Below are 55,735 nucleotides of genomic sequence, written 5' to 3'. Positions count from 1 at the left end.
AACGTCGTCATGGCATCGAACACGAACCGCCCAGAAAAAGACGACCTTAGCCAACAATAAATTGCAGCAGCAAAGGCCGTCGTTTCGTGCTAAATGGCGGTTGGAGCTTACCAAAGTGTGGACACAAGTGAGGAGTGACTCTATGCGGAAAATACTTATTGCCATGGTTGCGGTGGTTGCCGTCAGCGGCTGTACCTCGACCGAGCAGGACGTCGTCGGCGGCGGCTTGATCGGCGCGGGCGTGGGTGGATTGGTCGGCGGCGGCAAGGGTGCCCTGATCGGCGCGGCCGTCGGTGCCGGCTCCGGCCTGCTGGTTCGCAACCTGCGCAACGGCTACTGCCAGTATCGCGACCATCGCGGCCGGATCTACACGGCCCGCTGCAACTGATTCAGCGATAACAAGTCAAAATCCGGAGGCCCAGGGGCCTCCGGATTTTCGTGGCTGGGAGTCGGCCGCTAGGGCCGCTGACGGGTGGGTTTCAGCCGGCCAGTGGAATTTTGATTTCCACCTTGAGGCCATCGGCCTGAAAATCGCGTCTGATCGTGCCGCGCAGCTCGCGCGTGACATTGAGATCGATCAGCTTGGTGCCGAATCCCGTCCGCGATGGCGCCTCTACCCTCTTCTTCCCCGCCTCCCGCCAGTTCAGCGCCAGCGTCCGCTCGCGCCCCCGCCCTTCCAGCGACCAGTTCACCTTGAGAGCGCCAACGAAATTGCCGGCTTCGCCGTATTTCAGCGCGTTGGTGGCGAGTTCATGAAAGGTCAGCCCAAGCGCCTGCGTCGTTGTTTCATCGAGCAGCACCTCCGGGCCTGACAGGAGCCCGTCCGGCAGTTCCTTGCCGAACACTTGGCCAAGCTCGATGCGCAGCAGATCGGCAAGGTCGGCTTTCTGCCAGCGCGAGCGCGTCAACATGTCCTGCGAGGCGGCCATCGCCTGCAGCCTGGCCGAGAAGGAAGCGGAAAACTCATTGACGTCGGTTGCCCGCGAAGCCGTCTGCCGCGCGATCGCCAGCACCCTGGTGATGGAGTTCTTGATGCGATGCTTCATCTCCTGCAGCATCAGGTCCTTTTCGAGAAGGCTTTTTTCCGTCGTCTCGTGCAAGGCCGACACTGCGTCATAGGCTCGCTCCTGATAGCGCGCCACCAGCGCGATGGCGCCTGCCAGGAGCAGGCCGAACAGCCCCAGCATCACGGGGATGGCGCGCGAAGAGGGTTGCGAGAAGGCGCTGGTTGGCCTGAACAATACCGTCCAAGGGCGTCCCGCCACGGTCATCTTGCGGGTGACCAGCAGCCGGTCTCCCAGGGATGAGGCCGGTGGCGTCTCCGAGCGGAACAACAGGTTGTCGCCGTTCACCGCTCCATCATAGATCTCGGTGTTGACCGGCAGCAGCGGCGCACGGCTGAGCGCGATCTGGAACAGGTCCCGGGCCCGAAAGGCCGCATAGAGAAAGCCGGCGGTCGAGGACCGCGATGCGTTGATGACCTCCGGTGCGGTTTCCACATTGAGCCGCACATAGACCAGGAAGCCCGTGAAAGTCTGCGCCACGCCCGTGCCCTGGCCGAGTTGCACCAGCCCGCTCGCATGCTGCTGGTCATCGGCCATGGCTTTTTCGATCGCCGCACGCCGCACCGGCTCGCTGAACATGTCGTAGCCGATGATGGTCTGGTTGGACGGATCGAGCGGCTCGAAAAGCGCGATCGGCGTGCGCCAGGCCTGCGTCGTATCCGGATAGACCGGATGACTGGCGCCGAAATCGTGGAGGAGGTCGCGTTCCACCGCTGCCTCGTCGCCCGTCCTGACCAGCCGCAGGAAGCCGATGCCTCGCAGGCCGGCGAAATTGTTGTCGACATCCAGCGCCTTGAAGAATGCCTTGAACTCGTTCTGGGAAATATCGCCGTTGCGCGCGTCGAACAGGGCCTGTGTCGAGCGCAGCAGCGACAGGTGCAGATCGATACGGCTCTCGATCCGGTTGAGGGCGTCATCGGCCGCCCCTTCGAACTTGATGCGGGCGGCTTCCTGCGTCGCGAAATAAGCGAACCCCGCCATGGTCATGCTGATCAGTGCAACGGCAATGAACGCGACGATTGGAAAAAGCTTCTTCAACGGATGATGCGGTCCATGAGCAAAACAGGACCTTTTATGGGCAAGTCGCCGGGCCAACACAATGGTTAGGCCACACCATCGTGATCACTGGCATATCACGTGACCGGCAACGGGGCGTGCCCGAAGCGGCCTGACCGGCCTCAGGCGGCGATCTTCAGCGCGCCCGGCCCCGGTATGGCACCTGGAGGACATTTGCCCAGGATGATCATCCCAAGCACCTCGTCCTGCGTGACGTCAGTCGTGCGGGCGGTACCGACCACCTGGCCATTCTTCATCACGCAGACACGGTCGGCCAGCTCGAACACGTCGTGGATGTCGTGGCTGATCAGGAAGATGCCGATGCCATCGGATTTGAGCTGCCTGACCAACTCGCCGACCTGGGCGGTTTCCTGGGGCCCAAGTGCCGCCGTCGGCTCGTCCATGATCAGGATGCGGGCATTGAACAGGATCGCGCGCGCGATCGCCACCGATTGCCGCTGACCGCCCGACAGCTTGATCACCGGTTCCTTGAAGCGCTGGAAGCGGGGATTGAGCCGCCCCATCACCTTGCGCGCCTCGGCCTCCATGGCGACGTCGTCGAGCGTGCCCCAGGCGGTCATCAGTTCGCGGCCGAGGAACAGGTTGGCGGCGGCATCGACATTGTCGGCCAGCGCCAGCGTCTGGTAGATCGTCTCGATACCGTATTTCTTGGCGTCGCGCGGGTTGGAAATCGCTGCCTCCTCGCCATTGACGAAGATCTGGCCCGCATCGCGCTTGTAGGCGCCGGACAGGATCTTGATCAGCGTCGACTTGCCGGCGCCGTTGTGGCCGAGCAGTGCCACGACCTCGCCGGGGAAAAGATCGATCGAGGCGTCGTCGACGGCGCGGATGCCGCCGAAGGCGATCGAGATGTTGCGCATGTCGACCAGCGGCGTGCCAGTGGGCGCAGTTGTGAGGGCCCTTACGGGAGCGGTTTTGTCAGCCATGGTCGTATCCCTAAACCCGCTTGCGATAGACGGTGTCGAGCCAGACGGCGATGACCAGCACGGCGCCGACGACGATGCTTTGCAACGGCGAATCGACACCGAGCAGCACCATGCCCGACTGCAGCGACTGCATCAGCAATGCACCGAGCATGGCGCCGATGATGGTTCCCGAGCCGCCGGCAAGCGAGGTGCCGCCGATGACGGCCGCGGCAATGACCAGCAGCTCATCCAATGTTCCCAGCACATTGGTGGACGAGTTCTGCCGGGCCGACGAAATGGCGGCGGCGATCGTGGCCAGCACGCCCATGATCATGAACACCTTCATGGTGATCCAGCGCGTGTTGATGCCGGCGAGATTGGCCGCTTCCGGATTGCCGCCGATAGCAAAGACATAACGGCCGAAACGGGTGCGGTTGGTGATGAAGGTCATGACCAGACCGACGGCGACCGCCATCAGCACCGGTATGGCGATGCCGTGGGCGATGAACAGCCCGCCCTCCGGCACGGTGATGTTGTTGGCGGCCGCGTACCGGTTCACGATCCCGATCGGCCATGGATAGGAGTTGGCTAGCCAGACCGCGCCCATGATGACGGCGCAGGTGACGACGCCGAGCAGCGTCTCGGCCCAGATCGGCCGCAGGGGGAAGCGGAAGCGCTTGCGCTGGACCCGCCCGTTGAACAGCGCGAACACGACGGCCAGGCAGGCGACGATGCCGACGACCCAGCTCCAGGTGGCGCCGATCGATCCGGCCGGTCCGCCGCCCATAAGCTGGAACGTGGCGTCGAGCGGTGCCACCGTCTGGCCTGACGTGACCCACCAGGCGGCGCCGCGCCAGACCAGCAGGCCACCCAGCGTGACGATGAAGGCCGGCACTTCGAGATAGGCGATGACGAAGCCCTGGAAGGCGCCGATCAAAAGCCCGAGCGCCAGACCGATGACCAGTGCCAGGACCCAGATCCATGGGTTGCCGAGTTCAAGTCCTACGAACCGAACCAGGAAATGTACCTGCGCAAAGCCCATGACCATGCCGATCAAGCCCTCGGCGGAACCGACGGACAGGTCGATGTTGCGCATGACGATGACCAGCACCATGCCGCAGGCCATGATGGCGACCGCGGACGTCTGCACCGACAGGTTCCACAGATTGCGTGGCGTGAGGAACGTGCGGCTGTCGAAATCGAGCGGATTGACACCAAGACGCAGGCTCGAAATCACATGCAGCGCGACCCAGATCAGCAGCAGCGCGCCGATCATGCCGAGCATGCGGGTATCGATCTCGGTCGCCTTCAGGAAACGCGCGACCGCGCCGAGTTCCGACGCACGCGCCGTATCGGCCTGCGAGGTTGAGGTCGTGTCGGTCATGATGTCCTCCCAGCGGCTTGCCGTCTGACGCGGAGCCGGACCAGAGCCCAGAAGTTAGCCGCCAGCGGCGGAAACACAAATCTTGTCGGGAAAACGCCGCGGCTTGGAAGCAATTCCAGGAAAAGTGCGTAAGGGTTTTTGTCCGGAATTGCGAAGACAAGGAAATTGGAACGGCCAGTGTTCAGAACACTGACCGTTCCACGCCGCGGCGTTTCCGACTTTTCAGGCGATCAAGCTCAGTTGCAGGCCGCGACGCTGCCCGCGGCAACGCCCGTGCAGACTTCGTCCTTCTTGATCCAGCCGGCGTCGATGACGAGGTTGAGATTGTCCTTGGTGATGGCCACCGGGGTCAGGAACAGCGACTTGACGGTGTTGCCGCCAGGCGTCGTGAAGTCCTTCACGCCGGCGATGTCGGTCATCTTCTTGCCGTCGGCGAGTTGCGAGGCGATCTCGGCGGCGTTCTTGCCGAGTTCGCGCGCGTCCTTCCACACCGACACGGTCTGGGTGCCGAGCGCGATGCGGTTGAGCGCGGCGTGGTCGCCGTCCTGGCCGGAGACCGGCACGGTGCCGGCGAGCCCCTGCGCCGTCAGCGCCGCGACGACGCCGCCGGCGGTGCCGTCATTGGCGGCGACCACGGCGTCCACCTTGTTGTCGTTGGCGGTGAGGAACTGTTCCATGTTCTTCTGGGCGTTGGCGGGCAGCCAGCCGTCCGTATAGGCTTCGCCGACATTCTTGATCTTGCCGCTGTCTATGGCCGCCTTCAGCAATTCCATCGAGCCCGAGAACAGGAAGTCGGCATTCGGATCGGCGCCGGAGCCCTTGATGAAGACGTAATTGCCCTCAGGCTTCACCTTGAACACTTCGCGGGCCTGCATGCGGCCAACTTCCTTGTTGTCGAAGGTCAGGTAGAAGACGTCCTTGTTCTCGATCAGGCGGTCATAGCCGACGACCGGAATGCCCTCGTCGAGCGCCTTCTGTACCGCCGGGCCGATGGCCGACGCGTCCTGCGCCAGGATGATCAGCGAATTGGCACCCTGCGAAATCAGGCTCTCGACATCGGTCAGCTGCTTGCCGGGATTGGACTGCGCATCGGCGGAAATGTACTTGTCGCCCGCGGCCTCGATCGCCTTCTTCATGGCCGCCTCGTCGGTCTTCCAGCGCTCCTCCTGGAAGTTGGACCACGACACGCCGATGACCTTGTCCTTTGCCTGCGCGACCGACGCCAGCGTCAGCGACATGGCGACACCCGCCAGAATGGCGACTGTGAATCTCTTCATGATATCCTCCCTGCGCCCGCGTGTGGCGCGACCAAACTGGCCCTAAGGCCGGCACAAAGGCCCTAATTTTTTCGAGCCTCGAAAAAACACTGGTCCATCGCCGGAACACTGTCAACATCGATTCTGACGGATTTTGAGGTGCCGGAAGCCTTTTTTCGAGCCCCGCAATAAATAAATGACAGCCCCAGCCGCTTCTGCCAGTATTCGACCCGTGCCGGAGGTGTTCGAGGGGGCGTCAAGAACCGCGGCGACGGGGAGGGAAATCATGTCGGTCGGAATCCGCCACGACGATCTGCGCCGGCGCAACCGCGCAATGGTGATTGGAGCCGTGCGCCGGGGTGGCCAGCCCTCGCGCACTGAGATCGCCGCCACCACCGCCCTGAGCCACTCGACCATATCGGCGATATCAGCCGACCTGATCGGCGAAGGTATCCTGAGCGAAGGCAAGCCGAACGAGGCCGGCTCACTGAAACGCGGCCGGCCGCAGGTGGGCCTTTGTCTCAACCCCGAGGCCGCGACGGTCATGACCGTGGTGCTGTCGCTGAATTTCCTCTCCGTCGCCGTCATCGACTACGCCGGCCAGGTGATATCGGAGGAGCAGCGCCGGCTGGACACGCTGACCATGTCGCGCGAGGCGCTGATCGGCGAATGCGTGGCCATCGTCCGGCGCCGCCTCGAGGATCCCGACCTCGATGTCGCCAGCATTGCCCGCATCGCGCTGGCGATCCAGGGCATCACCGACACCGAGGCGCGCGCCATGCTGTGGTCGCCGATCACGCCGCAGACGGACATTGCCTTCGCCGATATACTCGAAGCCGAATTCGGCATCCCCGCCACCATGGAGAACGACTGCAACATGATGGCTGTGGCGCTGCGCTGGCGCGACCCCGAGCGCTACCGCGACGACTTCATCGCCATCCTGCTCTCGCACGGCATCGGCATGGGCCTGGTGCTGAAGGGCGAGCTGTTCACCGGCACCCATTCCTCAGGCGGCGAGTTCGGCCACATGATCCATCGCCCCGGCGGCGCGCTCTGCCGCTGCGGGCGGCGCGGCTGCGTCGAGGCCTATGCCGGCAACTATGCCATCTGGCGTAATGCAGGACAGATGGGTGAGGACGCCAAACCGGTCGACGTCAGCGACGCCGACATGCGCGCATTGGCGGCCACGGCGCGCGAAAGAGACGGACCGGAGCGCGAGGCCTATCGCAAGGCCGGCGAGGCGCTGGGCTATGGCCTTGGCAGCTTGTTCGCGCTGATCGATCCGGCGCCGGTTGCGATGGTCGGCGTCAGCGCCGCCGCCTTCGATCTGATCGAGCCGGCCTTGCGTGAGGCCATCGCCCAGACCGCCGGCGGCCAGCATTCGACGTCGATTTCCTTCGATACAGAGCCGAACGAATTGCCGCTGATCCGCGAGGGCTGCGCCATGCGCGCGCTCACCTTCGTCGACCAGGAGATCTTCGCGCCGGGCGTGCAGGTGAGATCCGGCAAGAACGTGGCCTGATCTCAATCCTCGCGGATTGCGTAGCCCGCGCCACGGATGGTGCGTATCACATCGGGCATGCGGCCATTGTTGACCGCCTTGCGCAGGCGGCCGACATGCACATCCACGGTGCGCTCGTCGATGTAGATCGTCTCGCCCCAGACATTGTCGAGCAACTGGCTGCGCGAGAACACGCGGCCGGGATGGCGCATCATGAATTCGAGCAGCCGGAACTCGGTCGGTCCGAGCCGGATCTCGCTCTTCTTGCGATAGACCCGGTGCGATTCGCGGTCGAGCACGATGTCACCGACCTTGAGCACGCTGGACAGCACTTCCGGCTTGGCGCGGCGCAGCAGCGCCTTGACCCGGGCCATGAATTCCGGCGTCGAGAACGGCTTGACCAGATAGTCGTCGGCGCCGGTCGAGAGGCCGCGCACGCGGTCGCTCTCCTCGCCGCGCGCCGTCAGCATGATGATCGGCAATCGCTCCGTCTCGGGCCGCATGCGCAGGCGCCGACAGAGTTCGATGCCGGAAACCGCCGGCACCATCCAGTCGAGCACCAGGAGGTCGGGCACGTTTTCCTGGAGGCGTATCTCGGCTTCGTCGCCGCGTGTCACCACCTCGACCTGGTAACCCTCGGACTCCAGGTTGTAGCGGAGGAGCACGCCCAGCGGCTCCTCGTCCTCCACCACCATGATGCGTGGCGCGATCATCGATCGATCATCCCTGCCGTCAAGCCGCCGGCACCGACATCGCCGTCTCGTCCTGCTTCGGACGGTTGGCGGGCAGTTGCGTGCCGGTCAGCACATAATACGCATTCTCGGCGATGTTGGTCACATGGTCGCCGATGCGTTCGAGATTCTTGGCGCAGAACAAAAGATGCGTGCAAGCCGTGATGTTGCGGGGATCCTCCATCATGTAGGTCAGGAGTTCGCGGAAGACCGAAGTGTATTTGACGTCGATGCGTTCGTCGTCATTCCTGAGCTTGGCGAGGGCGGCGGCATCGCCGGCCGCATATTCCTCGACGACGCCCTGCACCTGGATCAGCACCAGCTGCGCCATGGAGTCGATGGAATGCGACAGGTCGCGCGGCGTGGCGGTGAGGCCGACCGAGCCGACGCGCTTGGCGATGTTCTTGGCAAGGTCGCCGATGCGTTCGAGATCGCCCGCCATGCGGATCGAGCCGACGACATGACGCAGATCGTCGGCCATCGGCTGGCGCTTGGCGATCAGGGTGATGGCGCGATCATCGAGTTCGCGCTGGCGCGCGTCCATGATGGCGTCGTCGGAGACCACGCGCTGTGCCAGCGCGTTGTCGGAATTCAGCAGCGCCTTGGTGGCGCCGCCGACCATCGTGCCGGCGAGATCGCCCATGTCGCTGATCAGCCTGCTGATCTGTCCGAGATCCTCGTCGAAGGCTGCGACTGTGTGTTCGGCCATGATCCTGGTCCTCGTATGCGTGAGATCAGCCGAAGCGGCCGGTGATGTAGTCCTGCGTGCGCTTCTCGCGAGGCGACGTGAAGATTTTCTCGGTTTTGTCGAATTCGACCAGCTCGCCCAGATACATGAAAGCCGTCTGCTTCGACACGCGCGCGGCCTGCTGCATGTTGTGGGTGACGATGACGATCGTGTAGTCGGCCTGCAACTCGTCGATCAATTCCTCGATCTTGGCGGTCGACAATGGGTCGAGCGCCGAGGCCGGTTCGTCGAGCAGGATGACCTCCGGCTTGACCGCCACGGTGCGGGCGATGCAAAGCCGCTGCTGCTGGCCGCCCGACAGGCTGAGGCCGCTGGCATTGAGCTTGTCCTTGACCTCGTTCCACAGCGCGGCGCGTTTCAACGCCTGCTCGACACGGCCGTCCATCTCGGCCTTGCCGATCTTCTCATAGAGCCGGACGCCGAACGCGATATTCTCATAGATCGACATCGGGAACGGCGTCGGCTTCTGGAACACCATGCCGATCTTGGTGCGCAACAGGTTGAGGTCCTGCGAGCGGTCGAGAACGTTCTGGCCGTCGAGCAGCACCTGACCCTCGGCGGTCTGCTTGGGGTAGAGCTCGTAGATGCGGTTGAAGACGCGCAGCAGCGTCGACTTTCCGCAACCCGACGGTCCGATGAAGGCCGTCACGCTGCGCTCGGGCAGCGACAAGGTGATGTCTTTCAGCGCCTTCGACTGGCCGTAGTAGAAATTGAGGTTCTTGACCTCGATCTTCGCCTTGGCGGCTGCCTCTGTCGCAATCGTCATGTCTGGAGACAACATCTGGCTCATTTGTCCTCTCTGCGTCCGGTCAGGCTGCGCGCAAAGATGCTGAGCGCGAGAACCGTCAATGTGATTATGAGTGCGCCGGTCCACGCCAGTTGCTGCCACTCCTCGTAAGGGCTGAGAGCGAACTGGAAGATGGTCACCGGCAGGCTGGCCATCGGCGCATTGAGATTGCTCGACCAGAACTGGTTGTTGAGCGCTGTGAAGAGTAGCGGCGCCGTCTCGCCGGAAATGCGGGCAATGGCCAGCAATATGCCGGTGACGATGCCGGACATCGCCGCGCGGTAGGCCACCGAACGAATCACCACCCAGCGCGGCGCGCCAATCGCCGTGCCGGCCTCGCGCAAAGCGTTCGGCACAAGGTTGAGCATGTCCTCGGTGGTACGCACCACGACGGGAATGACCAGGATGGCCAGTGCCACGGCACCGGCGATGGCCGAGAAATGCCCCATCGGCCGCACCATCAATTCGTAGACGAACAGGCCGATGATGATTGAGGGCGCCGACAGCAGGATGTCGTTGATAAAGCGCACCACGGTGGTGAGCTTCGAAAAGCGGCCATATTCGGCCATGTAGGTGCCGGCCAGCACGCCGATCGGCGTGCCGACGACGATGCCGATAATGGTCATCACGATGCTGCCGTAGATGGCGTTGAGCAGGCCACCGGCATCACCGGGCGGCGGGGTCATTTCCGTGAACACTGAGAGCGAAACGCCCGACAGGCCCTTATAGAGCAGCGCGCCGAGGATCAGTGCCAGCCAGGCAAGGCCGATGCCGGCGGCGATGACGCAGAGCGTCATCATCACACCGTTCTTGCGCTTGCGGCTCTGGTGAAGCGATGCGGCTGTCGACATCGGTCAGACTCCGGTACGGGCATCGATGCGCATCAGCATGTAGCGGGCGATGGCAAGGATGAGGAAGGTGATGACGAACAGGATCAGACCGAGCGCCACCAACGAGGAGGTGTAGAGATCGCCGACGGCTTCGGTGAATTCGTTGGCGATGGTTGCCGAGATCGTCGTTGCCGGCGCGAACAGCGAGGCGCTGATCCGGTGGGCGTTGCCGATGACGAAGGTGACCGCCATGGTTTCACCGAGTGCACGGCCGAGCGCAAGCATGACGCCGCCCATGATGCCGATGCGGGTGTAGGGGACGACGACCCGGCGTGTTACCTCCCAGGTCGTGCAGCCAATGCCGTAGGCGGACTCCTTCAGCACCGGCGGCACCGTGTCGAACACATCCTTGGTGATCGAGGTGATGAAAGGCAGGATCATGATGGCCAGGATCATCGCCGAGGTCAGCAGGCCGATGCCATAAGGAGGCCCGGCGAACAGGCTGTTAAGGCCGGGAATGCCGTGGAACACGTTGATGATGAAAGGTTGCACTGTCGTCTGCAGGAACGGTGCCAGCACGAACAGGCCCCAGATACCGTAGATGATCGAAGGAATGCCGGCCAGCAGTTCCACCGCCATGCCGATCGGGCGCCGAAGCGGACGCGGGCAAAGCTCGGTAAGAAAAATGGCGATGCCGATGCCGAGCGGCACAGCGATCAGGATGGCGATGGCCGAAGTGATGATGGTGCCATAGATCGGCGCCAGGGCGCCGAATTTCTCGGTGACGGGATTCCAGCTCTCGGTGGTCAGAAAGGAGAAGCCGAAGGTCGACAGTGCCTGCCAGGAACCGGCGAACAGCGAGACGGCGACGCCCCCGAGCAGCACCAGCACGAGAATGGCGGCGGCGCGGGTCAGCCCATGGAAGATCGAATCGGTCAACGCGAACCGTCTGACGGTGGCGTCGCGTGAACCTCGAATGGCTGGCAAGGCTTCGTGGGCAGCGCTCATGTCAAGCTCGGCTCTTTGTGTTGATTGAAAAGGAGCGCCGCGGGGCGGCGCTCCTCCAGAAAGATATTACTCGCCGGCGTAGACGGGCTTGCCGTCGGCCTTGATGTCGGCCTTCCACGAAGCCTTGATCAGGTCGACGACGCTATCGGGGATCGACACATAGTCGAGCGCCTTGGCGGTTTCCTTGCCGTCCTTGTAGGCCCAGGCAAAGAACTTGAGCGCTTCGCCGGTGGCCGCGGCATCGTCCGGGGTCTTGTGGATCAGCACCCAGGTCGAGGCAGCGATCGGCCAGGTGGCGTCGCCCGGCTCGTTGGTGATGATGACGTTGAAGTTCTTGGCGCCCTTGAAGTCGGCGTTCGAAGCAGCCGCGCCGAAGGATTCGAGCGACGGCTCGACGACCTTGCCGGCGGCGTTCAGCATCTTGGAGTAGGAGAGATTGTTCTGCTTGGCATAGGCATATTCGACATAGCCGATGCCGCCGTCGGTCTGCTTGACGGTGTTGGCAACGCCTTCGCTGCCCTTGGCGCCGACGCCGGTCGGCCATTCGACGGCCGTATCCGAGCCGACCTTGTCCTTCCAGTCGGGCGAGAGCTTCACGAGGTAGTCAGTGAAGTTGAAGGTCGTGCCCGAGCCGTCCGAACGATGAACGACGGCGATAGCGGTCGACGGCAGCTTAAGGTCCGGGTTCAGGGCCTTGATCGCGGCATCGTCCCAGGTGGTGATCGCGCCGAGATAGATCTGGGCCAGCGTCTTGCCGTCGAGGACGAGTTCGCCCGGCTTGATGCCCGTGAGGTTGACGATCGGCACGATGCCGCCCATCACCATCGGGAACTGCACGAGGCCGTTCTTTTCCAGATCGGCGTCGGACATCGGCTTGTCGGTGGCGCCGAAGGTCACGGTCTTGGCGATGACCTGCTTGATACCGCCGCCCGAACCGATCGACTGATAGTTGAGGCCGATGCCGGTGTCCTTCTTGTAGGTGTCGGCCCATTTGGCGAACACCGGATAGATGAAGGTCGAGCCGGCGCCGGAAAGGTCAGCTGCCATTGCTGCGGAAAGGGTGAGGGTGGACGCCGCAGCCATTGCAATCGCAACGGCCGCCGAGCGGATGAAATGTCTCATGTGGCCTGCTCCTGTTCGGAAGATGGTCTCTCGGCGCCACTTCTTGCCGGCGCCGCTGAGGCCAATAGCCTTCGATTATAACAGTCGCATGACAGTTTCATGTCAGCCCGGTAACGCGTTGCCGGCAACGCGAAAGACGCTGATCTCGGGCGCTCGCGGCGCGGTCCGAGTTTGCCGCCGGAATCAGGGGCTTGAGCCGTCCGACGGCTGGAATCACCACGGACTCGACCAGGCTTTTCCCAAATGAAGAAAATCCGGACGGGAGCGCGTTGCTCGCAGCCAGAGCGTGTCATGGCCGGGCCATCGCCAAAAACAGGTCCGTTGGGGTAGAGTGACACTGTTTCTTGCAGGCGGTCGCTGCTCCCGCCCGTAACTGAGAAGAGCGGAATTCGATTTCGCTATTGTTCCGGCTGGACGCCGCCTTTGATATGGCGCGATCGCACCATAGTCATTGCACGCAGCGGTAGCAGCGAATCTCCCGCTGATTCCCTGATTGCCTCGCCGGATCCCGCAATTCAGGCGACGCGGGCTCTATCCCGCGTTGCGGTGGACCTGACGGCCGGCGCCGACCCAGCGCTCTACCTTCTCGAGCAGGGCCCTGGGGCTGATCGGCTTGGGCAGATAGTCGTCCATGCCCGCCTCCAGGCAGCGCTCGCGGTCGCCCTTGAGCGCATGCGCGGTGACGCCGACGATCGGCACATGCGTGCCGGTCTCCTGCTCCAGCAGGCGGATCGCGGCCGTCGCTTCGAGACCGCTCATCTCCGGCATCGAGACATCCATCAGGATCATGCACGGATTGAGCGTACCGAAGGCGTCGAGCGCCTTGCGGCCATTGCCGACGATCTCGAAACCATAGCCGGTCTCGCCGAGGATTTGCGTGAACACCATCTGGTTCACCTCATTGTCCTCGGCCACCAGGATATCCAGCCTGTGCCCGCCGGCCGTCGCGGGCAACCTGGGGCGAACCTGTGGCGGCTGCAACTGCGCGCGCTGCTCGGATGGCGCCAGGGGCGGCGGCCGGGAAGCCTCTGACGCCTCGCCCGCGAGCGGTTGAACGGCGTGGCCGCTGGTGGCGTGGCGATGGCGCTGGATGGTCGCGACCAGTGTTTCCAGGAGCACCGAGGAGCGCGCCGGCTTGATCAGCTGGGCGTCGATGCCAAGATCGCGGTAGCTGGTGTTGGCAAGCGACTGGTCGACCGATGTCAGCATGATGATCGGCGTGTCCGCGAGGCCCTCGGTGTTGCGCACGATACGCGCCATTTCGGCGCCGCTCATCTCAGGCATCTGGTAGTCGAGCACGACGCAGTCGACCGCCACGCCATAAGCTGCCGCGGCGATCAGCACCTTGAGACCTTCGGCGCCGCTTTCGGCCGCGCAGGAATCGAACGTCCACGAGGTCATCTGCTCGGTCAGGATGGCGCGGTTGACGGCGTTGTCGTCGACGATCAGCACGCGTGCGCCCGTCACGTCCACCGGCGTGATGCGCTGCCCGCTCTGCTGCCCGGCCCCTGGCAACGTTACGGTGAACCAGAAGGTTGACCCCTTGCCTTCGGCGCTCTCGACGCCAATGTCGCCGCCCATCAGGTCGACCAACCGCGAGGTGATGGCAAGGCCAAGCCCGGTGCCCTCGTGGCGCCTTGTCGAGGACGTATCGACCTGGCTGAATTTCTCGAACACCAGTTTCAGTTTTTCCTCGGGGATGCCTATGCCGGTGTCGGTGACCGAGATCGTCAGCCTGGTTCCCGTCGGAACCCGTTCGCCGGTCACGTCGACCAGCACGTGGCCTTCATCGGTGAACTTCACCGCATTGCCGAGCAGGTTGGTGACGATTTGCCGGATGCGGCCGACATCGCCGATGAACAGGCTTTCGAGCCGCGGCTCGATGCGCACGATGAGCTCGAGATCCTTTTCCTTGGCCCGTGTCGACACCAGCGTCGCCACGTCCTCGATCGCCTCGGCGAGATTGAAGGGCGCCGGGTCGAGCACCAGCTGGCCGGCATCGATCTTGGAGAAATCCAGGATGTCGTTGATGATGGTCAAGAGCGCGTTGCCCGATTTGACGATGATGTCGGTGAATGTCTTCTGCTTCGGATCGAGATTGGATTTGGCCAGGAGTTCAGCCATGCCCAGTACGCCGTTCATCGGCGTGCGGATCTCGTGGCTCATATTGGCGAGGAACTCCGACTTGGCGCGGTCGGCGAGCACGGCGCGCCGGCGCGCCTCGCTGAGCTCCGCCTCGCGCTGCTTGAGTTCCGTGATATCGGTGGTCGAACCGATCAGGTAGAGCGAACCGTCGGAGGCGATCATTGCGCCCTTGCGGGCGAACTGATGCCTGACGCTGCCGTCTGGAAGGCGCACCGTCTCCTCGATCTCCTGGGTTTCGCCTGTACGCAGCACGGCGAGATCGCTGGCCACGAAGGCCTCGCCATCCGGCCCGAAGATCTCGACGTCGGTCTTGCCGATCGCCTCCTGCTTGCTGAAGCCGGTGAGATCGCACCAGCCCTTGTTGACATAGAATTGCCTGAGATCGGAGCGCTTGGCGTAGATCGACACCGGCACGTTGTCGATCAGGCTGCGGAACACCTCGTTCTCGCGCATGCTTTCTTCCAGAGCTTGCTCGCGCGCCTTGACGTCGGTGATGTCGGTGCTGGATCCGACCAGATGCACCGATCCGTCCGTGGCCACCAGGCGGCTCTTGCGCGTCATCAACTGCCGCACCGTTCCGTCACGATGAGTGACGGGCTCCTCGACCTCGCGCACATTGCCATTCGTCACGACATCGGTATCGTCCTGGCTGAAGCCCTCTGCTTCCTCGCCGCTGAACAGCTGACGGTCGGTCCGGCCGATGACGTCGTCCTTGGCGAGACCGGTCAGCGCGCACCAGGCCTTGTTGACGAATTCGATGCTCAGGTCCTGCGCCTTGATGAAGGCGGCTACCGGCAACTCGTCCATGACATGGCGGAAGAGATCGATCTGGCGCATCGAATCATGAAGCGCCGCCTCGCGGCTCTTGAGGTCGGTGATGTCGACGCGCACCCCGATGAACGTGCCGTCGCCTGTGCGCATGTCGTAGACCTGGTACCAGCGGCCATCGGCATTGAGGCGCTCATAGGAGGAATTCGGCAGACGGTAACGCGCCAGGATGCCGTCAAGCCAGCGTTCGGAATCGCCTTCGTACAGGCTGTCGATCCCAGGATCGCCACTCGAACGGAAATAACCCACCGAATGCCCGAACTCCAGCGCTTCGCGGAAGGTGCGGCCGGGCTGCCAGAAGGGCTTCAGCGCCGGCAACGTATCCTGCAGCCTGTGGTTGGCGAAGACGAACTTGTCGTCGCGGTCGTAGATGATGACCCCCGCCGGCAGCGATTCCAGCACGCTGGCGAGATGCTTGCGCGCATCTTCGGCTTCGGTCTCGCGCCGCTTCATGTCGGAGATGTCGAACAGAAAGCCGGCGACATAGTCGCGGCCGCTTGCCATGCGGACGCGGTTCTTCCTGACGATACGCGAACGGCTGGCACCGCCGGCTTCGAAGCTTTCTTCCACTTCGTATTGCTGTCCGCCGGCCAGCACCTCGCGTTCGCTGCTTTCGAACAGCGCGACCTCGTCCGGCCCGAGGAAATCGCTTCCCGGCCTGCCAAGCATGGCCTGCGGCGCCTGCTTCAACAGCGCCGCGAAGGCCTCGTTGACGAAGACGAAGCGCAGATTGTCGTCCTTGACGAAGATCGGATCCTTGACCCCGTTGATTACTGCTTCCGCCAGCCGCGCCTTTTCCAGCGCTTCGGCAAGTTCGGCCTCGCGATCCTTCATGTCGGTGACATCGACATAGGAAATGAACCGCTTGCCGCCGGCCAGCGGCGCCATCGACGAGATCAGCGTCCTGCCGTCATTGCGCGGGAACTGCCTCGCTCCAGCTGTGCCGGCTCTGATTTCAGCCTCGCGTTCGGCGACATGCCGGTGCCATGTCGCGTCGTCCGAACCATACGGGTCGATGTCGCGGCTGGCTTCCATCAGATCGAGGAAGCTGCAGCCGGTCTCGGCGCGCCGGGCGTCGATCTGCCAGAAATCGTAAAAGGCGCGGTTGATGACCTCGGCACGCATGTCGGCATCGAGGACAAGAACACCGATCGGCATCTGATCGACCATGGTGCGGAGATTGGCGAAAGTCTCGGCTATCTTGGCGTTGGCATTCTCGATTTCGGCGTCCCGCCGCTTGACCTCGGTGACCTCATAGTAGGTCAGCAGGCGTTTGCCTCCCGACAGAGCCGTGACGGAGAACATCATGGTGCGCCCGTCGGTGTGGGCAAACTCCCGAGGTGCGACGGTGCCGGCCTTGATCTCTTCGATGCGCGTGGCGAGGTAGCGCTGCCATTGCTCTTCGTCGATGTCGCCATAGATGCCGTTGCGGCGATTGAGTTCCATCAGCAGGCTGAACGGCGCGCCTACCGTCACGGCCCCGTCCGGAATCCTGGAGAGATCGCGGTAGGCCTTGTTGACGATGAGCGTATCGAGCCTGGCGTCCAGAAGCACGACGCCCATATGCATGGCATCCATCGTCCGCTCGAGATCGGCGAGATGCTGGACGGCATCGCCGCCAGCCGCCGGCTGCATGGCCTCGAAGGCGCTGGCCAGCGCGGTGACGTTGCGGCCCAGGCCGCGATAGCCGACGAATTTTCCTTCGCTGTCGAAACGCGGGAAGCCTGACGTCAGCACCCAGCTGCAGTCGGGGCGGCCCCCCTTCAGTTCGTAGACGAAGTCGCGGAACGGCCGGTGCGCCTGCAAATCCTCCAGATGCGCCGCCGCACCGCGGTTGCCCTTCAGGACCTGGTTGAGAAAATCGAAGCGGAACCGGCCAAGCACCATTGCCGGATCGATACCGGTTGCCGCCTGGTAATCTTGGGAAAGCCAGGAAAAGCGCAATTCCGCGTCGGTTTCCCAAATCCAGTCCGAGCCCGCTTCGACGAGTTGGCGCAGCGCGTCGGCGCAATCCATGTCGACGCCGAATGGCCCATCGCCGCCAGGCGCGGCTGCCTTGCCGGGCTTGCGCTTGCCGCGCACGCCGATTGCTTCGTCCGATTCCGCCATGCTGTCCCCACCCCGAAAATCAAGGCCGAACCCTCCCTCCGCGGTCCGTCGGCGGAATGTGCCGCAGAAGCATTAACGATCCGCTAACCTTAACGGCGCAACCGGCCTGTTCCTGCTGCGTTATTCCGTCCGGTTGTGGCGCGGAGCAAGGCCGCGCTATAAGCATGCACAGGGGTGTTGCTAATGTACGGACGGATAGGGCCTTTCTTGCTGGGCGTGGCGCTGCTTTTCGGCGGCGGCTGCTCTCGCAGCTATGACGGCACGGTGGTTATTCCGCGGCCGCTCGACGCCAGGCGAATCTGGGACCGGCCGCCGCCCAATGTCGACTACCAGCCGCAGGTCGACAACAGCGCCTTTCCGGGTCCACCCCAGCCTCCTGGGCGGTTTAACGAGCGCAGGGTCGTTAAGCCTGCGCCTCACAGACGGTCTCAGACCAGGGCGACAACGCCCTCTCCTCCGTCATCGGGCCCCGAAAAACAATTGGCATGCAGGAACGTAAGCGCTCCCGGCCAAAGAGTTCGCATGGTTTGCGACTAATGCATAAAAACAAAGACCTAAAGCGCGGCGCCTGAATCCGCTTCGACGCGGCGTGCTTTGGAACGGTTCGGCTCTATAGCGTTGCCGCGCCCTTCCTCGGTTCCTTGGCGCCGAGCTTGTCGAGAGCAAGCCGAACCTGGCGCAGATCGTCCTGCCAGCCGTCATCGTCGCCCATCGGGCTCTCCGACGCCGCCCGTTGCAGCCCGCGCGCCTCGGACTCGATCTTGCGCAATTCGGCGATCTTCTGGTCGGTAGTCAGGGAGCCGTCTTCGACGATCTCCAGTACCCGCATTTCCCTGAACGTGGCCATGGCGCTTCTCCCTGCCTGATATCGACCACAACGCCAGGAAGCGGCCCCTGTTCCGAAGACGGCCGTTCCCACGAGAACACTCGTGGGTCATTCAGCCGGGAAAAAGGCGGGGCCGACCACACGCACCGTCCGCTGGCCGGCCTCGATCGACTGGAGCTGGGCGGCCGTCGCAGGCCGATGCGTCGAGCCTGCGATCAATCAGGCGTTACCGGTGTCCGGCGCTGAAACCTTTGCCCGTGCTGCTGCGTTGAGGCGCAAAGGAGAACGCGGGATGTCGATGCATTTCACCGTATCGGAGCTGACAAGAAGCCTTTTTCACTCCCTCGGGCTGGATCACGGGCGTGCCCCACGGCCGCTCAACCCCGAGCAAAACCTGTTGCTGGAGTGCTATCTGGCCGGGCAGATTCCGGAGTCGGCCTGGAGCGACTACGTCTTCGAGACCCCGGATCTGGCACGGCATGCCGAAGCACGGCGCCTGAGCCATTGATCTGCGGCGATCGGGGGAAAACGACACCCGACCCGGTTCTCCGGTTCGACGAACCACCCGTGCCGCTCCATGGCAGGCGTTCTTTGGGCGCTACCGCTATTGCTTGGGCGAAACGAATTGCTGCGTGAACACGTTGCCGGCAATCCCTTGCGACAGCTCCGGCGATAAACTCAGCGGCGTGCAATTCTTCACCGCCGCTATTGCCGCATCGATGAACGCCTTACGTGCCTTGTCGTCGCCAGCCACCTTGGCGGCGGTTGGTCGCGGCGGCCCTATCAGAGTACCGTCGCGCTTGAAACTGAAACTCAGGGTTACAGTCGAATCTCCGGCACCGGCAGGCGGTGTCCAGCAGGACTGGATCGCGGTCCCGACATCGTCCATAGTGTTGAGCGTTGCGGCAGATGCGCATACGACACCTGCCGACATCACACCCGCAATCGCCAGTTTTGCAACACGTTTCATCGCAAGCCCTCATCGTCACGACGGTCCGGCAACCCGCCGGACTGCTGGGATCGATGGTAGAGCCGACATGGGCAATGACAATATCCCTTGCCAAAAAGTTGTTCGAAGAAAGCCGACTGCGAAGCCGCCCTGGCGCCTGGCCGATGCGAGCCATGTAGCCCGAAAAAGCAAAAAGGCCGGCACGGAGCCGACCTTTCCTTTCCGCCTCGACAACTGCGCCAGTACATCCGTGGTCGCAGGCCGAAAGCGAATTGTCCCCAGTAGACAGGCTATTGGTAAACCAAACCTTAACCTGCCTGCCGTCCCCACCCGCAAGGCTAGGAATAGATGGCCGCGATGTCCATGATTGTCGCGATAGGACGGCCTACGCGACGGCCCTGAACTCGGTTTCTGGTATCGTTCCAAGTCCGGCACACTGCGCGCATATCATGGTCTTTCCCGGGCAACCGCTTTGATGTGTCCCGTGCGGGCAGCAATACCCTTTTGAGGCACGCCATCTCGAGCAGTCGAAAACCTTTCCACCGCCATGGCAGTGCGTGCATGTCGTCCCAACAGAGGCCATTCCAAACTCTACCCGACCCAAACCCGCGTTGCCGCGAAAGCTATCCCCGCTCCCGCAAGTATCAGAGATCGCAGTGCTTTCAAGCGTCGCGGCTTGACTTAAATTGGGTGGATTCGGGGTATGGGAAGCCCGGCCTCTCGCAGGCTTTGCGTGCTCTTTCGAGGTATGCGGAGCCCATGCGGGACGGGTCCGAAACTGCAGGATTGTCTGTAGGTCAACGACAGGAACGTTGCCTGGTACGCCCAAGGGGAATCGAACCCCTGTTCCCGCCGTGAGAGAGCGCAAGAAATCAGACGCCGACGTCCGCCGCCGTTTACAGAAGTCCATCATTTACAACGGGTTGATGTTTCGTTCGTCCGCCATTGCCCACCGATGTACGCCGATGTATATTCGACGAATATTCGACGTATTCCCGGAAAGGCACGATGGCGAAGGTTCTGAAAGAGGCCGAACTCACGACAGCGAAGGCAAGGTCGCGATTGCCCGTTGGAGAGCATGCACGGCGGCTCGATGCGGAAGCGCATCTTTATTACCGCAAGGGCATCCGGGCGGGCGTGTGGTTTGTCCGCTGGCGAAATTGGGGCGCAGGCGCGAACTACAAGCAAGCGCCCATTGGGGCGGCCAACGATACCAACGACAAGCCCTCGGAGGGTCTTCTTACGTTCCTGCAAGCTGAGCGGGCCGCGCGTGAGCATGTTGAGAAGGCACGGGTTGACGCGAAGGCTGCAGCGGAGGGTCCGACGGTCACGGTCCGGATGGCGGTGGAAGTCTATGTTGCTCGGCGCGATGCGCGGGAAAAGGGTCGGAGTGGGCGCGAAGGCCGTTCCGATGCGAACCGGCGGCTGTCGCGCCATGTGCTTGGCCAGGACAAGCGGGGCAAGCAAGCCGCTATTCCCGCATCGCCGCTCGCCGGGGTGGCTCTCCATGCCCTCAAGGACCGCGATCTGACCTCATGGCGCGATGGCTTGCCCGCCGACATGAAAGCGACAACCGTGCGGCGGCTCGCGAACGATCTTCGGGCGGCGCTAAATGCCGCCTATGTTGCGAACCGCGCTCGCTTGCCGGCGACCGTACCGGGAACAATCAAGCATTCTCTCGCTGCCCCGTCCGGACATGACGAACCGGACGGAGACGATGCGGGCGCTCGTGAGAGCCAAATCCTGTCAGATGCCGACGTAACGCGTCTGCTACGGGCGGCACGAGAGATCGACCGAACAGAGGGATGGGAGGGCGATCTATTCCGGCTCATTGTCTTGCTGGCCGCAACGGGCGCACGGTTTTCGCAGGTTGTCCGAATGAAGGTAGGCGATGTACAGCGGGCCTACGGTCGGGTCATGGTACCCGTGTCTCGCAAGGGTCGCGGGAGCAAGAGTGGTGCAGCGCCCGTGCCGGTCGGGAGCGACGTACTTGATGCGCTGTTGCCGGCCTCGACGGGGCGTCCGAATGATGCCCCCTTGCTTGAGCGTTGGCGGCACAAGCAGGTTGGACCGGCAAAGTGGGAGCGCACCGGGCGTGGCCCGTGGCTTAATGTTGCCGACCTGCGCCGGCCATGGATCGCTTTAACGGCCAAGGCGGGCCTGACAGGCGTCATCCCCTATGCGCTGCGCCATTCGAGCATCGTTCGCGGCATCCGTGCGAACCTACCGATCAGGCTGGTTGCCGCCGTTCACGACACGAGCGTACAGATGATCGAACGCCACTACGCCAAATGGATTGCCTCCGGTCTGGAAGATATGGTGGCGAAAGCGGTTGTGCCGCTGGTGTCAGATGAAGGCGGCAACATTGTCCTACTGGCGAGGAGACCTTAGGCCAAAAGTCTTTTCCGGACCGGACGGCGGCCTATATTTAGGCCGGCTCGGAACAGGGCTGGAAATACATGGACCGCATTGTACATTTGTTGGTTGACGAACCCTAGCGGCTCGTTTATGGGATTAATGCAGGGGACGAAATCCGTTCAAAGGCTCGATCGCACGCGGTCGGGCCTTTTTTGTTTTCAGGCCGGCGTGACGCCAGCATGATCGACTGACCGGGTTCTGTTTGTGTTTGTGCCTTGGTCTAAGAATTTCGGCGAGGCTCGTCCCTTCATCCACCACACCCGGCCCCGTGCCGGGTTTTTGTTTTTGCACGCTGCCCTTCGGGCGAAGGGCGGCGCGCTTTCGTTTGGGGAAAATTATGAACAACGAAACCATGAACCGCAGCCCTGCCATCCGCCTCTACAGCATTCCGCAGGCAGCGGGAGTTTTAAACATTGGCCGATCGACGCTCTACAGCCTGATTGGCGCGGGTCAGATCAGGGCAATCAAGATCGGTAAGCTGGCGCGCATTCCGAGCGTAGAGGTCGACCGCTACATCGCGACGCTTCCGGCGGCGGAAATCGGCGGAGGTCGCGCGGATGGCTGATCGAGTTTCCGGCGGTAAATCCGACAAAGGGGCGCCGGGGGCGAAAAGTGGCGTCATAGGTCGCCCTCGCGCCCTTGAAGCCGACGACAAGACCTTGGCATCAATTCGGGCTCTTTCGCAGATCGACGCGACCGAAGAAGAAATGGCGGCGGTCTTGGGCGTGGCGGCTTCGACGTTTCGCGAGTTCAAGAAGCGTGAGCCGGAGGTGGCGGACATCATTGAGCGCGGGCGCGCGGAGGGGCGGGTCTCTCTCCGCCGGACCATGCGACGCATGGCCGAAAAGAACCCGGCCATGGCGATATTCCTCGCAAAGAACAAGCTCGGCATGGCCGACAAGGTCGAGACGAAGAACACCGGCGAGATCGCCATTCACATCGATAGCGAGGATGCCGAGGTATGAACCGATGAAGAAATTTGTCGACCCCAACGACCCCTACCGGGTTCGCAGACGCAACGCGCCCAAGGGAGTGCCAATGGCGTTCATAGAGGGTGTCTTGCTGACCGAAACCGACGATTGCATCCTGTTTCCGTTCGGCCGCAATGCCGACGGGTATGCGCGGCTCGGCAATGATGAGTACGGCCATGTCATCGTGTGCGAACGGGCACACGGACCGCGCCCGTCACCGGACGATGTCGTCGCTCATAGCTGTGGCAATCCTCCATGTGTGAACAAGCGGCACGTTCGATGGGCAACTCACGCTGAAAATGCCGAGGATAGGGCGAAGCACGGAACAAACCGGCGGCCAAAGATTGCGCAACGTGAGATCGAATTTATCGGCAAGGAACTCGTGCATGTGATGCGCTTTCGCGACATTGCCAAAATGCACGGCGTTTCCGGTTCGACGATAGCCGGGATTGCTAGGAAGGCCGTCGGAGGGGCGGTAAATGGCTCGTAAGAACCATATCAACGGCCTATTCGCCCGAGTAAGCGAGGCGGACTTCCGCAAGCACTTCAAGTCGATGTCGCCGCTCGCGCTTCACGCGTACCTCGCTCTAGAATTGGCGTATTGGAAGACGGACGGCACGAACCCGATGGAGATATCGAAAGTGTGGCTGGCCGAAGCGACAGGATGCGGCCAGAGGACCGCGCCCAAGCTCATAGCAGAGCTTCGCGAAGCCGGATTTCTTCAGGTTGTGCGGCAGGGCAAGCTTTCGGGCGGCCCCCGATCGTCGAGAGGTTCATGGTATCGTTTGGGCTGGCTTGAAGAAAAATCCAACGGTGCAAAATCCGCCCCGTTAACAGTGCAAATTTCGCACCATGAACGGGGCAAAATATACACCGTTGAAAATCCGCTGAACCAAGGCCCCGGCGGGGCCAGCAACTTCATAGACGCCAAGGCTTTGAGGCATCCCGCGCACCTCCGTTTTTAGGGGTCGCCGAAACGGACGTTATAATTACTCTCATAACTCTACCTACAGACAGCAGCGAAGGAGTGGCATGAATGAGCGCGATCGTGATCCCATTTCCCGCCGCGCGGCGGGCAGGCAAAGTCAGGCGGGCCGCCCAAGAGCTAATCAAGCGGGCTGGAGAGCGGCGACAAGGCGAAGGCTGCTGGCAGAACGTGGTTCGTCAGACGGCCGCCCGCATGGCCGCGTCCGGCGTCGACGGCAACACGATCGATCGGGAGTTGAACGATTTCAGCCGAGCGGTCTGCTTTGAAATGGCGCGGCTTCAAACACGTCACGGCGGAGCGGCCTGATCATGTTTCGAGGCCTTATTGAAAATCCCGGCTCATCCGCCACATTGGGAGAGTGGGTAGCGTTCCGCGACAGTATGCTGGAGATCGAGCCTCGCACGCCGGACGTGCAAGTGTTCCTCGACGAGGCCGACGCGGCCATCGAGCGCCTAGAGTCCGACGCGATCACGAGATTTGCCGAGTTCGAAAGGGCGGAGTGGTCCGATGACGAATGGCGTGCGCAGCTTTTGGAGAAGGCAATCGGCGGCGACGGCGACGTTGATGCCTTGATCGTCGCGGGAGTTATGTGGCTGGGACAGAGGCCGGACAGCCAGGACGCGCTTGACGCGCTTGCGGCGGTAACGTCAACCAAAAACGGCAAGCGGCGCAGGTAGGGCACGCGCGCCGTCCAAGAGCATTAGGTTCCAGCTACCGTTTGCGGGAGTTATACGGCGAACCGTTTTTCAGCTTTTGCGCAAGCATCCTTGCCAAGTCCAGTTGGCGTTCGCTTTCCGTCTTCGTCGACATACCGTCCGGCTTTGCTCCAGAACGACCCGCGATCACGGGTCCGGTTGCGAGCCGGGGCGTGCTTGTTCGCGAAGTAGGCTTGGAGGCGTTTTTCAGCCGCTCCAAAGTCGCTTCGGCCGCAGCCTGTGCCAATTCGACGCTCTTCGACTTGGATATACCAGCCGGCGGCCTGCATGAGTTAGCCGTTTTTCTTCCGGTATTCGTCTCGCCAGACGAGGCGAGCGCCTTTGCTTGGACTCGGCATAGTTCTCTCATGCGCTCGATCGCCGCCAAGGTGGTATATTCCTTGTTCGCGATGATCTCTGTGGCAAGGCGACCCTGATCGCGTTCTTTTCGGAGGCCCTTCGCACCCATCGTTCCATCCGGGAACGCGATCTTGGCCGCTGTTTCGAGCCTCAAGGGAGCGTCCTTGTCGTAGTCTGGCTGTCTCATGTACGTCCTTCTCCGATCTAAGCGGTGGCGCGCGGTTTGCTCCACCACCAAGTGGTGGAGTTTAAGGCCGTTGCCATTCCCCCAAACTACCACCTTGGCTCCGGCTGATATGCCATTTGCGAAACCACTTTCGTCGCGTCGCCACGCCCTCGGTACTTCCCAATCACGGCTGCCTCGTCTTCCTCCGAGACTGAACTAACGCGGTAGAGGTTCCACATTTTGTCCTTCGTTGGCGAGAGGCGATATGTCCTGCCGTTGGCGCGGCAATACCAATGCGGGGATTTCTGGAGCTGTGTCCACTTGCAGTCAGCGCCTGACAGGAGCCGCTGTTCGCGAGCCACCCGGTCTTCGTCACGCCATCTCTTATGCCGTTCCTCCTGCTCTACCCGAAGGCGCTCCTCTTCCCGTTCTACGTGGTCTCTGAGAAGGCCGATGATGGCCGGCAACTCGGTACCCTCGGCCCTTTCCCCCTCGTAGATCGCGAGACATCCAGGGCGAAGCTCCTCTCTTGGGTACGAGAAGTATTCGTCGTCCTCGAACGCCCTCAGGCGCTGGCTGACATCCGTCGTCGTAACCTGTGGCCCCGGCATCTCGTTGATGAAATCGCGAAGAGCCTCGACTGGTATCCAACAACCCAAGGCGGACTTGAGCAGGACCTCGCGTTGCCCGTCCCACTTCCTCCAGATGGAGTTGCCCCGGTCGATCCGCCTAACGATCTCCTGCGCCAATCTGATCAGCGAATATGGGTCGCGGATGTGGCGCAGGGATGGGCTTTTCACGTATGCAAACAGAAGTTCCCTAACGATCGAAATGCGTTCGTCTTCTCTCATCGTATAGTCCGTTGGCGTCAGCGGCGATTGTCATATTGACAATTCTAACAAGGACGATATTGTTTATTATGCAAATCGTAACATAAGGAAATTCGCAGATGGCACCACAGTTCGCGTCCCTAGACGATTATATCAGGGCCTTCTCCAAAGACCGAGAGTTGGCAATTGTTCCCATACCGCTTGTTGCGGAGCATTTGGAGCGGAGCGCCCCAGCCGTGACCGCAATGATTAGCTCCGGGCGGCTAAATGAGATCAAGATCGGCAAGAACCGCTTTGTCGCCCTAAAGAGCCTCGTCGACCTGGAGGAAGCGTACGAGAACCAGGTTGATGTTGTGATGCGCTATCTGGCTAAGCAGGCGAAAAATGGAGTGTCCGTCGTATTTTACGAGCCCGTGATGGCCCAAGTGGGCATGAAGACCAGCGTTCCTGCCGACCGTAGTAAGATTGGTGAGATATTGGGAGCTGTCTCCGAGCGCAGCTATGAAGAACACGGCGTATTGCTCAGTGTGATCGTGCATCGGAAAGCTCTTGGGGCTACCACTCCCGGCCCAGGATTTTTCGCACTCGCCGAGGGGATGGGATATGATTGGGAGGACGACATCGCCTTCGTCACCAAGGAGACAAAAAAGGTTATCAAGGCGTACCGAGGGTAACGATCAACGCACCTCTGTAGACGGCGCCGCAGCATTGCGGCGCTGTCCAGGTGCGGGCGGTTTATCGCCAATCAATTGGGTGTACCTCTTGCGAACCGACCCTATGTCGGTTCGATAAATGTCGTTTGACAACTTAAATCGAACTCCATATCGGGGAACCATTTAAATCGAACCGAGGGGTTTTCTATGTTTGTTCGCGCTTATCTCCGTGCCTCAACTAAAGACCAGGACGCCGAACGGGCGAAGGTCGACCTTCAGACATTCGCCAAAGAGAAAGGTCTCGTCATCGCCGCTACCTACACCGAGAACGAGAGCGGCGCCTCACTCCAAAGGCCGGAGCTGTTCCGGCTACTCTCCGAGTGTCAGCCTGGCGATGTTCTTCTGATCGAGCAAGTCGACCGGTTGAGCCGCCTGAACGCTGCCGATTGGAATCGTCTGAAGCGTGAGATAGATGATCGCAGGGTGCGCGTAGTCGCGCTGGACCTTCCTACCTCCCACACGATGATGACAACCACATCCGACGAGTTCACGGGCCGGATGTTCGCCGCAATCAATGGCATGATGCTCGATATGCTCGCTGCAATCGCGAGGAAGGACTATGAGGACCGTCGTCGTCGTCAAGCCCAAGGCATTGAAAAGGCCAGGAGCAGCGGTCTTTATCGGGGCCGGCCCGAAGATGCCAAACGCAACACCGCCATCGTGAAGATGCTCAAGGACGGGCAAAGCTGGAGCAGCATCGTTTCTGCAACCGGATGTTCGCGATCGACATTGAGCCGTCTCTCGAAGCGTGTTTGACAAGCGTCAAGATACGGGCGACCCATCATGAGCCGCATTCATTGGATGCGAGCGCCTCGATTCCGAACAGCCCACTGGGAAAGGGCCCCACACACCTTGGCAGATGACCGTTAAACACCGGAAGCTTGACGTCGCAAAATGATCAGTATATAAAAGCGATGGGTATAGAAAAGCGACACAAGTGCGCTGGGGCATGTTTCGATGTTTACCGCTGATGCAAGAGGGTTTCGATGGGGGGTCGAGCGAAGGCTCGAATTTATTGAATTTCGCCTATTTTGGGAGGGAGGCGTCAATCGCTCTGATTTAGTGGAAGAGTTTGGGGTTTCAGTTCCCCAAGCGTCAAAGGATCTCGCCCTCTATCAGGAGCAGGCCTCTCACAACATCGTCTACGACCGTAGCGAGAAGCGATACTTTGCGTCTGACTCCTTTCGTCCGAAGTTTATCACTCTTGATGCCGGGGCATATCTCGATCGCCTGGCGAGTAAATCGCTAGCAGCTGGGGGCCCAGACAAAGGGCGCGATTATGACGCTTTCTTTGCTGATCGATTACCCATCCCCCAACGTCATATTGCTCCTGGTGTGCTGCGGACGCTGCTAGCAGCCGCGCGCGAAAATCGCTCGATTGAGATCTTGTATCAGTCGATGAGCACTGCGCGTCCCGACCCACTTTGGAGGCGCGTGACGCCTCACGCGTTCGCCAATGATGGGCTGCGTTGGCACACGCGTGCCTATTGCCACATCGACCAGAAGTTCAAGGACTTCATCCTGTCGCGGTGCCTCGACTGCCGAAATCCGGGCGACACTGGGAGTGCAGCCAGCGCCGATCAATTTTGGAATGCTCAATTTCCAGTCGTCTTGGTCCCTAATCCAAAGCTGACTCCAAGTCAGCAGAGTATTGTCGCGGACGACTTTGCAATGGCGAATGGGCGCGTTGTCGTACCCGTTCGCCATGCCATGCTGTACTATTTTAGCAAGCGACTGCGCCTCGATCTGACGTCAAGTGATCCACGCGAAACGCCGGTTGTTGTCATCAATCGTGACGAGTTTGACTCGGCCCTTTCGGAGGCGACGAGATGAAATCTCGTAACTTTGAAGTCCTTCGCAGTATTTGGCCCGAACTCGCATCGCTAGGAGGCTTTGCCGAGGCGTATGCTCACAATGATCCTGCCAGTGCGCTCGTAAAGCTGCGGCTCTTCGCGGAGAACCTCACCAAGGACATCTATCGCGACTTGGGTTTGCCAAAGCCCGAGCACGCAACGTTTGTCGATCTACTGGGTAATCAGTCCTTCGCGGCTATCACCCCGAAAGTGGTTCTCGACAAACTCCACGCCCTTCGAATTCATGGCAACAAAGCTGCGCATGGCGAACCTGCTACCACCCGGAACGCGCTTTGGCTCCTGCAGGAAGCATTTGATCTCGGCCGCTGGTTGTTCGTTCAGTATGGCAAAGGGGACGCTTCGCGTATTCCTGCTTTCGAACAACCCCTGCCAGAGCCCGGCGAAGACAGCAAAGGTCAGCTGAAGCGCGAGAAGCGGCAGGTTCTTGAAAAGCTCGCTGCTCAGGAAGCGCAGATGGAAGCGCTTCTCAGGGAACTTGAGACGGCTCGGCTAGCTAGAGCGACAGCCGAAAAGAAGGTCGAAGAGATCGCGGCGTTGGCATCGTCAGGTGCTGCCACGGCAAATCTGCTCAAATTCAACGAGGCTACAACCAGGGCCAGGATAATCGACAGCCTGCTGGCAACAGCCGGCTGGAACATCGCCCCCGGAACCCAGAGCACAGCCGAAGTTGCCAAGGAGGTTGAGGTCAAGTACCAGCCAACCGCATCCGGTCTCGGGTTCGCGGATTATGTGCTTTTGGACGATAACGGCAATCCATTAGCCGTGATTGAAGCAAAAAAGACAGCCGTCGATCCCGAGCTGGGTCGCCATCAAGCAAAGCTCTATGCTGACGGCCTGGAGAAAATGCACGGCCAGCGGCCGGTCATCTTCTACACAAATGGGTACGACATCTGGATGTGGGATGATGTTCTAGATTATCCGCCCCGCAAGGTTTTCGGCTACTATTCAAAGGACAGCCTTCAGTATCTTGTGAATTTTCAGCGTGCCGGTCGGAAAACCCTAAACTCGCTCGAACCAAAGGCCGAGATCGTCAACCGGCTCTATCAGATTGAGGCGATCAAGCGCGTCTCCGAACGGTTTGCCGGTAGCCACCGCAAGGCGCTTGTTGTCCAAGCGACTGGCACCGGCAAGACCCGTGTTGCAATCGCTCTAGCGGAACTGCTCATTAGCGCAGGCTGGGTAAAACGCGTACTTTTCCTGTGCGACCGCCGTGAACTACGCAAGCAGGCCAAGAATGCCTTCGGCGATTTTCTATCCGAACCCATTCGCATCGTCAGCTCGCGGCTGAATCAGTCGGCGAGCGAGCGCATCTTCCTTGCGACCTATCCCGCGATGCAGAAGGTTTACCAGTCCTTTGATGTTGGGTTCTTCGATTTGATTATCGCTGACGAGTCGCATCGCAGCATCTACAATGTCTATGGCGACATGTTCCACTATTTCGACTGCCTGCAAATCGGCTTGACGGCTACACCCGTTGATTTCGTCTCGCGAAACACTTTCAGCCTGTTCGGGTGCGAAGGCCAATTGCCGACGGCCAATTACGATCTTGAGCAGGCAGTGCACGATGGGTTCCTGACTCCGTTCGAAGTCTTCGAGCACACGACGCAGTTTTTGCGCGAGGGGATCAGGCTCGACATCCTGACCAAAGAACAAATTCAGGAGCTTGAGGAACAGGGCGAAGACCCAGCGCAGTACGATTTCTCATCAGAGCAGATCGACAAGATCATCTATAACAAGGATACCAATCGCGCGATCCTTCGCAATCTGATGGAGAACGGGTTGCGTGAGGCGACCGGTCAGCTTCCGGGCAAGAGCATTATCTTCGCCAGGAGCCATCAGCATGCCGTTCTCATGCGGCAGATTTTCGATGAGATGTATCCGCAGTATGGTGGGCGTTTCTGTCAGGTGATCGACAATTACGATCCGCGCGCCGAACAGCTTATCGACGATTTCAAGGGTGACGGAACAAACTCCGAACTCACCATCGCGATCTCGGTCGATATGCTCGATACCGGCATCGACATTCCAGAAATCCTGAACCTTGTCTTCGCCAAGCCAGTCCGTTCGCCTGTCAAATTCTGGCAGATGATCGGGCGCGGAACACGCCTGAGGCCCGACTTGTTCGGCCCCGGCAAGGACAAGAAAATCTTTCGGATCTTCGATCACTGGGGGAATTTCGAACGCTTCGAAATGGGCTACCGGCCGGCCGAACCGACCCAGTCGAAGCCATTGCTGCAGCTTGTATTCGAAGAACGTGTGTTGCTCGCCGAGACGGCCCTTCGAATGAGCGAAGTCTCAATCTTCGATGAGGTGATTGAGCTCATCGCGAAAGACATCGAGGTACTGCCGGAGGAGTCCGTGTCGGTGCGAGAAAAATGGCGTGAGAAGCGCACGGTTTCAGTTCCGTCAACGCTCAAGGCCTTCGCGCCCGCCACCGTCGCCATGCTTCGACAGGTTATCGCACCCCTGATGCAATGGCGAAACGTTCGCGGATTGAGCGATGCATATGCGCTGGATCTCTTAATGGCTCGCGCGCAGATCGCGGTGCTGCGAAAGTCCGCTGATGTCGCTGATCTCAAGATCGATCTACTTGATCGACTCTCCGCGCTCCAGATGCATCTCAATCCAGTGCGCGAGAAGGCTGAAGTCATCAAGCGGGTAAAATCCGATGAGTTCTGGAATGGCGTGACCGTCGCCGACCTTGAGTCCGTTCGTAAACCGCTGCGCGAAATCATGCATCACCGCGACCGCCAGGGAGCGATGCAGCTGCCGGCGAAGATCATCGACGTGACGGAAGACACCACGGGCTTCCAGACAAATCGCCGGGCAACCAGCCTCAAGACCGTCGATATGAAGGCATACCAGCAGATCGTCGAGGCCGAGCTGAAGCGGCACTTCGATACGAACCCGACGCTGAAAAAGATTCGCGTGGGCGAAGCAGTTTCCGGGGCCGACATTGAGGCCCTTGTTTCGCTTGTCTTGATCCAAAGCCCGAATGCCAGCCGGGACGTGCTCGAAGAGTTCTTCGCCGACACAGCGCTTCCTTTGGATTTCGCGATACGGTCGATCGTTGGCCTGGACCCGGAAGCGGTCGCCGCGCGGTTCGCAGATTTCGCGCGCCGGCATCCCAGCCTCACGGCAAAGCAAACTCGTTTCCTCGGGTTGCTCCAGAACCATATCGCCCGTTTTGGGTCAGTGACGCTTGATCGCCTCTATGAGCAGCCGTTCACCGTGGTGGACGCCGACGGTTTGGATGGAGTCTTCGACAAACCCGAGGAGATCGACGACCTTCTCGACATCCTTAGTGACTTCGCGCCGCCCGCTGGAGACCGCGCCAGCAAAGAAGAACCTGAAAGGACGAAATACTAATGATCACGGGAGACCTGAAGCGCCGGGTTGACGCCCTCTGGACCGAGTTCTGGCAGGGCGGCATTACTAACCCGCTGACAGTGATCGAGCAGATCACGTTCTTGATGTTTGCGCGCCTGCTCGACATCAACGAAACGCGGGACGAGAACCGCCTGAAGCGAACCGGCAAGCCGTTTCAGCGACGCTTCTCCGACGACGAACAAGGCCTGCGCTGGTCGCAGTTTCGGCATCTCGGCTCCGACGCCATGCTGCCTTTGGTACGGGACAAAGTGTTCCCACATTTCAGAAAGGCATCCACCAGCGGCACCGCCTTTGCGGAGTTCATGAAGGACGCCCAGCTGATGATCCAAAAGCCGAGCCTTCTTGTGAAAGCGGTTAGTATGATCGACCAGCTGCCTCTGACCGAAGGCGACGCGAAGGGTGATCTCTACGAGTATCTGTTGAGCAAGCTGACGACGGCAGGCATCAACGGCCAATTTCGCACTCCGCGCCATATCATCCGGCTGATGGTCGACATGCTTGACCCGAAGCCCACTGATGTAGTCGGCGATCCCTCTTGCGGTACCGGCGGCTTCCTTGTCCAGACGATGCAATTTCTTCTCGAAACTTACACGTCGTCCGAGGGCGTTCTCGAAGAGACCGATCCCGAGACGGGCAAGAGGGAAAGGACCTACACCGGCGACCTGTTGGAAGCGCATCGCGATCACATCCGCAGCGGCATGTTCCACGGGTTCGACTTCGACGCCACGATGCTCCGCATCGCGGCTATGAACCTGATACTCCACGGCGTCGATGATCCCGACATCCATTATCAGGACACGCTGAGCGCGGGCTTCACCGACAGGTTCCCGAAGGCTGCGGCCGAAGGCTTTAACATCATCCTCGCCAATCCGCCGTTCAAAGGGCAGCTAGATTTCGAGGATGTCCACGCCTCGCTGCTGCGTCAGGTGAAAACCAAGAAGACTGAACTGCTCTTCCTCGTGCTCATCCTGCGCATGCTAAAGACCGGCGGGCGCTCGGCAACGATCGTACCTGACGGCGTCCTGTTCGGCTCATCAACCGCCCACGTTGCTCTGCGCAAACTTTTGTTGGATCAGCACCAGCTGGAAGCGGTGATCTCGCTGCCAAGCGGCGTGTTCAAGCCCTACGCGGGCGTATCGACCGGCATCCTCGTCTTCACGAAGGGCGGGCGCACCGATGACGTGTTCTTCTACGACGTGGAAGCAGACGGCTATTCACTGGACGACAGGCGCGACCCGATCGAGAAGAACGATCTTCCGGGTTGCCTTTCAGCATGGCGGCGCCGAGATGCCAAACGGGAGACGGACCGCAAGCAGAAAGCCTTTTTCGTCGCGGCGAACGAGATTAGAGAAGCAAACTATGACTTGTCTCTGAGCAGATACAAGAAGCGGGAGTACGAGGTCATCGAAACTGACGACCCGCAGAATATTTTGGATCGTATGAAATCCCTCAATAACCAGATCGGGATGGATCTCATCGAACTCGAGGGAATGCTTGGATGAGTTGGCATCAAACTACCCTAGGCGAGATCGCTGAAATCGTCAGTGGTTCAACGCCCAAGTCTGATGTTGCGCGCTATTGGGATGGGAAGGTCGCTTGGGCGACACCAACGGATCTGTCTCGATTGCAGGGGAAACACATCACAACAACAGACAGGACGATTTCGGAAGCTGGTCTGAATGAGTGTTCGGCACGGTTATTACCACCGGGGTCAGTGCTCTTTAGCTCTCGGGCGCCGATTGGATTGGTTGCCATTAACACGAGCCCGATGGCAACCAACCAGGGCTTCAAGAGCTTCATCCCAAAGCCAGAAGTGAATGCCGATTACTTGTATTGGTGGCTCCGGGCTAACCGAAAGCAGCTAGATGATTTGGGAAACGGTGCAACTTTCAAAGAGATATCAAAGGCTGTTGTTTCAAGAGTTTCTTTTCCTCTGCCGCCACTGAATGAACAGCTTCGGATCGCGACAATTCTAGATATGGCTGATGCGATCCGCCGCAAGCGGGATCATGTCATCACCCTGGCAGGTGACTTTTTGCAGTCAGTGTTTCTGCGGATGTTTGGCGATCCCACATCGAATGAAAAGGGTCTAAAAAAGAGTCCGTTGGGGGAGATAATCAAAGTTTCAAGCGGAGACGGTCTAATCGCAAGGAACATGGCTCCCGATGGAATATATCCGGTTTATGGAGGAAACGGCATCAACGGCTATCACTCCGATTTCATGTTTGAGGAACCTCAAATAGTTATCGGCCGGGTGGGTGCTTATTGTGGAGCAGTACACGTTTCGGAGCCAAAATCGTGGGTTACAGATAATGCTTTATACGTTCGGGAGTTTAAGAAAAAGATCAACAAGACCTATTTGGCCTGGGCGCTAAGATTTGCGAACCTCAACCAATATGCCGGCCGGGCGGCTCAGCCGCTAATCTCGGGTGGGCGGATATACGAGGTCGAAATCCTGATGCCCGAAGAAATGCAACAAGATGAGTTCGAGAAATTGGTCATGAAGCACCGTGTGCTGTTGGATAAGCTTAGTCTGGACAAAGACGTATCAGGTCAATTGTTTTCTGGCCTCTCCCAACGCGCCTTTCGCGGCGAGATTTAGGATTGCCAAATGCGCCTCAGCCGGATTGAGATCGAAAACTTCAAGGCGATCGGAACCGCGCAGGCGATCGATCTGAAACCGATCACCTTGTTGTTCGGCCCGAACAGTGCGGGCAAGAGCACGATTCTCCAAGCGCTGCACTATCTTCGCGAAATTCTCGAGCGGCGGAATGCCGACCCTGATCAGACCATCGCCGGCGGCTTGATCGATCTGGGTGGGTTTGCCACGCTGATTCACGGCCACGATTTGAACCGCAGCATAGTGATCAAGGTGGCCATCGATGATGTGGACGGTCATTGGTCCGAGCGACTGCCTTTGAACTCGGGGGGCTCCTTGAACTCGGCGGAGTTCGAAAACCTGCCTCTCCGCTACCTTGTGGGCGAGAACACCGATCTGAAGGATTACGCGGTGGTGCAATCCATCGGCGTTAGCCTGTCGATCTCGTGGAGCGATTTGCTGGTCGGCCCTTATGTCGCAGCGATCACTGTGAGTATGGATGATGCGGATATAGCCACGTTGTCGTCGCCGGCTCAGGCCGGTCAGGCGATATTGTCAAATTTCAACTTTGATCACCCGCTGTTCCGTCGTTTTCGAGACGCAGATGAGCCGTCAGATCCAGACGAGGAGATGTCTCCGTATCCCTTTGCGGATGAAATCCTCAATCTGTCCAGGCAAATGTCCAGAGATAGCGAGTTGGAACCCCAGGACTACCGCGTTGGTGTAGAAACGGGGTTGGGCGCGTTGCCGGACTTGAACAGACCCCTAGTGAGCGACCTGCGCGACCCTCAGGTCAAGAAATTCGAGTTGGAGAGTAAGACGCCGCGAGTGCGCGGTCTGAACGCGCTTCTTGACGAGGTGGTGGTCGGCCCCTTGCGAATGACGCGCGATTATCTCAGCGCCATGACATACATTGGCCCTCTGCGCGAGATTCCGAGCCGCAAGTACCGACCGAGGCTGTCGCCTGATGAATCACGGTGGGCGCATGGCCTAGCCGCATGGGACCTGCTTTACACGGACCACTCGGGCAAGCTCTTGGATGAGGTGAATGCTTGGCTGGGCGGCGAAGAAAAGCTGAAGACCGACTACCGGCTTGAGAAATCCCAGTTCAAGGAAGTTCCGGTTCCCGGCCGATTCCACCAGATTTTTGAGCGAGGTCTCGCCGAAGACGATCTTGGCGAACTGCAAGAGCTTTATGCCACTCTCGGCGCGCGGTCCGAAATTGCCCTCTTCGATTTCGAAAAGGGCATCATTGTCGCGCCGAGTGATGTCGGCGTTGGCATATCGCAGATGATCCCTGTGATCGTCAGCTGCCTCCGGGGTCAACAGGGCATTCTCGCCATCGAGCAGCCGGAGCTGCACGTTCACCCGGCCATTCAGGTCGGCCTGGGCGATCTTTTCATTCAGGCGGTTCAGTCGCGCGAAAGCATCGTCGGCGCGGGCAAGACCCTGCTTGTCGAAACCCATAGCGAGCACATCATGCTGCGCCTTCTTCGGCGCATCCGAGAGACGACCGAGAACGAAATACCGCCCGGCGTGATCGGCCTTTCAACGAATGACTTGTCTGTGATCTACGTGGAAAGCGCGGATAGCGGTGTGCGTTTTCAATCGCTTCGCGTGGATAGCGAAGGCGAGTTTGTTGATCGCTGGCCGAAGGGCTTCTTTGAAGAGCGTGCCGAGGAGCTCTTCTGATGCTGTTCGAGTACGCGGTTGAGCCGCAAGCCATTGGTTCAAGCTGGCAGAATTTTCGCTATCTGATCGAGAAGTTCGGCTTTGATCGTGGGCGCTTGATTTCCCAATTCCCGAAAGCCTGGTTCAAAGAGGTCTACACGGCCTCGGCTGCAATGAAACCAGTCGAGCGCAAGCGGCTCGAAGAAATTCTTAATCAGGCAAAGCACTCCAAAGTTATTCGTTCTGGCCGACCGTATGATCCGGGGCTTGGCAATTGGCTTCAGAATGCCATCTCGCAGAACGCCGTCACACCGTTTCACGCCATAATTGCCGAAGAAAATCCGACCGCACTTGCGGAAGTACTGCTTGTGAACGATGTGGACGAAATGAATCCGCTGATGCTCTCAGCGCATACATGGGAAGTGGGACGGGTCGGTGCGACGTTGGCACAGGCTATGGCGCCGCTTCTCAAATCTGCGAAGAGAGTGCTCTTCGTCGATCGATATTTCGATATCAGCAAAGGTCCGTACAAAGAGACCCTCAAAGCGTGCCTCGATACTCTCAATGCGGCGGGGATCAACGGCATTCGTTGCGAAATCCACTTTTGCGATCACGACAAGAGGCCGTCGCCCGACTTCGTTGAGAAAGAAGCGCATAAGTGGCTTCACGGCATACTGCCCGCCGGGATGTCGATTGCTCTCTTCAGTTGGAAAGAAAGAGTTGGCGGAGCCGACTTTCATGCCCGGTATCTGCTGACCGACGTCGGTGGGATTAACGTTGAGGCAGGGTTCTCGGCGGAGGGCGCACATCAAACAGTTCAGTTTGCCCTACTAACGGCTGATCTCGCGCAAAGTAGACTGACCGCGCTCGATCGCACTTCGACCGTCTACGAACTAGTCGGCCCGGTTTTAGAGATTCGATCCGACGGAAGTGTTGTTCGAGTTTAGACATTCACGCGGCGCTTACCGCGCATGTGGGGCCGCTACCAGTCGATTGACTTCGCCAACTCCGCGTTGGTCAACCACATTGCTTCGAATTGACGCTCTTTCTCGCGCTCCGCTTCGAGACGGGAGCTGGTCTCCGCCAGTAACGCGCCGGCCGGCCAGTCAGAACCGCCGCAGTCGCTGGTCCCAGTTCGATACAGACGCTTGACAGCCTGTCCCGCGCCCTTTGGTTTGCCACGCCAAAACTCGCTTGCGCGGATGCGGTGTTCTTGTTCCCGCAACACTCTCATTGTGTCTTCGTCGCGCGTTCGCATGCTGGACATGCTCATTTGTGAGGCTTTCACCTTTCGATAGGCCTATTTTCGATCAGCCATCGCAGAGAATCCGACGGATCATCTGCGACGAGTCACTTCGCTGCCTCCAAGGCGACCATCTGATCGACCGCATTAAGCAAGTTTGGCTGGGGGCCGAATGCCGACGAGGGTACCTTTACCGGTAGGAGCCGGTCCAGGTTTCTTCCGCGTCGATCTGAAAACCCTAATAACACGGTTGTTGATCAGCGAGAAGTTTCCCGGGTCCCCACCGGCAAGATCACCGTCGCCGGTAAATGCGGCAACGCCTACGCCCTGCTTGGTGGCGCGATCAATCATCCGGTTAGCCGGATTTGGGCTGGGTACTGGCAGCGACAAGCGTAGGCGTTCCCTCTACGTCCAGACGGTCTCGCTGGACCCGTCGCATGAGGTACCCACGCGATGCTATGGTTGCGCCTAATTTAAATGACGGGTTCTCCTGCATATCCCGAAAGATGCCCGGCTCGACGTAGCATGTAACTAATTTGCCGCGACGAGACATCATAACAAACGAGTTTCTGCGCGCATTGATAATTTGAATTGTTCCCGTTTCAACAACGGGTCGCATCTCGGCCACCTTAAAGGCTCGAAAGATTCTCTCTCCAGCATTCTCCTGAACAACCAACGAGTCGGTTCTTCCGTTTCTGTAGGATGAAAACTCAGCCCGTTCAATTATACTTTCACCTGTCGGAATCACGTTTTGTATTTGATCCAGCAGTGAGAACCGCTCCTCCACCAGACCAGGTTTTAAGTCACCCTTATTCGCTTCATCAACTATCTCGTCCATCGCATCAAAGAATAAATCACGTTGGCTGGAGAATTCGCCGTAAAAATCGTGCTGATCAATCGACTTCTCTCTCAGTATCCTACGAAGGTTTTGGCTATCAAATATTGGGTCGTTAATAGCTAGAATCAAACTACCGAATTCCGGCTGGTCTATGGTGAAATCAAATGTAGATGTCTTTGTTCCAACGAGTAAGGCTGGGCTCAATATGCCGCGAGCCGCATCATAAGCGTTATCGATAATTCGCCTAAAAATACCATACCGCATGGCGGCAGCGCTAATTTCATCGCCGTCAAAGCCCATACCGAAAAATGCTTTAGCCTGCGAATAGCTATTTGGCGCGGATTTTGTGTACGAGCGCAGAGCGACACTTTTGTCCGGCAGAAACCCAGCAGGAAGCTCACGCCGTGGGCATTCCCAGTGGCGGCGAACGACCAAACCGTTCTCAACCTCTACAATCCAGTAATAATCATGACGTAGAGCGCCCCGCAACGAAATTGCGCCCTCATAGAGGGCCGATATAATTGTTGAGTCCGTTTGGGAGACTAGATATATATCAGAATCTTCTGTCTCATCAACCTTAAGGAATATTACGTTAATAAAGCCAATGTGGCTAGTGAATACCTGAGGGCCGTCATGCTCGTAAAGAATCTTTTCTGGAACAACTTCGTTGCCGCTCCATGCCACATCATAACGTTGGCTAGCCTCCCACATTTTCTAAGTTACCTCTTCCGGTTTTAAGGCGACCGAAAATTTCGCTGACACGTCCAAATCGCGCACCTTCCAAAACGTATGGTGGTCCGGCTGATCGTTTGTTGGCGTAGCCATTAATTCGCCGTCACTAGGGTCAAGCTTACCCGAAACAACGAAGCGACGTCTAAAAACGGGTATTAGCTTCCGCCCATGCTGTGCAGCTTCCAAAGATGGCCAGACCGAGCAACCCCAATGCTGGCATACCGAAGGATTGCTGTATTTCTTCTGGCACTCTACGTCTGACTTAAAATCGTCAGATGAGGCAGGAACTTTTTTGACGCTGCGAAAAACAACTTGGTTTGCAGGTTGTGCCCCATTTGGCGGGCAAGCCGATGGAATGTCCACGTGATATACGTATGGCAAGTGTGCTGGGCCCCCTAAGCAATGCGTGCACCCTAGCTGTTGGCCAGTCACGTGGCAATCTACTACTGTGTCACGCTGCGGATCTTGTGCGGCGGCTAGTCCAATTCTACGCGCTCTTGATGCTGTCAGCCACCGAGCACCATACTAACATTTTTGTGTGGCGGTTGGCCGGCTCCTGATGCGATGGATCGACCAGCGCCGAACAGCCTGTTCCTAGTCGTCATCGTTCGCTACCGTACATAGCCGTTTATTCGGTGAATATTCGACGCTACAGAGCGCAAGTGGTCTAAGTTGTTGATTTCATTGGTACGCCCAAGGGGAATCGAACCCCTGTTCCCGCCGTGAGAGGGCGGTGTCCTGACCGCTAGACGATGGGCGCGCTCAAGAAGGGGCGATATAGGCTGACGGCCGGGAAAAAGCAACTGGGGTTCGGCGGCTTTGCCGCATCGAATGAAAAGCCGCCCCGCGTTACCGTTTCGGCTGGATCAGGTCCCACAGATTGCCATGCAGATCGGCGAAAACCGCCACCGTGCCATAGGCTTCGTGACGCGGCGCCTCGCGGAATTCGACGCCCTTGTCCAGCATCGCTGCATGGTCGCCGGCAAAATCGTCGGTTTCGAGGAAGAGAAAAACCCGGCCGCCGGTCTGGTTGCCGATGCTTTTCCTCTGCGTCTCGTCGGACGCCTCGGCCAGCAACAGCCTGGCGCCCTGCCCCTCGGCCGGCGCGACCGTGACCCAGCGTTTGCCGCCGCCGAGATCGACATCCTCCGTCAGCGTAAAACCCAGCCGCTCGACATACCAGGCGATCGCCTCGTCATAGCTGGCGACGACCAGCGCCACGGTCGCGACACGACGGTGTTCGGCGAAGCCGGTCATGTCGGTGGCAAATGTGTTTGCCGCATTGGCGCCGGCCTATTTGTTGCGGATCGCAAAACGGCCGATCAGGCGGCGCTCGGCGATATCGTAGACGAAGATCGCACGGCTGCCGTCGGCAAGCTCGGCGTCGATCGAAAGGCGGCTGCCCGACAGTGACTGACCGACCACCCTGGCGCCAACCGGCAGAACGATGTCCCCGCTGAGCGGTTCGCCAGCGGGCACCTGGACGTCGCCGGCCAGCGGCGGGCTCACCGGCGTTGCCTTGCGTGATTTGTAGACAATCGCCGCGATCACCACCATAAGAGCCAGAAAGAGCAGGCCGAGATTGATGGCCATGAAGCGGATGAGCTTGCCGCGCAGCTTGTCGACTTCGGGGGCGAGCGGTTTTTCCTGCTCTTCATCGGCATCGGGCCGGGCCATGGCAAACATTCCGGAATGGTTTTTCGATGAGCGCTCATAGCGAAGAGGCCCCCGAATTGATAGAGGACCTGTTGATAGAGGCCGCGCCCACCTTGCTGGTCGCCGGCGCGGATGCGGCCGGCCAACGGCTCGATCAGTGGCTGGCGGCAGCCCTTGGCCCGGACATGTCACGCAGTCGCGTGCAGATGCTGATCAGGCAAGGCGCCGTCGTCATCGACGGCAAGCCGGTCGACGAAACCAAGCGCAAGATGCGCGCGGGCGAAAATGTGTCCGTAGCCATGCCGGAACCGGAGCCGGCGCAGCCGCAGGGCGAGAACATTGCGCTCGACGTGCTCTACGAAGACGACGAGTTGATCGTCATCAACAAGCCGGCGGGGCTCGTCGTGCACCCCGGCGCCGGCAATTGGACCGGCACGCTGGTCAATGCGCTGATTCATCATTGCGGCGACAGCCTGTCTGGCATTGGCGGGGTGCGCCGCCCGGGCATCGTCCACCGCCTCGACAAGGAGACCAGCGGCGTCATGGTGGTCGCCAAGACCGACCGTGCCCACAAGGCTCTGTCGGAGGCGTTCGCCGACCACGGCCTGACCGGCGATCTCGAGCGCGCCTACCTGGCGCTGGTCTGGGGCATACCGCAGAGGCCGACCGGAACGATCGATGCACCGCTTGGCCGCGCCTCCGACCGGGTTCGCCGCGCCGTGGTGCCGGAAGGCCGCGACGACGCACGCCACGCGGTCACCCGTTTTGCCGTGCAGGAGCGTTTCGGCGAGGGCCAGCGGGAATTCGCTGCCGCTAGCCTCGTCGAATGCCGGCTGGAAACCGGTCGCACCCACCAGATCCGCGTCCACATGGCCCATATCGGCCATCCCGTGATTGGCGACCCGGACTACGGGCTAGCCTTCCGCACCAAGGCCAATCGGCTGCCCGAACCGCTGAAACGCCAGGTCGAGGCATTTTCCCGGCAAGCTTTGCATGCATGGCTCCTTGCATTTCGGCACCCGACTACCCATCTAACGATGAGGTTCGAGGCGCCGTTACCGGGGGACATGGAGGAACTCGTCGGCGGCTTTCGCAAGCTCTGAACCTGCCATCAAAAAACCTGAGTGGCATTGTTCACTTCAGCGTGACACACTGTTTCGTGTTGAACAAATGCCTGTCTTTTCTGGTTTTGTTCCTGTATAAGATCTGTTGTCGCGAGCGAGCCTTTTGGTGTTCGCGTCACATGCCTGCCGCGTTTCGGGGGCATCACTCCAATAGAGAGGGGGCGCTATCATGGCCCAGTCATTACCCAGTATCGTTTCCGGTGAAGGCGGCCTCAGCCGCTATCTGGAAGAAATCCGCCGCTTTCCCATGCTTCAGCCGCAGGAAGAGTACATGCTCGCCAAGCGTTACGCCGAGCATGAAGACACCACGGCCGCGCACAAGCTCGTCACCAGCCATTTGAGGCTCGTCGCCAAGATCGCCATGGGCTATCGCGGCTATGGCCTGCCGATCGGCGAAGTGATCTCGGAAGGCAATGTCGGCCTCATGCAGGCCGTCAAGAAATTCGAACCCGAGCGCGGTTTTCGCCTCGCCACCTACGCCATGTGGTGGATCAAGGCCTCGATCCAGGAATACATCCTGCGCTCGTGGAGCCTGGTCAAGATGGGCACGACCGCCAACCAGAAGCGTCTGTTCTTCAATCTCCGCAAGGTGAAGGGCAAGATCCAGGCGCTGGACGATGGCGACCTCAAGCCCGACCAGATCGCCGAAATCGCCACGCGGCTGAACGTTTCCGAGGCCGAAGTGGTGTCGATGAACCGCCGCCTGTCCGGCGACGCGTCACTCAACGCGCCGATCCGGGCGACGGAAGGCGAGTCCGGCGAATGGCAGGACTGGCTGGTCGACGACCACGAAAGCCAGGAAGAGATGCTGATCGAGCAGGACGAGCTGGAAAACCGGCGCGGCATGCTGTCGGGCGCTCTGGCCGTGCTCAACGATCGCGAGCGGCGCATCTTCGAGGCGCGCCGCCTCGCCGAGGAGCCGCTGACGCTCGAGGAACTGTCGGCCGAGTTCGACATCAGCCGCGAGCGCGTGCGGCAGATCGAGGTGCGCGCCTTCGAGAAGGTGCAGGATGCGGTCAAGGCCGCCGCCAAGCGACAGATGCAGGCGCTGCGCACGATCGAGGCACAGCCGGCGGCTTAAAGCCGGCTTCGCGCAGGAAGTAGCAGGGCGGCGTCAGGAAACTGGCGCCGCTTTTTTTGTACGCCGCAGCCGGGACGACGGTTGCCTCAAAGCGAATCCAGCGGAAATTTGAGGTAGCGCCGACCATTGGCTTCCGGCTCTGGCAGCCGCCCCCCATTGATGTTGACCTGCAGCGCATGCAGGATCAGCCGCGGCATCGGCAATGTGCGATCGCGCGCCTCGCGTAGCGCAACGAACTCGGCCTCTGTACGCGCGGCGACAAGATGGATGTTGGTCGCCTTCTGCGCCGCGACCGTGCTTTCCCACATCGGTTCGCGCCCGCCGGCCTGGTAATCATGGCCGACGAACAGCCGGGTTTCCTCCGGCAAGGCCAGGATGCCCTGGATCGAGCGCCACAACCGCGCGGCGCTTCCACCGGGAAAATCCGTTCTTGCCGTGCCGCTGTCGGGCATGAACAGGGTGTCGTGGATGAAGCCGGCGTCACCGATCACATAGGTGATCGATGCCAATGTATGTCCAGGCGAGAACAGCACCTTGACCGGAAGGGTTCCGATCCGGAAGGTCTCGCCCTCGGCGAACAGCCTGTCCCATTGTGAGCCGTCAGCCGGAAGGTCCGGCCAGTTATAGATCACCTTCCACAGTGCCTGGACGTCGACGACCCTGTCGCCGATGGCCATCGGCGCGCCGGTCCTCTGTTTCAGGTAATGCGCCGCCGAGAAATGGTCGGCGTGGGGATGGGTATCGAGGATCCACTCGAGCTCCAGCCCGTTTTCCCCAATGAAATCGAGCAAGCTATCCGCGCTCATCGTACTCGTCGCGCCGGATTTTTCATCGAAGTCGAGGATTGGATCGATAATGGCGCATCGCTTCGTCGCCAGGTCAGCGACGACATACTGGATGGCCCCGGTCGGCTTGTCATAAAAGCCGCTGACCAGCGGCTTCGCCAAAGTTATCTGCACGTCCGGCTTCCCCAGACCTAGCCGGCAGGAACGATTTTCTCCGCCGGAACCCACCGTGAGCATGGTTGTCCGCCCCGACGAACCAGTCAAGCATGACTTGGTTCGCAGGAGCGGAAAACGCCGGAAACCATTCCGGCGTGCTGGCTCAGGCGGAGGGCTGCTTGGTCTTCCTGAGATAGGGCAGGATGGTCTCGTAGGCGCCGAAGCGCTTGATCGCATCCTCGTTGGAAACGGCGGCGGTGATGATGACGTCCTCACCTTGTTTCCAGTTCGCCGGCGTCGCCACTTGATGCTTGGCGGTGAGCTGCATGGAATCGACCGCCCGCAGGATCTCGTCGAAGTTGCGCCCCGTGGTCATCGGGTAGGTAAGCACCAGCTTGATCTTCTTGTCCGGCCCGATGACGTAGACCGAGCGCACGGTGGCGTTGTCGGCGGGTGTGCGGCCTTCCGAAGTTTCGCCGGCGCCGCCTGGCAGCATGTCATAAAGCTTGGCGACCTTGAGGTCCTTGTCGCCGATCAGCGGATAATGCACCGAATGGCCGGTCGCAGTCTTGATGTCGTCCTGCCATTTGCCATGGCTTTCGACAGGGTCGACCGAAATGCCGATGATCTTGACGTTGCGCTTCTTGAACTCACCCTCGAGCCCGGCCATCGTGCCAAGCTCGGTCGTGCAGACCGGCGTGAAATTCTTCGGATGGCTGAACAGGATCGCCCAGCCGTCGCCGATCCAGTCATGGAATTTGATGGCTCCCTGCGTGGTCTCGGCGGTGAAGTCCGGCGCGATATCGTTGATACGAAGACTCATGACCTATCCCTACCCCTTGTGAATGTGGCCGGATCTTCGCCGCCCGGCGCCCGGCACCTGATCGTAGCACCGCAGCGCGACTGATTAAACGCTGGAGATGACGGCCATTCACTCGATGGGCAAAAATTTTTCCCCACACGCGGGATCAGGCCAAAAATACGTCGTGGTATCGGGCATGAGACAAGCGGCAGGGATCAGCGAAGACGCCTCAGGCCTTGTTGATTGCCAGCGTCGCCGTCAAATCTTCCATCCGCTGCGCCAGGGCGCCGAGCGCGCTGGTCAGCACGCTGTCGCTCTTGTCGGCCTTGGTCAGCGCCTCGTCGCGCGTCTTGCGCAAGGTCAGCACTTCGCTTTCCATGCCCTTGACGCGCTTCTGCAGCTCGGAAAGCTCGTCCATCACCATGATGCCGGCCATGACGGTCAGCCGCTGGTCGCCGATCTCGCCGAAGGAATCCTTCAGGTGCGAGACATAGCGGTCGAAACGCTCGGCGAGATCGATCAGATGCTCTTCCTGACCCTCGTCGCAGGCCATGCGGTACTGCTTGCCGTCGATTGAAACCGTGACCTGTGCCATCGGGCCAGCTCCTATCTGTCCAACACGGCGCGGATGGTTTCCATCGCGGTCACCAGCCGTCGCGACACTTCCTTGTTGGCGTCTTCCAGCCGTTCTGCGCGCGCTTCGGAATTGTCGAGTTCCTGCGCCAACCGCGAGCGGTCGGCATTCATCCGCTGTACCTCGGCCTCGGCTTCCGAATAGTCGCGTTCATGCTCGAGCTTGGCCGCGACGGCGTTTTCCAGCCCTTCGATGGCCTTGCCCAGCCTGGCGATCACTTCCTTGAGCGTGGTTTCCCCGGTCATGGCTTCGTCCTGTGCCTGCCCATCACCGAATCGTTCGCGTTCAGAACGCGTTATCCCGGAAACATTAGGCACCGGGTGAAGGCAACGTCAATAAAGCTCTCGCGACTGTCCCCCGCTAACGCTAAAGTAGGTCCGCCGCCGACATCACAAGACCGGCAAATCTGCACCCGATTTGTTGACTAAAAGCCCGCGCCTGCTATGTGTCGCGCACCCTTTTCAAGGGCTCTCCCAAGCCCCCAAACCCCCACCCTGGAGGTACCATGACGTCGCGTGAACAACATGACCGGATGGCCAATGCGATCCGTTTTCTCTCCATGGACGCCGTCGAGAAGGCGAATTCCGGCCATCCCGGGCTGCCCATGGGCTGCGCCGACATTGCCACGGTGCTGTTCACCCGCTTCCTGAAATACGACCCCAAGGCCCCGCATTGGGCCGACCGTGACCGCTTCATCCTCTCGGCGGGCCATGGTTCGATGCTGCTCTATTCGTTGCTGCACCTGACCGGCTACGAAGACATGACCATCGACCAGATCAAGCACTTCCGCCAGTTGGGCTCGAAAACCGCCGGCCACCCCGAATATGGCCACGCCACCGGCATCGAGACCACGACCGGCCCGCTCGGCCAGGGCCTCGCCAATTCGGTTGGCTTCGCGCTCGGCGAGCGCATCATGAACGCCGCCTTCGGCAACGACCTTGTCGACCATTACACCTATGTGCTGGCCGGCGACGGCTGCCTGATGGAAGGTGTTTCCCAGGAAGCCATCGCCCTTGCCGGTCACCTCAAGCTCAACAAGCTGATTGTCTTCTGGGACAACAACAACATCTCGATCGACGGTCCGGTTTCGCTCGCCGACAACACCGACCAGGTCGCGCGCTTCCAGGCCTCCGGCTGGAACGCCAGCCACATCGACGGCACCGATCCGGAAGCGATCGCCTATGCCATCGAGGCCGCCCGCCATTCCGACAAGCCGACGATGATCGCCTGCAAGACGACCATCGGCTTCGGCGCCCCGACCAAGGCCGGCACCAACAAGGCGCACGGCTCGCCGCTCGGCCCAGATGAGATCGCTGGCGCGCGCAAGTTCTTCAACTGGGACTCGCCGCCCTTCGAGATCCCGGCCGACATTCTCGATGCCTGGCGCTCCGCCGGCAAGGCCGGCGTCAAGGCGCGCACGGACTGGGAAGGCCGCCTGGCCAAGGCCGATCCGAAGCTGAAGGCCGAGTTCGAGCGCCGCGCCAGTGGCAAGCTGCCGGCGAATTTCGACGCTGTCATCGCCGACTACAAGAAGAAGCTTTCAGCCGACAAGCCGAAGGTCGCGACCCGCAAGTCGTCGGAAATGGCGCTGGAAGTCATCAATGGCGCGGTGCCGGAAACCATCGGCGGCTCGGCCGACCTGACCGGCTCCAACAACACCAAGACCAGCCAGACCAAGAACATCACGCCGGACGATTACGGCCAGCGTTATGTCCATTACGGCATCCGCGAACACGGCATGGCTGCCGCGATCAACGGCCTGACGCTGCATGGCGGCCTTATCGCCTATGGCGGCACCTTCCTGTGCTTCTCCGACTATGCCCGCCCCTCGATGCGGCTTGCCTCGCTGATGGGCATCCGCTCGATCTTCGTCATGACCCATGATTCCATCGGTCTTGGCGAAGACGGGCCGACCCACCAGCCGGTCGAGCACATGGCGGCCCTGCGCGCCATTCCCAACCACAATGTGTTCCGTCCGGCCGACGCGGTGGAAACCGCCGAATGCTGGCAGATCGCGCTCGAATCCGAAAAGACGCCGTCGACCCTGGCGCTGACCCGCCAGAACCTGCCGACGGTGCGCACCGAGTTCACCGAAAAGAACCTGAGCAGCCAGGGGGCCTATGAACTCGCCGCCGCCAGCGGCCAAGCCGCGGTGACGATCTTCGCCACCGGTTCCGAGGTCGAGATCGCGCTTGGCGCACGCGACCTTCTGGAAAAACATGGCCATCCGACCCGTGTCGTCTCGGTGCCTTGCTTCGAACTGTTCGACAAGCAGACCGACGCCTATCGCAAGAAGACGATCGGCGACGCACCGATCAAGATGGCGATCGAGGCCGGCATCCGCCAGGGCTGGGATCATCTCATCGGCTCGGACGGCATCTTCATCGGCATGACCGGCTTCGGTGCGAGCGGTACGATCGAACAGCTTTATCCGCATTTCGGCATCACCGCCGAGGCGGCCGCCAAGGCGGCGGAAGCCCGCCTGCACGGCAGATGAGGCCCGGGCATGTCGCCCAAAAGTGTCGCGGTCTTGAGATAACGACATGCACGAAACAAAATACCCGGCGAGATCGCGTGAAATGCGGTTTTGCCAGGCTGGCCCAACCTAATCGATTTAAATCCAGCCCGCTGCGGCTGGATTCTTTGCCCGTCCGCCGCTATGAAGCTGCGGATCAATCGTCTGCCCTCCAGCTCCCCGGGAGAGAAAAATGACTGTCAGAGTTGCCATCAACGGATTTGGCCGCATCGGCCGCAACATCCTGCGCGCCATCCATGAGTCCGGCCGCAAGGATATCGATGTCGTCGCCGTCAACGATCTCGGTCCGGTCGAGACCAACGCCCACCTGCTGCGCTTTGACAGCGTGCACGGCCGCTTTCCGCATGAAGTGTCGGTCGACGGCGACCAGATCAGCGTCGGCAAGGAGAAGTTCAAGGTCACCGCGATCAAGGATCCGACGCAGCTGCCGTGGAAGGAACTCGGCATCGACATTGCGCTCGAATGCACCGGCATCTTCACCGCCCGCGACAAGGCCGCCGCGCACCTGACCGCCGGCGCCAAGCGCGTGCTGGTCTCGGCGCCCGCCGACGGCGCTGACTTGACCGTCGTCTACGGCATCAACCACGACAAGCTGACCAAGGACCACATCGTCATCTCGAATGCGTCCTGCACCACCAACTGCCTGGCGCCGCTGGCGGCCGTCCTGCATGAGACGGTCGGCATCGAAAAGGGAATGATGACGACGATCCATTCCTACACGGGCGACCAGCCGACGCTGGACACCATGCACAAGGATCTCTACCGCGCCCGCGCCGCCGCCCTGTCGCAGATCCCGACCTCGACCGGTGCCGCCAAGGCGATCGGCCTCGTCCTGCCCGACCTCAAGGGCAAGCTCGACGGCATCTCGATCCGCGTGCCGACGCCGAACGTCTCGGTCGTCGACTTCAAGTTCATCGCCAAGCGCTCGACCACGGTCCAGGAAATCAACGAGGCGGTCATCGCCGCCTCCAACGGCAAGCTGAAGGGCATCCTCGGCGTCACCCATCACCCGAACGTGTCGATCGACTTCAACCACGATCCGCGCTCCTCGATCATGGCGCTCGACCAGACCAAGGTGATGGACGGCAACTTCGTTTCGGTGCTGTCCTGGTACGACAATGAATGGGGCTTTTCCAACCGCATGGGCGACACCGCGGTCGCTTTCGGCAAGACCATCGCCTGATCGACGATCGATCTTCCCGACACTCGAAACGCCCGGCCTCGTCCGGGCGTTTTCATTTGCTGGAGCAGCAACGCGAAAATCGGCGGCGCCGGGCAAAAAACCACCCTCCCGCCTTGCACTGGTCACGCCTTCGCCCCACTCTGCCGTGAAGCCAGGAGGCAGAGGAATTCGAGGGGCAAATCACGGATGGAGCATGCGATCTATCTCGTTACGCTGGTCGGCACGGCGCTTGTTGTCGCCGCGGCGTTTTCGAGCCTGATCGCCTTTCGCTTCGGCGCCCCGCTCCTGCTCCTGTTTCTGTGTATCGGGCTCGCCACCGGAACCGACGGGCTCGGTATCCAGTTCGACAATGCCCGCATCGCTTATTTTGCCGGCTCACTGGCGCTCGCCGTCATCCTGTTTGATTCCGGTTTCGGCACGCCACTCAACGCCCTGCGGCAGGCGGCAGGACCAGCCCTGTCGCTGGCGACCTTCGGCGTCCTTCTCACCACTGGCCTGTTCGGCGCCGCCGCCTACTACCTGCTCGACCTCAGCTGGCTGGAATCCTTCCTGCTCGGCGCAGCTGTCGCCTCGACCGACGCGGCGGCGGTGTTCTTCCTGCTGCGCGCCGGCGAGATCAATCTGCGCGAGCGCGTGCGCTCCACGCTCGAGGTGGAATCGGGCACCAATGATCCGATCGCCATCTTCCTGACCATCACGCTGGTCGAGATCATCGCCGCCCACGCCAACCCCGAAGCCAATGTCCTGGTCACCAATCTCATCCTCGGCTTCCTCATCAACATGGGGCTTGGCGCGATCGTCGGCGTGCTCGGCGGCCTCGCCATCGTGCGCCTTGTCGACCGGCTCAACCTCGACCATGGCCTGCTGCCGATCTTCGTGCTGACCCTGTCCTTGATGGTCTTTGCCGCCGCCGGTGCCATCGGCGGCTCCGGCTTCCTGGCGGTCTATATCGCCGGGCTCATCGCCGGCAATTCCGACATCCGCGCTGTCACCATCCTCAAGCGCTTCCAGGACGGCATGTCGTGGCTGGCGCAGATCATCATGTTCCTCATCCTCGGCCTGTTCGCGACGCCCTCGCAGTTCCCGGCGATCATGGTGCCTGCGATAGCGCTTGGCCTGTTCCTGATGTTCGTCGCCCGTCCTGTCGCGGTCTGGCTCTGCCTGGTCCCGTTCCGCCTGCCGCGTCCCGAAGTCGCCTTCGTCTCCTGGGTCGGCCTGCGCGGCGCCGTGTCCATCCTGCTCGCCATCACACCGCTGCTCGGCGGGCTGGAAAACGGCCGCACCATCTTCAACGCCGCCTTCATCATCGTTCTGGTGTCCCTGGTCATACAGGGCTGGACCGTCGGCCCGCTGGCGCGGCGCCTCGGCCTGATCGTGCCGGCCCGGCTCGGACCGCTGGACAAGGTCGAACTGGAACTGCCCGGCTCCGCGCATCACGAACTCCTTGCCTATCGTGTGGCGCCGGGCAGTCCGGTGGCGCGCGGCGAACGCATCCCGCGCTGGGCGCGGCCCTCGCTGGTGCTGCGTGACGGCCGCTCGATGCGTTTCCAGGACATGGGCCGGCTCGCCGCCGGCGATCAAGTCTACATCTTCGTGCCCGATCGCTATCCCCGCCTGCTCGACAAGCTGTTCGCCAGCCGCGCCGTCGTCGATCCGGAAGATGCCGATTTCTTCGGCGCATTCGCCGTCGATCCGGCGCGATCCGCCGCCGAACTGGAAGCCGCCTATGCGCCCGGTCTCAGCGAGGCCGAGCAGAAACAGACCGTCGGTGCCTTGGTCACGGCGCGGCTCGGCGGCCATGCCGAATATGCGGACCGCGTGCTGCTTGGTCCGATCGAGCTGATTGTGCGCGACGTCGACGACAAGGGCAAAATCACCGGGCTCGGCCTGTCCTTCGAGCCGACCGCGCCGGTGGCGCGCGTACCTGTCTTCCTGAGCGCCGGCGAGATCGGCGACCGTCTCGCCGCCTTTATCCGCAGCTGGCGCAAGCCGGCTGAGGCGCGGGGGGCCACACAGGCGGATGACACCCCTGAGCCCCCGGTCGAGAAAGCGTCGGCCGAAAGCTGACGCGGGCGACCGTTCGCCCCCTGACATAGGCCGGGCGGTCTTCACGGACTATGTCCCCGTCCGCCTCAAAATTTCGCACCCGGCCCCAGCCAAGCCTTGCATCGTCATTGATGCGAGGTATGGTCCCGGCGATTTCAGACGAAAGGGAACCGGCATGGCTGTCTTCAAGACACTGGACGATATCGGCAACATCAGCGGCAAGCGCGTGCTGGTGCGCGTCGACCTCAACGTTCCCGTCGCTGAGGGCAAGGTCACCGACGCCACCCGCATTGAACGCATCGCGCCGACCATCGCCGAATTGTCCGGCAAGGGCGCCAAGGTCATCCTGCTCGCCCATTTCGGTCGGCCCAAGGATGGTCCCTCGCCTGAATTCTCGCTGGAGCCGATCGCCAGGGCGACGGCTGAGGTGCTCGGCCGTCCCGTTGGATTCGCCTCCGACTGCATCGGCGACACGGCAGGCAGCGCTGTCGCCGCAATGGACAAGGGCGACGTGCTGCTCCTGGAAAACACCCGCTTCTACAAGGCCGAAGAGAAGAACGATCCCGCTTTTACCGAACGGCTCGCCGCCAATGGCGACATCTTCGTCAACGATGCCTTTTCCGCCGCCCACCGCGCCCATTCGTCGACTGAAGGGCTGGCGCACCTCTTGCCCTCCTTCGCCGGCCGCACCATGCAGGCCGAACTCGAGGCGCTGGAGAAGGGCCTGGGCAACCCGGTCCGTCCGGTCGTTGCCATCGTCGGCGGCGCCAAGGTCTCGACGAAGATCGACCTGTTGATGAACCTGGTGAAGAAGGTCGATGCTCTCGTCATCGGCGGCGGCATGGCCAACACCTTCCTCGCCGCGCGCGGCACCGATGTCGGCAAGTCGCTGTGCGAGCACGACCTGGCTCCGACCGCCAAGCAGATCATGATCGAAGCGGCGGAGGCCGGCTGCGCCATCATCCTGCCGGTCGACGGCGTCGTGGCCAAGGAATTCAGGGCGGGTGCGGCCTGCGAGACCATCGCCATCTCCGACGTGCCGGCCGATGGCATGATCCTCGATGTCGGCGCCAAGACCGTGACGACGATCGGCGAGTGGATCGACCGCGCCGCGACGCTGGTCTGGAACGGACCGCTCGGCGCCTTCGAGATCGAGCCGTTCGATCACGCCACGGTGGCAGCGGCCAAGCATGCCGCGGCGCGCACAAAGGCGGGCAAGCTGGTTTCGGTCGCCGGCGGCGGCGATACCGTGGCTGCCTTGAATCACGCCGGTGTCGCCGACGACTTCACCTATGTCTCGACCGCCGGCGGCGCCTTCCTGGAATGGATGGAAGGCAAGCCATTGCCCGGCGTGGACGTGCTGAAGCGCTGAGGGCACGACGGCCCACCGGCAATTCGATCAACTCGAAGGGAGCTGGCGGCAGCGCCGGCCACTTTCGCTCGATTCGAGCTTTCCGGCGTCATTCCTTTGGCGGTAGTGTCCTGCTGGCCGATACCAACCGGTTAGGAGAAGCATGATGAGCGAACGTCTCGAAGACATTGCCGCCGCGATTGTGGCCAACGGCAAGGGCCTGCTGGCCGCCGATGAAAGCTCCGGCACGATCAAGAAGCGCTTCGACGTCATCGGCGTCGAATCTACCCCCGACAGCCGCCGCGACTACCGCGAGATGATGTTCCGCGCCAAGGACGCGATGGCCAAATACATTTCCGGCGTCATCCTCTATGACGAGACCATTCGCCAGAAGGCCGCCGACGGCACGCCGCTGGTCGACATCATCAAGGCGGCGGGCGCAATTCCAGGCATCAAGGTCGATGCCGGCGCCAAGCCGCTGGCCGGCTTTCCCGGCGACACCATTACCGAAGGCCTCGACGGCTTGCGCGAGCGGCTTGCCGACTATTACAAGCTCGGCGCCCGCTTCGCCAAATGGCGCGCGGTGATCGACATCGACACCGGCAAGGGCGTGCCTTCGGTCAATTCGATCAACTCGAACACCCATGCGCTTGCCCGCTATGCCGCACTTTGCCAGGAGGCCGGCATCGTGCCGATCGTCGAGCCCGAAGTGCTGATGGACGGCGCTCACGACATCGACACTTGTTTTGAGGTCTCCAAGGCGACGCTGATAAAACTCTATGACGAGCTCCACGCTGCCGGTGTTGTCCTCGAAGGCACGATCCTGAAGCCCAACATGGTGCTTTCTGGCAAGAAGTCGGGCACGGTGGACAGTCCTGAGCAAGTCGCGGAGAAGACGATAAAGCTGTTCCGCGAGACGGTGCCGGCCGCGGTGCCGGGCATTGCCTTCCTCTCCGGCGGTCAGGAGGACGAGGAGGCGACCGCCAACCTCAATGCCATCAACGCCATCGGCCCGCATCCGTGGAAGCTGACCTTCTCCTATGGCCGCGCGCTGCAGGCCGCCCCGCAGAAGGCATGGAGCGGCAAGGCCTCGAACGTCGCCGCCGGCCAGGCCGCCTTCACCCACCGCGCCCACATGAACCACCTGGCGGCACTTGGGAAATGGAAGGCGAGCCTGGAACAGGCTGCCTGAAGCCCCTGCTATCCTTCCCTTCGAACCCGGGCCGACATGCCCGGGTTTTGTTTTGGCGCACCGGCCTTGGGTCAAGGCATTCGAATTCTTATTTTCTCTGGGCATCCCTGACAGCGGCGATGTCGGGGCGAGCCCATCCCGTACGTCCTTGGGGTGCAGACAGGGAGAAGTTCATGCATCGCAACAAGGTCGTTTCGCGCGAAGAATGGTTCGAGGCTCATAAGGCACATCTGGCCCGCGAGAAGGAACTGACGCGGCTTCGCGAGCGCGTCGCGGCCGAGCGGCGCGAACTCCCCTGGTTGAAAATTCGCAAGGACTACGTCTTCGAGACCGAACGGGGGCCGAAGAAACTTGCCGATCTGTTTGGCGCCAACAGCCAGCTGATCGTCTACCATTTCATGTTCGGGCCGGGCTGCGTCAATCATTGCGAAGGCTGCTCCTTTCTTGCCGATCATATCGACGGTGCCAACCAGCACCTCATGCACCACGACGTATCGCTGGTCGTGATCTCGCGCGCGCCGCTGGACGAGCTTGTAGCCTACAGGCAGCGCATGGGCTGGAAGTTCGACTGGGTGTCGTCCTATGCGTCTGATTTCAACTTCGACATGCAGGTTTCCTTCACCGACAGGCAGATCGCGGCTGGCGACACCACATACAATTTCGAGACCCGAGCCCGGACATCGAAGGAGCTTCCGGGCGCCAGCGTTTTCTACAGGGACGAGAACGGCGACATTTTCCTGACCTTCGTTTCGCGTGCCCGCGGCGGCGAACAACTGATCGGCGCCTACCACTATCTGGACCTGACGCCGAAGGGCCGGGGTGAGACCGGCCTCTACCGCAACCTGATGGATTGGGTGCGGCTGCATGACGAATATGCAGGCGAGCCGCAAGCGGAGCGCGATTGCCACGATGGCTGACCAGCAAAAGTGCGGAGCGCCTTCGGAATTGCGTAAAACAAGCGGGTAGAGCGTTCGAGGCGATCCTGTTTTGGCCGGAAATGCTCGTTCACCTCTCTCGCGACATGCGTTAAATGCTGGTCGCAAACCAGTTCAATGGACCAGCGATGCGACGCTTTCCGACCTTCCTCACCTGGCTCGCCTTCCCGATCTATGTCTGGCAGGGCTTGGGTGTCCGCCGCCGCACCTCGCGCATGCTGCCGGCGCGGGGACCGGTCATGCACGAGATCTCGGGCCAGGCTCCGGCGATCTCGCTGTTGGTGCTGGGCGATTCCTCCGCCGCCTCGGTCGGCATCGGCAATTCCGAAAACGGGCTTGCCGCGCAGCTTGCCGTCATGATTGCGCAGCGCACCGGCGGCGCTGTGCGCTGGCGTGCCGCCGGCTTCAATTCGGCGACATCTGGTCAGATCCGCGACCATGTCCTGCCCAATCTGTCGGCTGATCCGTGGACGCATATCGTGCTCGCCATAGGCACCAACGACACCAAGAATTTTCATTCCGTGCCGCGCTTCAAGAAGGAGTTCGGCGGCCTCCTCTACGCGCTGCGCGCCAAATGGCCGGAGGCGCGCGTGGTATGGTCGCCGGTGCTGGAGTTCACGCGTGCACCGGCCATGCCATCGCTGCTCGGCAAGATCCTCGAGATCCGCGCCACCGCGATGAACCGGATGGGCGAACGCCTCTGCCTGGAGCGCGGCGCGGTGTCGGCACCGCGCCTGCCGATCACCAATCCCGAGGTCGGCTTTGCTTCCGACGGGTTTCATGCCTCGGAGGCAGGCTACCGGGCCTGGGCGGAACATCTCGTCGGCCCATTGCTTGCCGGCTGAAGAGCGACCGCAGCTGTCCCCAGGCCTTATGTCAGGTGCCCGAGCACGGCCGCCAGTGAGATCGCCGCCATGGCGAGCAATGCCAATTTCCAGAAATCGCCGCGGCGCCTGAGCCCCGGCCAGCCGAGCGGCTTGATGAGCTGGATGACCATGAACCCGACGATGACAAGGGCGAGGAGTTTCGTCATGCTGCCTTTGACCAGCAACGCTTGCGCCTGTCAAAGCGGTTCGTTCGGTCTCCGGGAAAGAAAAGGCGCCGCGAACCCGAAGCGGAACGCGACGCACGCCTTGACCGCGCAGCAATCTACTTCAGCGGCTTGAGGCCAGCCTCGATCGATGCGCGTTTTGCCTCCAGGAACGGCGGCAGGGCAAGGCTTTCGCCCAGCGTCTCCAGCGGCTCGTCGGCTGTGAACCCTGGCCCGTCGGTGGCAATCTCGAACAGGATGCCGTTCGGCTCACGGAAATAGAGCGAGCGGAAGTAGTAGCGCTCGACCTCGCCGCTTGACGGCAGCCGGAATTCGGCCAGGCGCGCCGTCCACTGATGCAGCGTCTCCTCGTCCGGCGCCCTGAAGGCGACATGGTGAACCGCACCCGCGCCTTGCCTCGCGGGTGCCAGCCCGGGCTGCACGGCCACATGAAGCTCCGCCGCCG

Annotated in this window: 53 protein-coding genes and 1 tRNA gene (2 of these 54 only partly in view); 28 read left to right on the top strand and 26 right to left on the bottom strand. The window is 60.9% G+C overall.

Annotation, left to right across the window (positions count from 1 at the left end; genetic code table 11):
• Together FJ950_RS10495 and FJ950_RS10490 are read left to right on the top strand one after the other, a co-directional pair.
• On the top strand, window positions 1-60 hold the 3' end of the coding sequence (locus tag FJ950_RS10495; RefSeq protein WP_140616732.1) for a hypothetical protein. It extends 267 nt beyond the left edge of the window; the window shows 60 of its 327 coding nt (coding positions 268-327); its start codon lies beyond the left edge, outside the window; it ends in the stop codon at window positions 58-60.
• 82 nt (window positions 61-142) lie between these two features.
• The gene (locus FJ950_RS10490; RefSeq protein ID WP_015315393.1) at window positions 143-388 is read left to right on the top strand and encodes a YMGG-like glycine zipper-containing protein; all 246 of its coding nucleotides are present in this window, start codon (window positions 143-145) and stop codon (window positions 386-388) included.
• Window positions 389-479: 91 nt separating this feature from the next.
• Here FJ950_RS10490 and FJ950_RS10485 read toward each other — a convergent pair whose 3' ends face one another.
• From FJ950_RS10485 to xylF, 4 genes are all read right to left on the bottom strand, one after another.
• A complete protein-coding gene (locus FJ950_RS10485; RefSeq protein WP_140616731.1) occupies window positions 480-2,102 on the bottom strand; it encodes a CHASE domain-containing protein in 1,623 nt (540 codons plus the stop codon).
• 140 nt (window positions 2,103-2,242) lie between these two features.
• The gene (locus FJ950_RS10480; protein ID WP_015315391.1) at window positions 2,243-3,067 is read right to left on the bottom strand and encodes an ATP-binding cassette domain-containing protein; all 825 of its coding nucleotides are present in this window, start codon (window positions 3,065-3,067) and stop codon (window positions 2,243-2,245) included.
• Between the two features lie 10 nt (window positions 3,068-3,077).
• Window positions 3,078-4,430 (bottom strand): sugar ABC transporter permease, encoded by a 1,353-nt coding sequence (locus FJ950_RS10475; RefSeq protein WP_015315390.1) that lies wholly within the window; start codon window positions 4,428-4,430, stop codon window positions 3,078-3,080.
• 236 nt (window positions 4,431-4,666) lie between these two features.
• Entirely contained in the window at window positions 4,667-5,707 is a 1,041-nt protein-coding gene (xylF, locus tag FJ950_RS10470; protein ID WP_140616730.1) for a D-xylose ABC transporter substrate-binding protein, read from the bottom strand.
• 265 nt (window positions 5,708-5,972) lie between these two features.
• Here xylF and FJ950_RS10465 point away from each other — a divergent pair, with 265 nt between their 5' ends.
• Window positions 5,973-7,208: an ROK family protein gene (locus FJ950_RS10465; RefSeq protein WP_140616729.1), complete on the top strand. Its 1,236-nt coding sequence runs from the start codon at window positions 5,973-5,975 to the stop codon at window positions 7,206-7,208.
• Window positions 7,209-7,210: 2 nt separating this feature from the next.
• Here FJ950_RS10465 and phoB read toward each other — a convergent pair whose 3' ends face one another.
• The 8 genes from phoB to FJ950_RS10420 form a co-directional block, all read right to left on the bottom strand.
• Window positions 7,211-7,900, bottom strand: a complete 690-nt coding sequence (gene phoB / locus FJ950_RS10460; RefSeq protein WP_010911896.1) for a phosphate regulon transcriptional regulator PhoB — start codon at window positions 7,898-7,900, stop codon at window positions 7,211-7,213.
• 19 nt (window positions 7,901-7,919) lie between these two features.
• The gene (phoU, locus tag FJ950_RS10455) at window positions 7,920-8,627 is read right to left on the bottom strand and encodes a phosphate signaling complex protein PhoU (protein WP_015315387.1); all 708 of its coding nucleotides are present in this window, start codon (window positions 8,625-8,627) and stop codon (window positions 7,920-7,922) included.
• A gap of 25 nt (window positions 8,628-8,652) precedes the next feature.
• Window positions 8,653-9,456: a phosphate ABC transporter ATP-binding protein PstB gene (gene pstB, locus FJ950_RS10450; RefSeq protein WP_140509733.1), complete on the bottom strand. Its 804-nt coding sequence runs from the start codon at window positions 9,454-9,456 to the stop codon at window positions 8,653-8,655.
• Entirely contained in the window at window positions 9,453-10,304 is an 852-nt protein-coding gene (pstA, locus tag FJ950_RS10445) for a phosphate ABC transporter permease PstA (protein WP_015315385.1), read from the bottom strand. Before pstA ends, pstB begins: the two co-directional genes overlap by 4 nt.
• Window positions 10,305-10,307: 3 nt before the next feature.
• Complete coding sequence (gene pstC / locus FJ950_RS10440) at window positions 10,308-11,291, bottom strand: phosphate ABC transporter permease subunit PstC (protein WP_140616728.1); 984 nt, start codon at window positions 11,289-11,291, stop codon at window positions 10,308-10,310.
• A 66-nt stretch (window positions 11,292-11,357) separates the two neighbouring features.
• Window positions 11,358-12,413: a phosphate ABC transporter substrate-binding protein PstS gene (gene pstS, locus FJ950_RS10435; protein WP_015315383.1), complete on the bottom strand. Its 1,056-nt coding sequence runs from the start codon at window positions 12,411-12,413 to the stop codon at window positions 11,358-11,360.
• Window positions 12,414-12,944: 531 nt separating this feature from the next.
• Window positions 12,945-17,495, bottom strand: coding sequence for a PAS domain-containing protein (locus FJ950_RS10430; protein WP_181171154.1), 4,551 nt, complete (start codon window positions 17,493-17,495; stop codon window positions 12,945-12,947).
• Window positions 17,496-18,105: 610 nt separating this feature from the next.
• Complete coding sequence (locus FJ950_RS10420) at window positions 18,106-18,342, bottom strand: hypothetical protein (RefSeq protein ID WP_015315381.1); 237 nt, start codon at window positions 18,340-18,342, stop codon at window positions 18,106-18,108.
• A gap of 271 nt (window positions 18,343-18,613) precedes the next feature.
• Between FJ950_RS10420 and FJ950_RS10415 the strand changes: the two genes are divergently transcribed.
• Complete coding sequence (locus tag FJ950_RS10415) at window positions 18,614-18,829, top strand: hypothetical protein (RefSeq protein ID WP_140616727.1); 216 nt, start codon at window positions 18,614-18,616, stop codon at window positions 18,827-18,829.
• A gap of 96 nt (window positions 18,830-18,925) precedes the next feature.
• Here FJ950_RS10415 and FJ950_RS10410 read toward each other — a convergent pair whose 3' ends face one another.
• On the bottom strand, window positions 18,926-19,291 hold the full coding sequence (locus FJ950_RS10410) for a hypothetical protein (RefSeq protein WP_015315379.1): 366 nt from the start codon (window positions 19,289-19,291) through the stop codon (window positions 18,926-18,928).
• A 987-nt stretch (window positions 19,292-20,278) separates the two neighbouring features.
• Between FJ950_RS10410 and FJ950_RS10405 the strand changes: the two genes are divergently transcribed.
• The 7 genes from FJ950_RS10405 to FJ950_RS10375 all read left to right on the top strand — a co-directional run bounded on the left by FJ950_RS10405 (window position 20,279) and on the right by FJ950_RS10375 (window position 24,324).
• Window positions 20,279-21,661, top strand: a complete 1,383-nt coding sequence (locus tag FJ950_RS10405; RefSeq protein WP_140616726.1) for a tyrosine-type recombinase/integrase — start codon at window positions 20,279-20,281, stop codon at window positions 21,659-21,661.
• Between the two features lie 364 nt (window positions 21,662-22,025).
• Window positions 22,026-22,253 (top strand): helix-turn-helix domain-containing protein, encoded by a 228-nt coding sequence (locus FJ950_RS10400; protein ID WP_210242353.1) that lies wholly within the window; start codon window positions 22,026-22,028, stop codon window positions 22,251-22,253.
• Window positions 22,246-22,653, top strand: a complete 408-nt coding sequence (locus tag FJ950_RS10395) for a hypothetical protein (protein ID WP_140616725.1) — start codon at window positions 22,246-22,248, stop codon at window positions 22,651-22,653. Before FJ950_RS10400 ends, FJ950_RS10395 begins: the two co-directional genes overlap by 8 nt.
• Before the next feature lie 4 nt (window positions 22,654-22,657).
• On the top strand, window positions 22,658-23,149 hold the full coding sequence (locus FJ950_RS10390; protein ID WP_181171152.1) for an HNH endonuclease: 492 nt from the start codon (window positions 22,658-22,660) through the stop codon (window positions 23,147-23,149).
• Complete coding sequence (locus FJ950_RS10385) at window positions 23,139-23,624, top strand: hypothetical protein (protein ID WP_140616723.1); 486 nt, start codon at window positions 23,139-23,141, stop codon at window positions 23,622-23,624. Before FJ950_RS10390 ends, FJ950_RS10385 begins: the two co-directional genes overlap by 11 nt.
• A 71-nt stretch (window positions 23,625-23,695) precedes the next feature.
• On the top strand, window positions 23,696-23,953 hold the full coding sequence (locus FJ950_RS10380; RefSeq protein ID WP_140616722.1) for a DUF6074 family protein: 258 nt from the start codon (window positions 23,696-23,698) through the stop codon (window positions 23,951-23,953).
• A 74-nt stretch (window positions 23,954-24,027) separates the two neighbouring features.
• Window positions 24,028-24,324, top strand: coding sequence for a hypothetical protein (locus tag FJ950_RS10375; protein ID WP_140616721.1), 297 nt, complete (start codon window positions 24,028-24,030; stop codon window positions 24,322-24,324).
• Window positions 24,325-24,358: 34 nt separating this feature from the next.
• Here the strand turns inward: FJ950_RS10375 and FJ950_RS10370 are convergent, their stop codons facing one another.
• Window positions 24,359-24,889, bottom strand: coding sequence for a hypothetical protein (locus FJ950_RS10370; RefSeq protein WP_140616720.1), 531 nt, complete (start codon window positions 24,887-24,889; stop codon window positions 24,359-24,361).
• 86 nt (window positions 24,890-24,975) lie between these two features.
• Window positions 24,976-25,719 carry a hypothetical protein gene (locus tag FJ950_RS10365; RefSeq protein ID WP_140616719.1) on the bottom strand — a complete coding sequence of 248 codons (744 nt, stop codon included), beginning with the start codon at window positions 25,717-25,719 and terminating at the stop codon, window positions 24,976-24,978.
• A gap of 98 nt (window positions 25,720-25,817) precedes the next feature.
• On the opposite strand from FJ950_RS10365, the gene FJ950_RS10360 reads away from it, so the two are divergent.
• From FJ950_RS10360 to FJ950_RS10325, 8 genes are all read left to right on the top strand, one after another.
• Window positions 25,818-26,372, top strand: a complete 555-nt coding sequence (locus FJ950_RS10360; RefSeq protein ID WP_140616718.1) for a hypothetical protein — start codon at window positions 25,818-25,820, stop codon at window positions 26,370-26,372.
• 186 nt (window positions 26,373-26,558) lie between these two features.
• Window positions 26,559-27,167, top strand: a complete 609-nt coding sequence (locus tag FJ950_RS10355) for a recombinase family protein (protein WP_140616717.1) — start codon at window positions 26,559-26,561, stop codon at window positions 27,165-27,167.
• Window positions 27,168-27,368: 201 nt separating this feature from the next.
• The gene (locus FJ950_RS10350) at window positions 27,369-28,244 is read left to right on the top strand and encodes a WYL domain-containing protein (protein ID WP_140616716.1); all 876 of its coding nucleotides are present in this window, start codon (window positions 27,369-27,371) and stop codon (window positions 28,242-28,244) included.
• The gene (locus FJ950_RS10345) at window positions 28,241-31,654 is read left to right on the top strand and encodes a DEAD/DEAH box helicase family protein (RefSeq protein WP_140616715.1); all 3,414 of its coding nucleotides are present in this window, start codon (window positions 28,241-28,243) and stop codon (window positions 31,652-31,654) included. Before FJ950_RS10350 ends, FJ950_RS10345 begins: the two co-directional genes overlap by 4 nt.
• Entirely contained in the window at window positions 31,654-33,177 is a 1,524-nt protein-coding gene (locus FJ950_RS10340; RefSeq protein WP_140616714.1) for a class I SAM-dependent DNA methyltransferase, read from the top strand. The genes FJ950_RS10345 and FJ950_RS10340 overlap by 1 nt, the downstream gene beginning before the upstream one ends.
• Window positions 33,174-34,277 carry a restriction endonuclease subunit S gene (locus FJ950_RS10335; protein ID WP_140616713.1) on the top strand — a complete coding sequence of 368 codons (1,104 nt, stop codon included), beginning with the start codon at window positions 33,174-33,176 and terminating at the stop codon, window positions 34,275-34,277. The genes FJ950_RS10340 and FJ950_RS10335 overlap by 4 nt, the downstream gene beginning before the upstream one ends.
• A 9-nt stretch (window positions 34,278-34,286) precedes the next feature.
• Window positions 34,287-35,966, top strand: coding sequence for an AAA family ATPase (locus FJ950_RS10330; protein ID WP_140616712.1), 1,680 nt, complete (start codon window positions 34,287-34,289; stop codon window positions 35,964-35,966).
• Window positions 35,966-36,892 (top strand): hypothetical protein, encoded by a 927-nt coding sequence (locus FJ950_RS10325; RefSeq protein ID WP_140616711.1) that lies wholly within the window; start codon window positions 35,966-35,968, stop codon window positions 36,890-36,892. Before FJ950_RS10330 ends, FJ950_RS10325 begins: the two co-directional genes overlap by 1 nt.
• A 35-nt stretch (window positions 36,893-36,927) precedes the next feature.
• Here FJ950_RS10325 and FJ950_RS10320 read toward each other — a convergent pair whose 3' ends face one another.
• The 5 genes from FJ950_RS10320 to FJ950_RS10300 all read right to left on the bottom strand — a co-directional run bounded on the left by FJ950_RS10320 (window position 36,928) and on the right by FJ950_RS10300 (window position 40,435).
• Window positions 36,928-37,218, bottom strand: a complete 291-nt coding sequence (locus tag FJ950_RS10320; RefSeq protein WP_140616710.1) for a hypothetical protein — start codon at window positions 37,216-37,218, stop codon at window positions 36,928-36,930.
• A gap of 325 nt (window positions 37,219-37,543) precedes the next feature.
• On the bottom strand, window positions 37,544-38,737 hold the full coding sequence (locus tag FJ950_RS10315; RefSeq protein ID WP_140616709.1) for a hypothetical protein: 1,194 nt from the start codon (window positions 38,735-38,737) through the stop codon (window positions 37,544-37,546).
• 706 nt (window positions 38,738-39,443) lie between these two features.
• Window positions 39,444-39,518 (bottom strand) — tRNA-Glu (locus tag FJ950_RS10310).
• Window positions 39,519-39,607: 89 nt separating this feature from the next.
• Window positions 39,608-40,015 carry a VOC family protein gene (locus FJ950_RS10305; protein ID WP_140616708.1) on the bottom strand — a complete coding sequence of 136 codons (408 nt, stop codon included), beginning with the start codon at window positions 40,013-40,015 and terminating at the stop codon, window positions 39,608-39,610.
• A gap of 36 nt (window positions 40,016-40,051) precedes the next feature.
• Window positions 40,052-40,435 (bottom strand): fimbrial protein, encoded by a 384-nt coding sequence (locus FJ950_RS10300; protein ID WP_140616707.1) that lies wholly within the window; start codon window positions 40,433-40,435, stop codon window positions 40,052-40,054.
• Window positions 40,436-40,461: 26 nt separating this feature from the next.
• Here FJ950_RS10300 and FJ950_RS10295 point away from each other — a divergent pair, with 26 nt between their 5' ends.
• Complete coding sequence (locus tag FJ950_RS10295; protein ID WP_140616706.1) at window positions 40,462-41,517, top strand: RluA family pseudouridine synthase; 1,056 nt, start codon at window positions 40,462-40,464, stop codon at window positions 41,515-41,517.
• A gap of 190 nt (window positions 41,518-41,707) precedes the next feature.
• Window positions 41,708-42,619, top strand: a complete 912-nt coding sequence (rpoH, locus tag FJ950_RS10290) for an RNA polymerase sigma factor RpoH (RefSeq protein WP_015315375.1) — start codon at window positions 41,708-41,710, stop codon at window positions 42,617-42,619.
• A gap of 86 nt (window positions 42,620-42,705) precedes the next feature.
• Here the strand turns inward: rpoH and FJ950_RS10285 are convergent, their stop codons facing one another.
• The 4 genes from FJ950_RS10285 to FJ950_RS10270 all read right to left on the bottom strand — a co-directional run bounded on the left by FJ950_RS10285 (window position 42,706) and on the right by FJ950_RS10270 (window position 45,241).
• The gene (locus tag FJ950_RS10285; RefSeq protein ID WP_140616705.1) at window positions 42,706-43,578 is read right to left on the bottom strand and encodes an MBL fold metallo-hydrolase; all 873 of its coding nucleotides are present in this window, start codon (window positions 43,576-43,578) and stop codon (window positions 42,706-42,708) included.
• Between the two features lie 145 nt (window positions 43,579-43,723).
• Window positions 43,724-44,383, bottom strand: a complete 660-nt coding sequence (locus tag FJ950_RS10280; RefSeq protein ID WP_015315373.1) for a peroxiredoxin — start codon at window positions 44,381-44,383, stop codon at window positions 43,724-43,726.
• 208 nt (window positions 44,384-44,591) lie between these two features.
• On the bottom strand, window positions 44,592-44,957 hold the full coding sequence (locus FJ950_RS10275; RefSeq protein WP_140616704.1) for a cell division protein ZapA: 366 nt from the start codon (window positions 44,955-44,957) through the stop codon (window positions 44,592-44,594).
• A gap of 11 nt (window positions 44,958-44,968) precedes the next feature.
• Complete coding sequence (locus tag FJ950_RS10270; protein ID WP_006200774.1) at window positions 44,969-45,241, bottom strand: DUF4164 domain-containing protein; 273 nt, start codon at window positions 45,239-45,241, stop codon at window positions 44,969-44,971.
• A 260-nt stretch (window positions 45,242-45,501) separates the two neighbouring features.
• On the opposite strand from FJ950_RS10270, the gene tkt reads away from it, so the two are divergent.
• From tkt to FJ950_RS10235, 7 genes are all read left to right on the top strand, one after another.
• A complete protein-coding gene (tkt, locus tag FJ950_RS10265; RefSeq protein ID WP_140616703.1) occupies window positions 45,502-47,493 on the top strand; it encodes a transketolase in 1,992 nt (663 codons plus the stop codon).
• A 211-nt stretch (window positions 47,494-47,704) separates the two neighbouring features.
• The gene (gap, locus tag FJ950_RS10260) at window positions 47,705-48,715 is read left to right on the top strand and encodes a type I glyceraldehyde-3-phosphate dehydrogenase (protein ID WP_015315369.1); all 1,011 of its coding nucleotides are present in this window, start codon (window positions 47,705-47,707) and stop codon (window positions 48,713-48,715) included.
• Between the two features lie 186 nt (window positions 48,716-48,901).
• Window positions 48,902-50,782, top strand: a complete 1,881-nt coding sequence (locus FJ950_RS10255; RefSeq protein ID WP_140616702.1) for a potassium/proton antiporter — start codon at window positions 48,902-48,904, stop codon at window positions 50,780-50,782.
• A gap of 154 nt (window positions 50,783-50,936) precedes the next feature.
• Complete coding sequence (locus FJ950_RS10250) at window positions 50,937-52,133, top strand: phosphoglycerate kinase (RefSeq protein ID WP_140616701.1); 1,197 nt, start codon at window positions 50,937-50,939, stop codon at window positions 52,131-52,133.
• 145 nt (window positions 52,134-52,278) lie between these two features.
• Window positions 52,279-53,304, top strand: a complete 1,026-nt coding sequence (locus tag FJ950_RS10245; protein WP_140616700.1) for a class I fructose-bisphosphate aldolase — start codon at window positions 52,279-52,281, stop codon at window positions 53,302-53,304.
• Between the two features lie 173 nt (window positions 53,305-53,477).
• Window positions 53,478-54,221: a thioredoxin family protein gene (locus FJ950_RS10240; protein WP_140616699.1), complete on the top strand. Its 744-nt coding sequence runs from the start codon at window positions 53,478-53,480 to the stop codon at window positions 54,219-54,221.
• Window positions 54,222-54,367: 146 nt separating this feature from the next.
• Window positions 54,368-55,084, top strand: coding sequence for an SGNH/GDSL hydrolase family protein (locus FJ950_RS10235; protein ID WP_140616698.1), 717 nt, complete (start codon window positions 54,368-54,370; stop codon window positions 55,082-55,084).
• Window positions 55,085-55,110: 26 nt separating this feature from the next.
• Here FJ950_RS10235 and FJ950_RS10230 read toward each other — a convergent pair whose 3' ends face one another.
• Both FJ950_RS10230 and FJ950_RS10225 read right to left on the bottom strand, forming a co-directional pair.
• A complete protein-coding gene (locus FJ950_RS10230) occupies window positions 55,111-55,272 on the bottom strand; it encodes a hypothetical protein (protein ID WP_015315363.1) in 162 nt (53 codons plus the stop codon).
• 116 nt (window positions 55,273-55,388) lie between these two features.
• On the bottom strand, window positions 55,389-55,735 hold the end of the coding sequence (locus FJ950_RS10225) for a ring-cleaving dioxygenase (protein ID WP_140616697.1). Its footprint extends 607 nt past the window's final position; 347 of the gene's 954 nt are visible here — the last part of the coding sequence; the start codon falls outside the window, past its right edge; its stop codon occupies window positions 55,389-55,391.

Origin of the sequence: Mesorhizobium sp. B2-3-14, assembly GCF_006442175.1 — a bacterium.
In the GTDB taxonomy this organism is placed as follows: Bacteria; Pseudomonadota; Alphaproteobacteria; order Rhizobiales; family Rhizobiaceae; genus Mesorhizobium; species Mesorhizobium australicum.
This window is presented reverse-complemented; position numbering and strand designations above follow the sequence as displayed.

What these genes read in the sequence shown, in the direction of transcription:
- FJ950_RS10490 (WP_015315393.1), top strand. Translation starts at nt 143, where the DNA reads ATGCGGAAAATACTTATTGCCATGGTTGCGGTGGTTGCCGTCAGCGGC.
- FJ950_RS10480 (WP_015315391.1), bottom strand. Translation starts at nt 3,067, where the DNA reads ATGGCTGACAAAACCGCTCCCGTAAGGGCCCTCACAACTGCGCCCACT.
- FJ950_RS10475 (WP_015315390.1), bottom strand. Translation starts at nt 4,430, where the DNA reads ATGACCGACACGACCTCAACCTCGCAGGCCGATACGGCGCGTGCGTCG.
- xylF (WP_140616730.1), bottom strand. Translation starts at nt 5,707, where the DNA reads ATGAAGAGATTCACAGTCGCCATTCTGGCGGGTGTCGCCATGTCGCTG.
- FJ950_RS10465 (WP_140616729.1), top strand. Translation starts at nt 5,973, where the DNA reads ATGTCGGTCGGAATCCGCCACGACGATCTGCGCCGGCGCAACCGCGCA.
- phoB (WP_010911896.1), bottom strand. Translation starts at nt 7,900, where the DNA reads ATGATCGCGCCACGCATCATGGTGGTGGAGGACGAGGAGCCGCTGGGC.
- phoU (WP_015315387.1), bottom strand. Translation starts at nt 8,627, where the DNA reads ATGGCCGAACACACAGTCGCAGCCTTCGACGAGGATCTCGGACAGATC.
- pstB (WP_140509733.1), bottom strand. Translation starts at nt 9,456, where the DNA reads ATGAGCCAGATGTTGTCTCCAGACATGACGATTGCGACAGAGGCAGCC.
- pstA (WP_015315385.1), bottom strand. Translation starts at nt 10,304, where the DNA reads ATGTCGACAGCCGCATCGCTTCACCAGAGCCGCAAGCGCAAGAACGGT.
- pstC (WP_140616728.1), bottom strand. Translation starts at nt 11,291, where the DNA reads ATGAGCGCTGCCCACGAAGCCTTGCCAGCCATTCGAGGTTCACGCGAC.
- pstS (WP_015315383.1), bottom strand. Translation starts at nt 12,413, where the DNA reads ATGAGACATTTCATCCGCTCGGCGGCCGTTGCGATTGCAATGGCTGCG.
- FJ950_RS10430 (WP_181171154.1), bottom strand. Translation starts at nt 17,495, where the DNA reads ATGGCGGAATCGGACGAAGCAATCGGCGTGCGCGGCAAGCGCAAGCCC.
- FJ950_RS10420 (WP_015315381.1), bottom strand. Translation starts at nt 18,342, where the DNA reads ATGGCCACGTTCAGGGAAATGCGGGTACTGGAGATCGTCGAAGACGGC.
- FJ950_RS10415 (WP_140616727.1), top strand. Translation starts at nt 18,614, where the DNA reads ATGTCGATGCATTTCACCGTATCGGAGCTGACAAGAAGCCTTTTTCAC.
- FJ950_RS10410 (WP_015315379.1), bottom strand. Translation starts at nt 19,291, where the DNA reads ATGAAACGTGTTGCAAAACTGGCGATTGCGGGTGTGATGTCGGCAGGT.
- FJ950_RS10405 (WP_140616726.1), top strand. Translation starts at nt 20,279, where the DNA reads ATGGCGAAGGTTCTGAAAGAGGCCGAACTCACGACAGCGAAGGCAAGG.
- FJ950_RS10400 (WP_210242353.1), top strand. Translation starts at nt 22,026, where the DNA reads ATGAACAACGAAACCATGAACCGCAGCCCTGCCATCCGCCTCTACAGC.
- FJ950_RS10395 (WP_140616725.1), top strand. Translation starts at nt 22,246, where the DNA reads ATGGCTGATCGAGTTTCCGGCGGTAAATCCGACAAAGGGGCGCCGGGG.
- FJ950_RS10390 (WP_181171152.1), top strand. Translation starts at nt 22,658, where the DNA reads ATGAAGAAATTTGTCGACCCCAACGACCCCTACCGGGTTCGCAGACGC.
- FJ950_RS10385 (WP_140616723.1), top strand. Translation starts at nt 23,139, where the DNA reads ATGGCTCGTAAGAACCATATCAACGGCCTATTCGCCCGAGTAAGCGAG.
- FJ950_RS10380 (WP_140616722.1), top strand. Translation starts at nt 23,696, where the DNA reads ATGAGCGCGATCGTGATCCCATTTCCCGCCGCGCGGCGGGCAGGCAAA.
- FJ950_RS10375 (WP_140616721.1), top strand. Translation starts at nt 24,028, where the DNA reads ATGCTGGAGATCGAGCCTCGCACGCCGGACGTGCAAGTGTTCCTCGAC.
- FJ950_RS10370 (WP_140616720.1), bottom strand. Translation starts at nt 24,889, where the DNA reads ATGAGACAGCCAGACTACGACAAGGACGCTCCCTTGAGGCTCGAAACA.
- FJ950_RS10365 (WP_140616719.1), bottom strand. Translation starts at nt 25,719, where the DNA reads ATGAGAGAAGACGAACGCATTTCGATCGTTAGGGAACTTCTGTTTGCA.
- FJ950_RS10360 (WP_140616718.1), top strand. Translation starts at nt 25,818, where the DNA reads ATGGCACCACAGTTCGCGTCCCTAGACGATTATATCAGGGCCTTCTCC.
- FJ950_RS10355 (WP_140616717.1), top strand. Translation starts at nt 26,559, where the DNA reads ATGTTTGTTCGCGCTTATCTCCGTGCCTCAACTAAAGACCAGGACGCC.
- FJ950_RS10350 (WP_140616716.1), top strand. Translation starts at nt 27,369, where the DNA reads ATGTTTACCGCTGATGCAAGAGGGTTTCGATGGGGGGTCGAGCGAAGG.
- FJ950_RS10345 (WP_140616715.1), top strand. Translation starts at nt 28,241, where the DNA reads ATGAAATCTCGTAACTTTGAAGTCCTTCGCAGTATTTGGCCCGAACTC.
- FJ950_RS10340 (WP_140616714.1), top strand. Translation starts at nt 31,654, where the DNA reads ATGATCACGGGAGACCTGAAGCGCCGGGTTGACGCCCTCTGGACCGAG.
- FJ950_RS10335 (WP_140616713.1), top strand. Translation starts at nt 33,174, where the DNA reads ATGAGTTGGCATCAAACTACCCTAGGCGAGATCGCTGAAATCGTCAGT.
- FJ950_RS10330 (WP_140616712.1), top strand. Translation starts at nt 34,287, where the DNA reads ATGCGCCTCAGCCGGATTGAGATCGAAAACTTCAAGGCGATCGGAACC.
- FJ950_RS10325 (WP_140616711.1), top strand. Translation starts at nt 35,966, where the DNA reads ATGCTGTTCGAGTACGCGGTTGAGCCGCAAGCCATTGGTTCAAGCTGG.
- FJ950_RS10320 (WP_140616710.1), bottom strand. Translation starts at nt 37,218, where the DNA reads ATGAGCATGTCCAGCATGCGAACGCGCGACGAAGACACAATGAGAGTG.
- FJ950_RS10315 (WP_140616709.1), bottom strand. Translation starts at nt 38,737, where the DNA reads ATGTGGGAGGCTAGCCAACGTTATGATGTGGCATGGAGCGGCAACGAA.
- FJ950_RS10305 (WP_140616708.1), bottom strand. Translation starts at nt 40,015, where the DNA reads ATGACCGGCTTCGCCGAACACCGTCGTGTCGCGACCGTGGCGCTGGTC.
- FJ950_RS10300 (WP_140616707.1), bottom strand. Translation starts at nt 40,435, where the DNA reads ATGGCCCGGCCCGATGCCGATGAAGAGCAGGAAAAACCGCTCGCCCCC.
- FJ950_RS10295 (WP_140616706.1), top strand. Translation starts at nt 40,462, where the DNA reads ATGAGCGCTCATAGCGAAGAGGCCCCCGAATTGATAGAGGACCTGTTG.
- rpoH (WP_015315375.1), top strand. Translation starts at nt 41,708, where the DNA reads ATGGCCCAGTCATTACCCAGTATCGTTTCCGGTGAAGGCGGCCTCAGC.
- FJ950_RS10280 (WP_015315373.1), bottom strand. Translation starts at nt 44,383, where the DNA reads ATGAGTCTTCGTATCAACGATATCGCGCCGGACTTCACCGCCGAGACC.
- FJ950_RS10275 (WP_140616704.1), bottom strand. Translation starts at nt 44,957, where the DNA reads ATGGCACAGGTCACGGTTTCAATCGACGGCAAGCAGTACCGCATGGCC.
- FJ950_RS10270 (WP_006200774.1), bottom strand. Translation starts at nt 45,241, where the DNA reads ATGACCGGGGAAACCACGCTCAAGGAAGTGATCGCCAGGCTGGGCAAG.
- tkt (WP_140616703.1), top strand. Translation starts at nt 45,502, where the DNA reads ATGACGTCGCGTGAACAACATGACCGGATGGCCAATGCGATCCGTTTT.
- gap (WP_015315369.1), top strand. Translation starts at nt 47,705, where the DNA reads ATGACTGTCAGAGTTGCCATCAACGGATTTGGCCGCATCGGCCGCAAC.
- FJ950_RS10255 (WP_140616702.1), top strand. Translation starts at nt 48,902, where the DNA reads ATGGAGCATGCGATCTATCTCGTTACGCTGGTCGGCACGGCGCTTGTT.
- FJ950_RS10250 (WP_140616701.1), top strand. Translation starts at nt 50,937, where the DNA reads ATGGCTGTCTTCAAGACACTGGACGATATCGGCAACATCAGCGGCAAG.
- FJ950_RS10245 (WP_140616700.1), top strand. Translation starts at nt 52,279, where the DNA reads ATGAGCGAACGTCTCGAAGACATTGCCGCCGCGATTGTGGCCAACGGC.
- FJ950_RS10240 (WP_140616699.1), top strand. Translation starts at nt 53,478, where the DNA reads ATGCATCGCAACAAGGTCGTTTCGCGCGAAGAATGGTTCGAGGCTCAT.
- FJ950_RS10235 (WP_140616698.1), top strand. Translation starts at nt 54,368, where the DNA reads ATGCGACGCTTTCCGACCTTCCTCACCTGGCTCGCCTTCCCGATCTAT.
- FJ950_RS10230 (WP_015315363.1), bottom strand. Translation starts at nt 55,272, where the DNA reads ATGACGAAACTCCTCGCCCTTGTCATCGTCGGGTTCATGGTCATCCAG.